Origin of the sequence: Bacteroides faecis (assembly GCF_020091505.1) — a bacterium.
Taxonomy (GTDB): Bacteria; Bacteroidota; Bacteroidia; order Bacteroidales; family Bacteroidaceae; genus Bacteroides; species Bacteroides faecis.
This window is the reverse complement of sequence record NZ_CP081916.1, coordinates 5131671-5189341: the sequence shown is the minus strand read 5'-3', so window position 1 is coordinate 5189341 and position 57671 is coordinate 5131671. Positions and strand designations below refer to the sequence as shown.

Annotated in this window: 44 protein-coding genes, 4 pseudogenes and 1 CRISPR repeat array (1 of these 49 only partly in view); of the genes and pseudogenes, 37 read left to right on the top strand and 11 right to left on the bottom strand. The window is 39.8% G+C overall.

Annotated features, from left to right (window positions below):
- Positions 1-52: 52 nt before the first annotated feature.
- Genes K6V30_RS20465 through uxuA form a run of 3 tightly spaced genes read left to right on the top strand, consistent with a single transcriptional unit; the run spans position 53 to position 3157 of the window.
- Positions 53-1123, top strand: coding sequence for a LacI family DNA-binding transcriptional regulator (locus K6V30_RS20465; protein ID WP_055269000.1), 1071 nt, complete (start codon positions 53-55; stop codon positions 1121-1123).
- A 23-nt stretch (positions 1124-1146) separates the two neighbouring features.
- Positions 1147-1959: an SDR family oxidoreductase gene (locus K6V30_RS20460; protein ID WP_055268999.1), complete on the top strand. Its 813-nt coding sequence runs from the start codon at positions 1147-1149 to the stop codon at positions 1957-1959.
- Positions 1960-1987: 28 nt separating this feature from the next.
- The gene (uxuA, locus tag K6V30_RS20455; RefSeq protein ID WP_010538691.1) at positions 1988-3157 is read left to right on the top strand and encodes a mannonate dehydratase; all 1170 of its coding nucleotides are present in this window, start codon (positions 1988-1990) and stop codon (positions 3155-3157) included.
- Positions 3158-3262: 105 nt separating this feature from the next.
- Here uxuA and K6V30_RS20450 read toward each other — a convergent pair whose 3' ends face one another.
- Positions 3263-3805 carry a 3'-5' exonuclease gene (locus K6V30_RS20450; protein WP_055268998.1) on the bottom strand — a complete coding sequence of 181 codons (543 nt, stop codon included), beginning with the start codon at positions 3803-3805 and terminating at the stop codon, positions 3263-3265.
- Between the two features lie 167 nt (positions 3806-3972).
- On the opposite strand from K6V30_RS20450, the gene cas9 reads away from it, so the two are divergent.
- The 5 genes and pseudogenes from cas9 to K6V30_RS25420 all read left to right on the top strand — a co-directional run bounded on the left by cas9 (position 3973) and on the right by K6V30_RS25420 (position 14124).
- A complete protein-coding gene (gene cas9, locus K6V30_RS20445; RefSeq protein ID WP_055268997.1) occupies positions 3973-8553 on the top strand; it encodes a type II CRISPR RNA-guided endonuclease Cas9 in 4581 nt (1526 codons plus the stop codon).
- Between the two features lie 47 nt (positions 8554-8600).
- Positions 8601-8846, top strand: a pseudogene (locus K6V30_RS20440) (virulence RhuM family protein); the annotation flags it as partial.
- Between the two features lie 109 nt (positions 8847-8955).
- A complete protein-coding gene (gene cas1 / locus K6V30_RS20435) occupies positions 8956-9888 on the top strand; it encodes a type II CRISPR-associated endonuclease Cas1 (protein ID WP_010538687.1) in 933 nt (310 codons plus the stop codon).
- Positions 9888-10220: a CRISPR-associated endonuclease Cas2 gene (gene cas2, locus K6V30_RS20430; protein WP_010538686.1), complete on the top strand. Its 333-nt coding sequence runs from the start codon at positions 9888-9890 to the stop codon at positions 10218-10220. Before cas1 ends, cas2 begins: the two co-directional genes overlap by 1 nt.
- A 108-nt stretch (positions 10221-10328) precedes the next feature.
- Positions 10329-12900: direct repeats of the CRISPR family, unit length 47 nt; unit sequence GCTGTATTCAATGGCTCAAAGATACTAATTTGAAAGCAAATCACAAC.
- A 191-nt stretch (positions 12901-13091) separates the two neighbouring features.
- Positions 13092-14124: pseudogene (locus tag K6V30_RS25420) on the top strand (transposase).
- 325 nt (positions 14125-14449) lie between these two features.
- Here the strand turns inward: K6V30_RS25420 and K6V30_RS20420 are convergent.
- Positions 14450-14650, bottom strand: a pseudogene (locus tag K6V30_RS20420) (DNA polymerase III subunit epsilon); the annotation flags it as partial.
- Between the two features lie 74 nt (positions 14651-14724).
- Between K6V30_RS20420 and K6V30_RS20415 the strand changes: the two are divergent.
- Together K6V30_RS20415 and K6V30_RS20410 are read left to right on the top strand one after the other, a co-directional pair.
- Complete coding sequence (locus K6V30_RS20415) at positions 14725-15543, top strand: helix-turn-helix domain-containing protein (protein WP_055268996.1); 819 nt, start codon at positions 14725-14727, stop codon at positions 15541-15543.
- 88 nt (positions 15544-15631) lie between these two features.
- Positions 15632-16048, top strand: coding sequence for a pyridoxamine 5'-phosphate oxidase family protein (locus tag K6V30_RS20410; RefSeq protein ID WP_055268995.1), 417 nt, complete (start codon positions 15632-15634; stop codon positions 16046-16048).
- A gap of 151 nt (positions 16049-16199) precedes the next feature.
- Here K6V30_RS20410 and K6V30_RS20405 read toward each other — a convergent pair whose 3' ends face one another.
- Entirely contained in the window at positions 16200-16475 is a 276-nt protein-coding gene (locus K6V30_RS20405; RefSeq protein WP_010538682.1) for a putative quinol monooxygenase, read from the bottom strand.
- 393 nt (positions 16476-16868) lie between these two features.
- On the opposite strand from K6V30_RS20405, the gene K6V30_RS20400 reads away from it, so the two are divergent.
- The 3 genes from K6V30_RS20400 to K6V30_RS20390 all read left to right on the top strand — a co-directional run bounded on the left by K6V30_RS20400 (position 16869) and on the right by K6V30_RS20390 (position 19226).
- Positions 16869-17708, top strand: a complete 840-nt coding sequence (locus K6V30_RS20400) for an RteC domain-containing protein (protein ID WP_022302331.1) — start codon at positions 16869-16871, stop codon at positions 17706-17708.
- Between the two features lie 107 nt (positions 17709-17815).
- Positions 17816-18454 carry a DUF1062 domain-containing protein gene (locus K6V30_RS20395; protein ID WP_055268994.1) on the top strand — a complete coding sequence of 213 codons (639 nt, stop codon included), beginning with the start codon at positions 17816-17818 and terminating at the stop codon, positions 18452-18454.
- A 73-nt stretch (positions 18455-18527) separates the two neighbouring features.
- Positions 18528-19226: an SIMPL domain-containing protein gene (locus K6V30_RS20390; RefSeq protein ID WP_055268993.1), complete on the top strand. Its 699-nt coding sequence runs from the start codon at positions 18528-18530 to the stop codon at positions 19224-19226.
- 93 nt (positions 19227-19319) lie between these two features.
- Here K6V30_RS20390 and K6V30_RS20385 read toward each other — a convergent pair whose 3' ends face one another.
- On the bottom strand, positions 19320-20621 hold the full coding sequence (locus K6V30_RS20385) for a DUF4026 domain-containing protein (protein WP_070612881.1): 1302 nt from the start codon (positions 20619-20621) through the stop codon (positions 19320-19322).
- 168 nt (positions 20622-20789) lie between these two features.
- Between K6V30_RS20385 and K6V30_RS25320 the strand changes: the two genes are divergently transcribed.
- The 8 genes from K6V30_RS25320 to K6V30_RS20350 all read left to right on the top strand — a co-directional run bounded on the left by K6V30_RS25320 (position 20790) and on the right by K6V30_RS20350 (position 29400).
- Complete coding sequence (locus K6V30_RS25320) at positions 20790-21104, top strand: hypothetical protein (RefSeq protein WP_022302333.1); 315 nt, start codon at positions 20790-20792, stop codon at positions 21102-21104.
- Between the two features lie 86 nt (positions 21105-21190).
- Positions 21191-23347: a TonB-dependent receptor gene (locus K6V30_RS20380; RefSeq protein ID WP_055268991.1), complete on the top strand. Its 2157-nt coding sequence runs from the start codon at positions 21191-21193 to the stop codon at positions 23345-23347.
- A complete protein-coding gene (locus K6V30_RS20375; protein ID WP_055268990.1) occupies positions 23347-23841 on the top strand; it encodes a DUF4625 domain-containing protein in 495 nt (164 codons plus the stop codon). Before K6V30_RS20380 ends, K6V30_RS20375 begins: the two co-directional genes overlap by 1 nt.
- Positions 23842-23944: 103 nt before the next feature.
- The gene (nrfH, locus tag K6V30_RS20370) at positions 23945-24541 is read left to right on the top strand and encodes a cytochrome c nitrite reductase small subunit (protein WP_022302335.1); all 597 of its coding nucleotides are present in this window, start codon (positions 23945-23947) and stop codon (positions 24539-24541) included.
- A 44-nt stretch (positions 24542-24585) separates the two neighbouring features.
- Positions 24586-26067 (top strand): ammonia-forming cytochrome c nitrite reductase, encoded by a 1482-nt coding sequence (gene nrfA, locus K6V30_RS20365; RefSeq protein WP_055268989.1) that lies wholly within the window; start codon positions 24586-24588, stop codon positions 26065-26067.
- 12 nt (positions 26068-26079) lie between these two features.
- Positions 26080-27315 carry a cytochrome c biogenesis ResB family protein gene (locus K6V30_RS20360; protein WP_055268988.1) on the top strand — a complete coding sequence of 412 codons (1236 nt, stop codon included), beginning with the start codon at positions 26080-26082 and terminating at the stop codon, positions 27313-27315.
- The gene (locus K6V30_RS20355) at positions 27312-28103 is read left to right on the top strand and encodes a cytochrome c biogenesis protein (protein ID WP_010538672.1); all 792 of its coding nucleotides are present in this window, start codon (positions 27312-27314) and stop codon (positions 28101-28103) included. Before K6V30_RS20360 ends, K6V30_RS20355 begins: the two co-directional genes overlap by 4 nt.
- A 7-nt stretch (positions 28104-28110) precedes the next feature.
- A complete protein-coding gene (locus K6V30_RS20350; RefSeq protein ID WP_055268987.1) occupies positions 28111-29400 on the top strand; it encodes an alginate export family protein in 1290 nt (429 codons plus the stop codon).
- 90 nt (positions 29401-29490) lie between these two features.
- Here K6V30_RS20350 and K6V30_RS20345 read toward each other — a convergent pair whose 3' ends face one another.
- Complete coding sequence (locus K6V30_RS20345; protein WP_010538670.1) at positions 29491-30180, bottom strand: Crp/Fnr family transcriptional regulator; 690 nt, start codon at positions 30178-30180, stop codon at positions 29491-29493.
- A 226-nt stretch (positions 30181-30406) separates the two neighbouring features.
- On the opposite strand from K6V30_RS20345, the gene K6V30_RS20340 reads away from it, so the two are divergent.
- Positions 30407-30946, top strand: coding sequence for a flavodoxin family protein (locus K6V30_RS20340; protein WP_055268986.1), 540 nt, complete (start codon positions 30407-30409; stop codon positions 30944-30946).
- A gap of 174 nt (positions 30947-31120) precedes the next feature.
- Here the strand turns inward: K6V30_RS20340 and K6V30_RS20335 are convergent, their stop codons facing one another.
- Positions 31121-31666 carry a methylated-DNA--[protein]-cysteine S-methyltransferase gene (locus K6V30_RS20335; protein ID WP_010538668.1) on the bottom strand — a complete coding sequence of 182 codons (546 nt, stop codon included), beginning with the start codon at positions 31664-31666 and terminating at the stop codon, positions 31121-31123.
- 213 nt (positions 31667-31879) lie between these two features.
- Between K6V30_RS20335 and K6V30_RS20330 the strand changes: the two genes are divergently transcribed.
- The 5 genes from K6V30_RS20330 (at position 31880) to K6V30_RS20310 (ending at position 41987) form a co-directional block, all read left to right on the top strand.
- Positions 31880-32701 carry an MBL fold metallo-hydrolase gene (locus K6V30_RS20330; protein WP_010538667.1) on the top strand — a complete coding sequence of 274 codons (822 nt, stop codon included), beginning with the start codon at positions 31880-31882 and terminating at the stop codon, positions 32699-32701.
- 40 nt (positions 32702-32741) lie between these two features.
- Entirely contained in the window at positions 32742-33668 is a 927-nt protein-coding gene (locus tag K6V30_RS20325; RefSeq protein ID WP_022302339.1) for a homocysteine S-methyltransferase family protein, read from the top strand.
- Between the two features lie 67 nt (positions 33669-33735).
- Entirely contained in the window at positions 33736-37032 is a 3297-nt protein-coding gene (locus K6V30_RS20320; RefSeq protein ID WP_055268985.1) for a S41 family peptidase, read from the top strand.
- Between the two features lie 118 nt (positions 37033-37150).
- Positions 37151-41377, top strand: coding sequence for an acyl-CoA dehydratase activase (locus tag K6V30_RS20315; protein ID WP_055268984.1), 4227 nt, complete (start codon positions 37151-37153; stop codon positions 41375-41377).
- Positions 41364-41987 carry a TetR/AcrR family transcriptional regulator gene (locus K6V30_RS20310; RefSeq protein WP_022302343.1) on the top strand — a complete coding sequence of 208 codons (624 nt, stop codon included), beginning with the start codon at positions 41364-41366 and terminating at the stop codon, positions 41985-41987. The genes K6V30_RS20315 and K6V30_RS20310 overlap by 14 nt, the downstream gene beginning before the upstream one ends.
- A 43-nt stretch (positions 41988-42030) precedes the next feature.
- Here the strand turns inward: K6V30_RS20310 and K6V30_RS20305 are convergent, their stop codons facing one another.
- Positions 42031-42702, bottom strand: a complete 672-nt coding sequence (locus K6V30_RS20305) for a YczE/YyaS/YitT family protein (protein ID WP_029425619.1) — start codon at positions 42700-42702, stop codon at positions 42031-42033.
- A 156-nt stretch (positions 42703-42858) separates the two neighbouring features.
- Between K6V30_RS20305 and K6V30_RS20300 the strand changes: the two genes are divergently transcribed.
- Positions 42859-43749, top strand: coding sequence for a helix-turn-helix domain-containing protein (locus K6V30_RS20300; protein WP_055268983.1), 891 nt, complete (start codon positions 42859-42861; stop codon positions 43747-43749).
- A gap of 85 nt (positions 43750-43834) precedes the next feature.
- Here K6V30_RS20300 and K6V30_RS20295 read toward each other — a convergent pair whose 3' ends face one another.
- From K6V30_RS20295 to K6V30_RS20285, 3 genes are all read right to left on the bottom strand, one after another.
- A complete protein-coding gene (locus tag K6V30_RS20295) occupies positions 43835-45592 on the bottom strand; it encodes a 1-deoxy-D-xylulose-5-phosphate synthase (RefSeq protein WP_055268982.1) in 1758 nt (585 codons plus the stop codon).
- Positions 45593-45761: 169 nt separating this feature from the next.
- Positions 45762-46658 (bottom strand): helix-turn-helix domain-containing protein, encoded by an 897-nt coding sequence (locus tag K6V30_RS20290; protein WP_010538660.1) that lies wholly within the window; start codon positions 46656-46658, stop codon positions 45762-45764.
- A complete protein-coding gene (locus tag K6V30_RS20285) occupies positions 46655-47560 on the bottom strand; it encodes a helix-turn-helix domain-containing protein (protein ID WP_029425618.1) in 906 nt (301 codons plus the stop codon). The genes K6V30_RS20290 and K6V30_RS20285 overlap by 4 nt, the downstream gene beginning before the upstream one ends.
- 307 nt (positions 47561-47867) lie before the next feature.
- On the opposite strand from K6V30_RS20285, the gene K6V30_RS20280 reads away from it, so the two are divergent.
- From K6V30_RS20280 to K6V30_RS20240, 9 genes and pseudogenes are all read left to right on the top strand, one after another.
- Positions 47868-48584 (top strand): flavodoxin family protein, encoded by a 717-nt coding sequence (locus K6V30_RS20280; RefSeq protein WP_224207192.1) that lies wholly within the window; start codon positions 47868-47870, stop codon positions 48582-48584.
- Between the two features lie 14 nt (positions 48585-48598).
- A complete protein-coding gene (locus K6V30_RS20275) occupies positions 48599-49804 on the top strand; it encodes an MFS transporter (RefSeq protein WP_055268981.1) in 1206 nt (401 codons plus the stop codon).
- A gap of 335 nt (positions 49805-50139) precedes the next feature.
- On the top strand, positions 50140-51171 hold the full coding sequence (locus K6V30_RS20270; RefSeq protein WP_055268980.1) for an alpha/beta hydrolase: 1032 nt from the start codon (positions 50140-50142) through the stop codon (positions 51169-51171).
- 35 nt (positions 51172-51206) lie between these two features.
- Positions 51207-51782: a cyclophilin-like fold protein gene (locus K6V30_RS20265; protein ID WP_081030767.1), complete on the top strand. Its 576-nt coding sequence runs from the start codon at positions 51207-51209 to the stop codon at positions 51780-51782.
- Between the two features lie 71 nt (positions 51783-51853).
- A pseudogene (locus tag K6V30_RS20260) lies at positions 51854-52715 on the top strand (DUF3737 family protein).
- 3 nt (positions 52716-52718) lie between these two features.
- Positions 52719-53879 carry a MalY/PatB family protein gene (locus K6V30_RS20255; protein ID WP_010538652.1) on the top strand — a complete coding sequence of 387 codons (1161 nt, stop codon included), beginning with the start codon at positions 52719-52721 and terminating at the stop codon, positions 53877-53879.
- Between the two features lie 67 nt (positions 53880-53946).
- Entirely contained in the window at positions 53947-54885 is a 939-nt protein-coding gene (locus tag K6V30_RS20250; protein WP_010538651.1) for an EamA family transporter, read from the top strand.
- A 163-nt stretch (positions 54886-55048) separates the two neighbouring features.
- The gene (locus tag K6V30_RS20245; RefSeq protein ID WP_055268979.1) at positions 55049-56086 is read left to right on the top strand and encodes a cyclophilin-like fold protein; all 1038 of its coding nucleotides are present in this window, start codon (positions 55049-55051) and stop codon (positions 56084-56086) included.
- 48 nt (positions 56087-56134) lie between these two features.
- Complete coding sequence (locus K6V30_RS20240; RefSeq protein ID WP_070612879.1) at positions 56135-57340, top strand: cupin domain-containing carboxymuconolactone decarboxylase family protein; 1206 nt, start codon at positions 56135-56137, stop codon at positions 57338-57340.
- A 53-nt stretch (positions 57341-57393) separates the two neighbouring features.
- Here the strand turns inward: K6V30_RS20240 and nrdG are convergent, their stop codons facing one another.
- Positions 57394-57671, bottom strand: partial view of an anaerobic ribonucleoside-triphosphate reductase activating protein gene (gene nrdG, locus K6V30_RS20235; protein WP_010538648.1) — the 3' portion only. The gene runs 208 nt beyond the window's last position; 278 of the gene's 486 nt are visible here — the last part of the coding sequence; the start codon falls outside the window, past its right edge; it ends in the stop codon at positions 57394-57396.

Sequence of the window (57671 nt, the reverse complement as noted above, 5' to 3'; positions counted from 1 at the left end):
TTCAATAATTCATTTTACTTTTGTCGTTGAAAAACAAGATACTTATCAGTAAATGGATAAAGAATTCTCAAATATTCGTATTGTGGACATCGCCAAGATGGCGGGAGTCTCTGTCGGTACAGTAGACAGGGTAATTCATAATCGTGGACGGGTATCGGAAGAAAACAAGAAGAAAGTGCAGGCCATTCTGGAAATGGTTCATTATCAGCCGAACTTGATGGCACGTTCGTTGGCATCTAAAAAACAATACCATTTTGTTGCTATCATTCCCTCGTTCACTCACGGTGAATATTGGGAGGCTATTTCCGAAGGAATTGATAAAGCGGCTTCGGAAATGGAGTCGTATAATATAATTGTAACCAAGCTTTTCTTCGATCAATATAATAATAAAGCTTTTGATGATACTGTCCGTAATCTGCTGGACGGAAAAGTGGATGGAGTATTGATTGCTACGCTGTTTGCCGATTCTGTAATTCGTCTTTCTCAGGAGCTCGATAATAATGAGATCCCCTATGTGTATGTTGACTCTAATATTAAGGGGCAACATCAGCTTGCATATTTTGGAACGGAATCTTATGATGCCGGAGTGATTGCGGCCAGATTATTGACGGACAGACTCTCTTCCTCTTCTGACATTCTGATGGCACGAATTATCCATAGCGGAAAGAATGACTCCAATCAAGGAAAAAACAGGCGTGAAGGTTTCTGTCATTATCTGAAAGAAATAGGATTTGGTGGGAAGTTACACGAAGTAGAGTTGAAAATCAATGATTCTGTATATAACTTCATTAAACTTGACGAGCTTTTTGAAGCTAACTCTTCTATAAAAGGTGGTATTATTTTCAATTCAACCTGTTATATCTTGGGAAATTATCTGAAGGCACGGGGGATGAAGTCTGTTAAGCTGGTTGGCTACGACCTGATCGAAAGGAACACACAACTGCTTTCCGAAGGCGTCATTACCGCATTAGTAGCACAACGCCCCGAACGACAAGGATATGATGGCATCAAGTCATTGTGCAATCATCTGTTATTTAAGCAGAATCCTGAAAAAGTGAACCTGATGCCGATTGATATTCTTTTGAAAGAGAATCTGAAATATTATCTGAACAATAAATTATAAACCATATAAATAAAAAAAGAACCATGAACGAATTATTTAACGTAAAAGACAAAGTCGTTGTTATCACCGGTGGAGCCGGAATCTTGGGTAAAGGTATTGCTGCATATCTTGCAAAAGAAGGCGCGAAAGTTGTTGTGCTCGATAGAAGCGAAGAGGCTGGTAAAGCATTGGTAGAAAGTATCAAGGCAGAAGGTAATGAAGCGATGTTCCTGTACACTGACGTGATGGACAAAGAAGTGCTGGAAGGCAATAAAGTGGAAATAATGAAAGCCTATGGACGTATCGATGTATTGCTGAACGCCGCCGGAGGTAATATGGCAGGTGCAACCATCGCTCCGGACAAAACTTTCTTTGACTTACAGATCGATGCCTTTAAAAAGGTGGTAGACTTGAACCTGTTTGGTACAGTATTGCCCACAATGGTATTTGCCGAAATCATGGTAGAGCAAAAGAAAGGTTCTATCGTAAACTTCTGTTCAGAATCAGCTCTTCGTCCGTTGACCCGTGTAGTGGGTTACGGTGCTGCAAAAGCTGCTATCGCTAACTTTACTAAATATATGGCCGGTGAACTGGCTTTGAAATTCGGAAATGGTCTGCGCGTAAATGCCATTGCTCCGGGATTCTTCCTGACTGACCAGAACCGTACTTTATTGACGAATCCGGATGGCTCTCTGACCGACCGTTCTAAGACAATTCTGGCTCATACTCCATTTAACCGTTTCGGCGAACCGGAAGATCTTTATGGAACTATCCATTACCTGATCAGTGATGCTTCTAACTTCGTAACAGGCACAGTAGCTGTTATCGATGGCGGTTTCGATGCATTTTCTATCTAATACTTAATACTTCTTAATACTTATCATTATGTATTTATGTGAACAAACTTGGCGCTGGTATGGTCCGAATGACCCTGTAAGCTTGTGGGATATCAAACAGGCAGGCGCTACCGGTATAGTAAACGCTCTTCATCATATTCCGAATGGCGAAGTGTGGACAGTAGAAGAAATCATGAAGCGTAAGCAAATGATTGAAGAAGTGGGATTGACTTGGTCGGTGGTAGAAAGTGTACCTGTACACGAACATATTAAAACACAGACCGGTGATTTCATGAGATATATCGAAAATTATAAGGAAAGTATCCGCAATCTGGCTAAATGTGGTGTAATGGTAGTTACTTACAACTTTATGCCTGTATTGGACTGGACCCGTACAGACCTTGCCTATACAATGCCTGATGGCTCTAAAGCTCTTCGTTTTGAAAAAGCGGCTTTCGTTGCTTTCGATCTTTTCATCCTGAAACGTCCGAATGCGGAAAAAGACTATACTCCGGAAGAGATAGCTAAAGCAAAAGCTCGTTTCGAACAAATGAGTGAAGACGATAAGAATTTGTTGGTTCGTAATATGATTGCCGGACTTCCGGGATCAGAAGAAAGTTTCACTGTAGCACAGTTTCAGGAAGCACTAGATCGCTATAACGATATTGATGCAGAGAAACTTCGTGCGAATCTGATTTTCTTCTTGAAAGAGATAGCTCCTGTAGCTGATGAAGTAGGGGTGAAGCTGGTGATCCATCCGGACGATCCTCCTTATACAATCTTAGGCTTACCGCGTATCTTGAGTACGGAAGAAGACTTTAGGAAACTGATTGAAGCCGTTCCTAACGAGTCTAACGGCCTCTGCTTATGTACCGGTTCTTTCGGTGTCCGTGCTGACAATGACCTTGCAGGTATGATGGAGCGTTTTGGCGACCGTGTGAATTTTGTACACTTACGTAGCACGCAGCGTGACGAAGAAGGCAACTTCTACGAAGCAAACCATCTGGAAGGAAATGTGGATATGTACAATGTGATGAAGAGTTTGATTCTTCTGCAACAACGTCGTAAATGTTCTATTGCTATGCGTCCTGACCATGGCCATCAGATGATCGACGATTTGAAGAAGAAAACGAATCCGGGATATTCCTGCTTAGGTCGTCTTCGTGGACTGGCAGAACTTCGTGGTTTGGAAATGGGTATAGCCAAGTCTATACTTTAATCAGGATTTATAATTAGCACTGTATTATAAAGGCACTGCGGCTGTTATTGATTGTAATAAGGGCTGTAGTGTCTTTTATTTTGTTTACCTGATATCATTTATAGATTAAAACAGGCTTCCGGTGTGCAGGTCAACTTTAACCTTTTTCGGTTCGGGAATGATAAGAAGCGCTATCTGTGCACACGCTTCGGCATCAGCCAAAGCGTGGTGGTGATTGGTCAAATCATATCCGCACCGTGCTGCTACCGTGTGCAACTGATGATTGGGAAGTTCTTTCCCAAATACTTTTCGTGAAGTACGGCAGGTACAGTAAAACTTATAATTGGGATAAGTCATCTCGTATAACTCATGAACTGCTTTGAGGCAGCCTTCATCAAAAGGACTGTTGTGGGCAACAAGTGGCAAACCGTCTATGAGCGGCTTAATTTCAGCCCATACTTCCGGAAAGTCTTCCGCTTCTTCTGTATCACTGTAAGTCAGTCCATGAACAGCTGTGGTCCATTGAGTATAGTAATTGGGGCGGGGACGGATCAGTCGATAGATTTTGTTTATAATTTTTCCATTCCTTACAATAACAATTCCTACACTACATACACTGGTGCGTTTATCGTTGGCTGTTTCAAAGTCGATAGCTGCGAAGTTTTTCATTATTAACGATAAAAAAGGACGAGTTTCCCCGCCCTAAATGTTTTCACAACGGAATAATCCTTATTGCGATTTGCTTCAAATTAGTTTTGCAAAACTAACTAAATATATTTAGAAAACCAATAGTTTTATACAAAAAAAATAGTAGCTTTGGGAAAAATAATAATACGATGAAAAAAATATTAGGATTAGATTTGGGAACCAATAGTATAGGTTGGGCTGTGTTAAATGCTGCAGATGATAACTCTTTAAAATATATAGAAGCAGCTGGCAGTAGAATTATTCCGATGGATGCAGCTATATTAGGTGATTTTGATAGAGGTAATTCAATTTCTCAAACGGCAGAGCGAACAAGAATTCGTGGAATGCGTCATTTACGAGAACGATATTTGCTTCGTCGAGCAAGATTACATAGAATTCTGAATTTGTTAGGCTTCTTACCCTTTCATTATGCGCAAGACATAGATCGATATGGTAACTTTTCAGCTGATATGGAACCTAAAATAGCTTGGCGTAAAAATCTAGAAGGAGAATTAGAGTTTATTTTTATAGAATCATTTAATGAAATGCTGGAAGACTTTAGGAAAAATCAGCCCGAATTAGTCGCAGATAATAAGAAAGTACCTTATGATTGGGTGATTTATTATCTTCGTAAAAAGGCATTAGAAAAGAAAATATCTAAAGAAGAATTAGCTTGGATTCTTTTAAACTTTAATCAAAAGCGTGGATACTATCAATTACGTGGTGAAGATGACGATGAATCTATGAAAACTGCCAAGACACGGCAGTACTTTGATAAGCAAATTATTAAAAATATAATTGATACTAATCAGACTTATAAAGGGCAAAGAATACTTATTGTTGAGCTACAAAATGGAGATAAAGGTAAAATCTTTAAAAAAGAAATTCCAGACTGGATAGGGCAAGAAAAAAATATTATCGTTACTGTAGATATTGATAAAGATGGGAATGATAAATATGAGGAATCTGGGAGCTTGTCGTGTCGATTTAAAATTCCAACAGACGCAGAATGGGAATCCGAGTGGAAACTTATAAAGATGAAAACCCAAAAAGATTTGGATGAATCTAATAAAACAGTTGGTACTTATATATATGATTCGATTTTGCAAAATCCGACGCAGAAAGTACGTGGAAAATTAGTGCGTACAATTGAACGGAAATACTATAAAGCAGAACTTAAGCAAATATTGGAAAAACAAACTGAATTTCATTCGGAATTGCAGGATAAGGATTTATATATTGAGTGCTTGAACGAATTGTATTCTAATAATGATACCCATCGGAACGCGATTACTGACCGAGACTTTGTTTATTTGTTTATGAATGATATATTATTCTATCAGCGTCCACTTAAGAGTAAAAAGTCTTTAATTGATAACTGTCCATATGAAAGAAATATATATATAGATAAGGAGACGGGAGAGATAAAATATTCACCTATTAAATGTATTGCTAAATCACATCCGTTGTTTCAAGAGTTTCGTTTATGGAAATTTATATCTAGTATTAGAATTTATCAAAGAGAAAGTGTTGTTGAAGTTGTTGATAAACAGTTAGATTTATTTTCTTCACAATCAACTTCTGTTCAGAAATTAGTCACAGATGTAGATGTTACTGATAAATTTTTAACATGTGAGAATGATTATGTGGCTCTTTTTGAATGGCTGAATAAGAAGAAGATTATAGATCAAAAAGAATTTTTGAAATATCGTCCGTTTGGTCTAAAGGGAGATATAGATAATTATCGGTGGAATTATGTGGAAGATAAATCATATCCTTGTAATGAAACACATGCAATGATTTTGACTTATTTTGCAAAAGCAGGTATTTCAGAAGATATTCTAACTAAGGAAATGGAAGAAGCGCTATGGCATATTTTGTATTCTGTAGAAGACAGACAAGAAATTACGAAAGCTTTAAGAACCTTTGCTTCCAAGTATCATTTAAGTGATTCTTTTGTGAAGGTATTTAGCAATATTCCTCCTTTTAAAAAAGAGTATGGTTCTTATTCTGCTAAAGCGATAAAGAAATTACTTTCTTTAATGCGAATGGGAAAATATTGGAGTGAAGATGCTATTGATGTGAATACAAGAGAGCGCATAGATAAGATTGTAACGGGTGAATATGATGAGAAAATTAGAGATAGAGTAAGGGAGAAAACTATCCGATTGAATGATATCAGGCATTTCCGTGCATTACCGGATTGGTTGGCATGCTATGTTGTATACGACCGTCATTCGGAAACTAGAGAAATAACTGAATGGAAATCTCCAGAAGAAATAGATGAATATATACGGAATTTTAAACAGCATTCACTAAGAAATCCGATAGTAGAGCAGGTGATCACAGAAACATTGCGTACTGTGCGTGACATCTGGAAACAGGTAGGTTGTATTGACGAAATTCACGTGGAATTAGGCCGTGAAATGAAGAACCCTGCTGATAAAAGAAAGAGAATTACATCACAGATAATCGAAAATGAGAATGCAAATTTACGAGTGAAAGCTTTGCTTACAGAGTTTGTGAATCCTGAGTTTGAGATAGAAAATGTACGCCCTTATTCGTTGGGCCAGCAGGATATTTTACGTATTTATGAGGATGGAGTATTAAACAGTGTAGCGGAAGTACCTGGCGATATAGCGGGAATATTGAAAAAGTTCAATGAGAATGATGCAAAGAAGCGTCCTACAACAAGTGAAATTCTTCGCTATAAACTATGGCTTGAGCAAAAATATCGTTCGCCTTATACTGGTGAAATGATTCCTCTCAGTAAATTGTTTACATCAGCTTACGAGATTGAGCACGTTATTCCACAATCGCGATATTTCGACGATTCTTTTAGTAATAAGGTAATTTGTGAAGCGGAGGTAAATAAACTTAAAGACAATGCGTTGGGTTATGAGTTTATAAAGAAACATCATGGGGAAAAAGTAGAATTGGGATTTGGTAAGATAGTAGAAATATTTTCAGTTAGTGTATATGAACAATTTGTGAAGGATAATTATTCGCGAAATCGTGGGAAAATGAAAAAACTATTGATGGATGAAATACCGGAGCAATTTATAGAACGTCAATTGAACGACAGTCGTTATATTAGTAAAGTTGTTAAGACATTATTATCCAATGTTGTTCGTGAAAAGGCGGAGCAGGAAGCTGTTTCGAAGAATGTTATTGTTTGTACAGGAGGTGTAACTGATCGCTTAAAGAAAGATTGGGGAATAAATGATGTTTGGAATAAAATAGTGTTACCTCGTTTCCTGCGTTTGAATGAGTTGACAAATTCGACTAATTTTACAGCGAAAAATGCTGCCGGTAATGAGATTCCTGCGATGCCGCTTGAATTACAAAAAGGATTTAATAAAAAAAGAATAGATCATCGACATCATGCGATGGATGCTATTGTGATTGCATGTGCTAATCGTAATATTGTTAATTATTTGAATAATGAATCTGCAAGTAGAAAGGCTAAGATAAGCCGTCATGACTTACAAGCTATTCTATGTGATAAGGTGAGGACAGATGATAAAGGAAATTATCAATGGAGGGTTAAAAAGCCATGGGATACATTTACACAGGATGTATATGTTGCATTGGAAAATATAATTGTTAGTTTTAAACAAAATCTACGTGTTATAAATAAAACGAGTAATTATTATTGGCATTACGAGAACGGAAAGAAAGTTCTAGTAAAACAAGTAAAAGGTGATAGTTGGGCTATTCGTAAACCAATGCATAAAGACACTGTATTTGGAGAGGTGAATTTGCGTAAAGTGAAATCGGTATCTTTAAATGAGGCGCTTAAGAATCCACAGTTTATTGTGGAAAAGGACTTAAAAAGACAATTGTTATCTTTACTTCAACAGAATTTTGATATAAAGAAAATAAAAAAATACTTTGAGGAGCATAAAGATATATGGAGTGATATATCTTTGTCTAAGATGAATATATACTATTTTACAAAAGAAACTAAGGACCGGTATTTTGCAACTCGCAAACCTTTGGATGCAAGTTTTGATAAAAAGAAAATAGAAAGTTGCATCACAGATACTGGAATCCAGCAAATATTACTTCGTCATTTAGAATTAAAAGAAAATGATCCGGAGCGAGCTTTTTCACCAGATGGCATTGACGAAATGAATCGCAATATTATTCAACTGAATAAAGGTAAAGGTCATCATCCCATAGCTAAAGTTCGCGTTTATGAAAAGGCTGATAAGTTTGAGGTAGGACAGCGAGGCAACAAATCTTCTAAATTTGTGGAAGCAGCAAAAGGGACAAATTTATTCTTTGCTGTGTATGAAACTGAATATCCGGATGAAAAAACGAATTCTATTGTACGTAAAAGAAATTATGCAACAATACCTTTGAATATTGCTATTGAAAGACAGAAAAGAGGATTATCTACAGCTCCAGAAGATGAGAAAGGAAATGTCCCCTCTTTTGTCTTATCACCTAATGATTTAGTTTATCTTCCTACTTCTGAAGATATCGTGAATGGTCATATTACTCAACCGATAGATAAAAGTAGGATTTATAAAATGGTCTCTTCTTCTGGAAGTCAATGTTTTTTTATAAAGCATAATATAGCTAATATAATTGTTGATAAATACGAATTTTCACCTCTTAATAAAATGGAAAGGGCAATCTCCAATGAGATGATTAAGGAGATTTGTATTCCTGTTAAAGTTGATAGGTTGGGAAATATTGTCAAATTAGGTAAATCTGAATAGTGTTAGTTCTTAATTTTGAAATGATCTAAATAGTAAGCTTATATTCAATGGAAGAAAACAAGAAAGGTGAGATACTTTTATATCAAACAATAGATGGAGTTTCTAAAATAGAAGTGACTGTATATAATGATATAGTATGGTTGCTAGATCAGGTGGCAGAGCTATTTCAACGTAATAAGTCAACAATATCGCTTCATATTAAAAATATATTTGATTGTGGTGAACTACAGATAGATTCAACTGTTGCAAAATTTGCAACAGTTCAAAAAGAAGGTTTGTATAAAGTAGCATTTGTTTTAGGTAGAAATTCATTTTATTGAAAATTAAAAAAAGAGCGAAAAAAAATGAAGATATAGGATACGTTATAATTATTATACTATTTAACACCTTAAAACTAATACAATGATAAAAAAAACTCTTTATTTTGGAAATCCGGTTTATCTGTCATTGAGGAATGCGCAGTTAGTAATAAAATTACCGGAAATAGAGAAAAATGATATATTGCCAGAGAATTTTAAGCAACAATCTGAAATAACAAAACCTGTTGAAGATATAGGAATAGTGGTTTTAGATAATAAACAGATTACTATTACATCAGGAGTACTTGAAGCATTGCTTGAGAACAATAGTGCTGTTATAACCTGTGATAGCAAAAGCATGCCCGTGGGATTGATGCTTCCTTTATATGGAAATACAACTCAAAATGAACGCTTTCGTCAACAGTTGGATGCTTCAGTACCATTGAAAAAACAGCTTTGGCAGCAAACTATTAAGTCGAAAATAGATAATCAAGCCTCTGTTTTGGAGAAGTGTACTGCGGAAGAAGTGAAGTGTATGCGTATTTGGGCGAATGATGTGAAAAGTGGTGATCCTGATAATTTAGAAGCACGTGCTGCTGCCTATTATTGGAAGGGACTATTTGCTAATGTTAAGGGGTTCACTCGTGAACGCGAAGGCATTTCTCCCAATAATCTACTAAATTATGGATATGCTATACTTCGTGCAATTGTAGCCCGTGGATTAGTGACAAGCGGATTACTTCCAACTTTGGGTATTCATCATCATAATCGTTACAATGCCTATTGTTTGGCTGACGATATAATGGAACCTTATCGTCCTTATGTGGATGAGTTGGTTTTTGGGTTGGTTCAGTTGCATGGGAGTAATTTGGAATTAACTAAAGAAATAAAAGCTTGTTTATTGACTATCCCTACATTGGAAGTGAAAATAGGTGGAAAGCGTAGTCCTTTGATGGTTGCTGTTGGACAAACAACTGCATCATTGTATAAGTGTTTTGATGGAGAATTACGTCGTATAAGTTATCCCGAACGTTAATGGATCGTTTTAGTGAATATCGTATTATGTGGGTACTTGTTCTTTTTGATTTACCAACGGAGACGAAGAAAGATAAAAGAGCCTATGCTGATTTTAGAAAGAATTTACAGAAAGACGGCTTTACTATGTTTCAATTTTCTATTTATGTACGACATTGTGCTAGTAGTGAAAATGCAGCAGTACATATAAAAAGGGTTAAATCTTTTCTTCCTGAATATGGGCAGATTGGAATTATGTGCATAACTGATAAACAATTTGGGGATATTGAACTTTTTTATGGGAAAAAGATACAGATGGTGAATACGCCAGGACAACAGTTAGAACTATTTTAAAATAAAAAATCCCGTAGAAAAAACGGGATTTTTTGTTAAATACAGCTTCTTTTTTATTTCCTATATTAGGCTTTAGTATGTTGTGCTACAGTTAGATATGTAGATTCGGCTGTATTCAATGGCTCAAAGATACTAATTTGAAAGCAAATCACAACCATTCTTCGCGCTTACTTTTGAAGAAGCGTGCTGTATTCAATGGCTCAAAGATACTAATTTGAAAGCAAATCACAACGTAAGTTTCATAGGTATACAAAATTTAAGGCTGTATTCAATGGCTCAAAGATACTAATTTGAAAGCAAATCACAACCCGCTGTATATACTGTTTCTAGCCAATCTCGCTGTATTCAATGGCTCAAAGATACTAATTTGAAAGCAAATCACAACCTCTTTCCACATTTGCAGATTTCGTTTGTGCTGTATTCAATGGCTCAAAGATACTAATTTGAAAGCAAATCACAACTTCGTAACGTCTGTTTAATACCATGAAGTGCTGTATTCAATGGCTCAAAGATACTAATTTGAAAGCAAATCACAACTGCCTTTATCTTCAGCATATAACCACAATAGCTGTATTCAATGGCTCAAAGATACTAATTTGAAAGCAAATCACAACATCAAAATTAACGCTTACAATTTCTGATATGCTGTATTCAATGGCTCAAAGATACTAATTTGAAAGCAAATCACAACTTATCTTGTGATCCATCATTTTTATACCCGCTGTATTCAATGGCTCAAAGATACTAATTTGAAAGCAAATCACAACCGTTTTGGTCATGGATATCGTGCTCTTGAGCTGTATTCAATGGCTCAAAGATACTAATTTGAAAGCAAATCACAACTTGTTTACCACGCCTAAGCAGGGAAAGATGCTGTATTCAATGGCTCAAAGATACTAATTTGAAAGCAAATCACAACACCATGAAAGTAACTCCAAATCAATGGATAGCTGTATTCAATGGCTCAAAGATACTAATTTGAAAGCAAATCACAACATGTGTGATCTAACAATGAGATGGACTTATGCTGTATTCAATGGCTCAAAGATACTAATTTGAAAGCAAATCACAACAGTGTAATCAAAAAGATAACAATTAACAAGCTGTATTCAATGGCTCAAAGATACTAATTTGAAAGCAAATCACAACGCAGGGATCATTTAACAACGGTGCAGCCGCGCTGTATTCAATGGCTCAAAGATACTAATTTGAAAGCAAATCACAACTCTATGCATTAATGCAAATATCTATAAATGCTGTATTCAATGGCTCAAAGATACTAATTTGAAAGCAAATCACAACGGTATATCTTGAACTCTTCCCATTTCTGAGGCTGTATTCAATGGCTCAAAGATACTAATTTGAAAGCAAATCACAACCCTACAGAGGTCTTCTTGATCATTATCAGGCTGTATTCAATGGCTCAAAGATACTAATTTGAAAGCAAATCACAACAATATGCCTCTCATGCGCAATATCTCTGAAGCTGTATTCAATGGCTCAAAGATACTAATTTGAAAGCAAATCACAACAATTCATTCATTCGTGACAATCGTAATAAGCTGTATTCAATGGCTCAAAGATACTAATTTGAAAGCAAATCACAACTTATTGTCGCCTAGTGTATTCTTTCCTAAGCTGTATTCAATGGCTCAAAGATACTAATTTGAAAGCAAATCACAACAATCAAAATTACGCAAGCAAAGAGATGGCAGCTGTATTCAATGGCTCAAAGATACTAATTTGAAAGCAAATCACAACAGCTAAGTATTCATCATTTAATTAATATCGCTGTATTCAATGGCTCAAAGATACTAATTTGAAAGCAAATCACAACCGCGAATGGAGAACATCGCAAGCAGACTGGCTGTATTCAATGGCTCAAAGATACTAATTTGAAAGCAAATCACAACTGTATCCGTTCTTTAAGGTTAATCCTAATAGCTGTATTCAATGGCTCAAAGATACTAATTTGAAAGCAAATCACAACATGCTTCTAGCGTTTAACTCCAATCCGGTAGCTGTATTCAATGGCTCAAAGATACTAATTTGAAAGCAAATCACAACTCACTTAACTCCAGAGTTGTTGCCGACAGGCTGTATTCAATGGCTCAAAGATACTAATTTGAAAGCAAATCACAACATAAAACTTTTATATACGTGAGGTCTTTCTGCTGTATTCAATGGCTCAAAGATACTAATTTGAAAGCAAATCACAACATGATTAAGTCTAATACTTCACTTGTTAGCGCTGTATTCAATGGCTCAAAGATACTAATTTGAAAGCAAATCACAACATCCTCTCCCGGTTTGCCATCTGCACCCGGCTGTATTCAATGGCTCAAAGATACTAATTTGAAAGCAAATCACAACCGGAAGTGGTTCCTTCCCGCTTTTGCATCGCTGTATTCAATGGCTCAAAGATACTAATTTGAAAGCAAATCACAACCATCTACAGCAGATAATTATAAAGGGAGTAGCTGTATTCAATGGCTCAAAGATACTAATTTGAAAGCAAATCACAACGATGTCAAGCAGGCAAACGGTAGGGAAATAGCTGTATTCAATGGCTCAAAGATACTAATTTGAAAGCAAATCACAACCGCACTTTCCGGTCCCCGGTCCTGAATACTGCTGTATTCAATGGCTCAAAGATACTAATTTGAAAGCAAATCACAACAAAGCAAGTTGCGTAAAAAAAGAGATGGCGCTGTATTCAATGGCTCAAATTTAGATATAAATTGCGATTTATATGCCAGTGTAATAAGAAAAAGTCAAGCCCACCCCTATCTTTATGGCGTGAGAGGTATCGATGGACGAGCCTCAAAATAAATGTTTGACGAGCTCATAGTCTCAAAAATGTTATCTCCAATGAGAATAGTATGTGGTCTTGACGTTCACAAAGATAGTGTATTTGCCTGTATCTTGAATGATAATGGCGACAAACTAGAATTCAAATATGGTGTTTTGACGCCTGAGTTGGAAGAGTTACATCAAGTTAGTGAACTCTTATTTCATCAAGTAGTTGCCTGGTAGGAAGAGTGATGTCCGTGATGCGGCTTGGATTGCGGAATGTACCATGAAGGATTTGATCCGTGGAAGTTTTGTTTCCGGCACTATTGTTCAGCGTATGCGGCAATATAACCGTCGTATATTTTACTTAAATAAAGAAATCGTTTACAAGCTTACTAAATTGGTCGCTGTTCTTCAATATTGTAACATTCGCATAAGTAACTATGTTTCCTCGACCGATAGCAAAACTACAAAGAAGTAGTCCGTCTTATTTCAGAAGCTATCAACGATGCCAATTATCTTTCCTGTGTTATTCATGGGCGCACAGTAAACCGTGTGGGTAAAGATGTTATTATCAACTAATTGACGTGCGCCATATCGGAAGTTGACATTGATTTAATTGGTCAGTATCTGGAAGAAATAGATCTTTTTCAGAGGCATAAGCAAGAGAAGCTGACTCAAATGTGCCAGAATGAATTTCCCAAAGAGTTTGAAAATCTCCAGACTATCCCGGGAGTCAAGGAACGTTCCGCCGCCTCCATATTAGCAGAAATAGGAGCGGACATGAAAATGTTTACCGCATCATCCCTAGTGTCATGGTGCGGCTTCAAACCTCGAAATGAAGAGAGTGTAGGAGAAATCAAATCGCGTAGAATCCGCATGGTAATAAATATATTCGAAAGATAATGATTGAATGTGCGTGGGGTGCAGCAAAACCCAGAACTGTTTCTTCTCGAAATTTAGTTATACACAAACTGTTATCAGAAAGAAAAATGCTATGAAAGTCAAAGTGGCTGTCGCTAGAAAAATGTAAATGGCTATTTGGTATGTATTATCAGAAAGCAAGCCTTATATCGATTATAAGAAGCCTGATACAATAGGCTACTCATAATATACCGCTTATTGTAAGGCCAGTATCTTTGTGGTAGTTTTTTGACACCGTCTTGTAAATAGACTGATGCTTTGCGGCTTAGGATGCCAGTGCTGGGACGTGAGAGCCCGAAGAGGAAAACGAAGAATAAAAAGCAGCAAGACTACCCTGCTAAAGGTGCCCAAGAAACTCCATGTGCCTCAAAGAAGAAGAAAAGACAAGCGGGAGGCATAAAGACAGGCGTGATCTTGACTTAAATTCGTTTTCTTAGAGAAAAGATACTAATTTTGAAAGTAAATCACAACATGCTCTATATCTATTTGGGTATGTTTTAATAGATTGAAAACTCTGTTTCCATCGAATCTTTTTTATATGTCAATCCATGGATTTTTGTCATCCACTGAATATAATAATTGGGAGCCGGACGAATCATTCGGTATATCTTATCTACAATTTTCCCTCCTCTGACAATGACTACCCCAATGCTATATACACTGGTAAGTTTACCGTTGGCCGTTTCAAAGTTGATAGCTGCGAAGTTTTCCATTATTTCCGATGTTTTTAATTGTAAATATACAAATTAGCATTTATTCTCTTTATATTTGCGTATAAAATATACCGATGTACACAGAATATCAGCCCTCTTACTTACTTGCTCCCTATATCGATAATTATTGGGAATTTAAGGGAAAACCGGAATATGGTATGCGTATCCATATTTTGCCGGATGGTTGTACCGATTTTATTTTTACGTTGGGAGATGTGGTGAGTACGGTCAAAGAAGAAACGCTGGTCATGCAGCCTTATAGTGCTTACTTTGTAGGTCCGATGACGAAGTATTCGGAACTTGTTACTTATGCCGAATCTGTACATCAGTTCGGTGTCCGTTTTCTGCCTTGCGGATTATCCTGTTTTACAAAGTTACCTTTGCATGAATTTGCGAACCACAGAATCAGTACGAATGAGATGCAGGCAGTTTTCGATATTACCTTTATTGAAAGGTTGTGTGAGCAAAACCACGTGCAAGGCAGGATTCAGATCGTTGAAGAATATCTCTTGACGTATCTTGCACATAATTACCAGCCTGTTGACTCTCAGGTTGCTGTAGCGGTGGATATGATCAATCAATCCGGTGGAAAACGTACGGTTCGCAGTCTGATGGATGAGGTATGCTTGTGCCAACGTCATTTTGAACGGAAATTTAAGCACTGCACCGGGTTTACCCCTAAAGAATATAGCCGCATTGTTAAGTTCAGAAATGCAGTGGAATTACTGAGGAATACGACATCTGTCAATTTACTGACTACTGCTATTGATACCGGGTATTATGATTTGGCGCATTTCTCAAAAGAAATCAAGTCATTGTCGGGCAATACACCTTCATCGTTTCTCTCGCTTACGGTTCCGGAAGATAGAACGCTGACATATATCGAGCCGTAGATCCCAATGAGTGAAAGTCGATTTTTTACAACAGAACGGTCTCATGTACTCTTATCTTTGTAGCGAAATATATAAATACAATAAGAGTATGTCAACAAAAACGATGAAAGAGAAAGCTGCGGAATTATTGCGGAAATGTGAAGTTGTAGTGCTGTCTTCCGTGAATAAAGAAGGTTATCCGCGTCCTGTACCAATGAGTAAAATCGCAGCGGAAGGGATTTCTGCTATCTGGATGTCTACCGGAGCAAATTCATTAAAGACGATTGATTTCTTGTCAAATCCGAAAGCCGGATTATGCTTTCAGGAAAAGGGGGACAGTGTGGCATTGATGGGAGAGGTGGAAGTCGTAACGGACGAGAAGTTAAAGAAGGAACTCTGGCAGGACTGGTTTATCGAACATTTTCCCGGTGGTCCTACAGATCCGGGGTATGTATTGCTGAAATTCACAGCCAATCACGCGACTTACTGGATTGAAGGTACTTTTATTCATAAAAAGCTTAATTAATCTTGTTGTAGAGTGATTGTGAAATACCGGACTTGATGAGTATCGGTACACTTGTATGAGAAAAAAGAGAAAAACAGATCCTCTTACAGACGGATTGTTCTTCTCTTTTATGTTTGGACTGGATGATTTATTTCGTCAGCCTGAAACTCATTTAGAATTCAAACTTTTCCAGCTTCATTTCAGCTAATTCCTGAATGATACCTACGTATTGGGCAAAATGAGCGGATTTCTCATGAGCTGCCAATACTTCGGCATTCTGCCATGTTTCGCAAATCATGAAAACATCACGGCGGGTACTACTTTCAAAAGTATCATAAGCAATACATCCTTCTTCTTTCAAAGAACAAGCTGTCAGTTCTTTTGCTGCTTCAATCGCTTTTTCGCGGTTTGTTTCGTTTACACGAACAAAAACATTTAATCTGATCATAGTCTTTTTGTTATTTATATGATTAAAAAGAACGGTTTCATCACTGTGTCTGTGAAGAACCGAAGGCAAAGATACAATTTTTCTGTAGCTTCCAACAGGCTGTTTTCAAAATTTCATATAAACTTCACATAATCAAAAAAAACGGCTATATTTGCATCTAAATTCTAAAAGCAGCTATTTTGGGCACAATTCTTAAATTTGTTATAGCTTACTATTAGCCTCATAAACCACAGGCTAATTTCTTTTGTTTGAGTAGTTCTACTTGAACCGGTTTTTCATTTTATCAATTTTATTATTCACTGTATCGGTTTTTACAACGGATGCAATTGGGTATTCAGGCTTTTAGTCAGATTCCTTTTGACGGTCAGAAAGCTGCGGATACATGGAGAATGAATGGAAAATTTCGTAAGAAATACTAAGCTGAACATAGAAGAAGAAATAAAAAGGATAGAGCAACAGCCGATTGAAACTCTTGATAAGATAAAGAAGATCATCGATGTCATACAGGTTTCGCTTGCTTTGCTGAAAACGGCCGTTATCGGATATCAATTTCAAAATCCTGAAGAAGAGATTCTTTTCTTTAAGGTCTGGAAACCGCAGATTTCCGGGCTGCTGATGTTTTATGTCCGTTTATATCAGATTGAAAAGAACCGTGCTGACAAGTCCCTGTCAGTCCAATGCAGATATTTAAAGATGGAACTGGAGAATATACAGAAGTCTTTTTTGAATAATAGCTTTTATGATTATTACCGTGCCGGTCAGACTGTACTTGACAACCAATATTTTATCCGTGCGAATTATGATATTCTTTCTGACATTCATTATCATTTGCTGGACAGGGATTCCTCTTTTACCACTTTGCACGATTCAAGTGTCGCAATGATTCTGGCAAATCAGCATTTGATAGAATATATATCGGGTGAAATAGATTCGCTATCGGAAAAATTACAGCTTAAATTCATCTCCATAGTAGACAGTAAGTTGCTGCAATGGACGGATAGTAAAGTGGCTTTGGTGGAATTTATTTATGCACTGTATGCAGGGAAATGCTTTAATAATGGAAATACCAGTCTGAAGGACATCGCTTTCTGTTGTGAGGCTCTTTTCAATATTGAGATTGGCGACTTTTATCGTATCTTCCTGGAAATCAGAAACCGGAAGAAGAGCCGAACACAATTTCTGGATAAATTGAAGGATAAAATACAAAAGATGATGGACGAACTTGACGGATAAATTTCATGGTATCTTGTGACATCTTGTGAATTTTACAAATGGCTTATATCCAACTTTGCGGAGACAAATAATTGATTCACAAAGAAAGATAACAGATTTGTATATTTATGGATACAACATTTACCTGGGAGATAAAAGCAAAGAACTCTCCTTTATTAATTAAGAAATGCAGTCATTGTGATAGTGACCGATTTTATTGTAGTGATAAGTTTAGAATGAATGCGCAGAAGAAGAACATTGATGTCTGGCTGATATATAGGTGTGTGAAATGTGACCATACGTGTAATATTACTTTGTTGTCGCGTACCAAACCGGATCTGATAGATAAAACTCTGTTTCACAGCTTTTCCATGAATGATTGGAAAGCGGCCTGGAAATATGCTTTTTCAGCCGAACTTGCCGGCAGGAATAACCTGAAACCAGATTATGATAGTGTGGAGTATGAGGTTGCAGGGCATTTTTCAAAAGAAGATATAACTCATGTATCTGATGAGACAATAAAGATTCAGGTCAGATGTGAGTTTGAGTTTAATCTGAAACTGTCCTCTTTATTAAAAAGGAATTTTCTTCTTTCCAGTACTCGGTTAAAGCGCTTGTTCGAACAGGGAGTGATTTCGCTTCTTTCCGGTAAAGTACCACAGAAATATAAAGTAAAGGATGGGGATATCATATTGATAGATAAAGAGTATTTGCTTGGTATGATGGATTTTGTTGATAGCTTTATTGCAAAAGCGGGCATTGATTAATTTATTATTACTACTTTTGTTTTATGAGGAATAGATGAGTTCATAAACTAAGTAATATTATAAATTCAGCAGTATGAGAAAGTTATTTTTATTAGTTTTTGCTTTATGTGTATGGAGTGTCTTTGCCGATGCTCAGGAGGGTGCGGGAAGATATATTGAGGTGACCGGTTCTTCTGAAATTGAAGTTGTTCCGGATGAAATTCATTTTTTGATTCAGATAAAAGAATATTGGCAAGAGGAGTTCGTTCCGAAATCCAAGCCGGAGGATTATAAAACAAAGGTTCCATTGGAATGGATTGAGAAGGATTTACGGCGGGTTTTGAGTAGAGCCGGAATCTCGGATGAGGCTATTCGTGTACAGGAAATAGGAGATTATTGGCGTCAGAAAGGAAAAGAGTTTCTGATAGGTAAGCAACTGGATATCCGGCTCACAGATTTTGAACAGATCAATACTATCATTAAGAAAGTTGATACGAGAGGCATTGAGTCTATGCGTATTGGAGAGTTGAAGCACAAGGATTTGCCGAATTATCGGAAGCAAGGTAAAATAGAAGCATTGAAAGCGGCTCGTGAAAAGGCCTCTTATCTTGTGGAAGCGATGGGACAAAAACTGGGTGAGGTCATTCGTATCGTCGAACCTGCTTCGAGCTATGTAAGTCCTTATACTCTTTTTCAGGCACAAAGTAATGTCAGTATGGGATCGGCTACCACCGAGCAATATCGTGTTATCAAGCTACGATACGAGATGACGGCCCGTTTTGCTATTGAATAATAATGAATGAGGCGAAAATACCCACAAGAAAGTATTTTCGCCTTTATGATTACTCATAAGAGAGTACTACAAAAAATACTGTCACAATCTTATTTATGGTAGTTTTAGCAGATAGACATCATCAGGAGAAATGACTTGTCCGTCAGTATACAGTTTCCAGTCTGTGATTAGTCGGGTGGGGTAAGTACCGACAGAGTCTTCGTGCATATTTTTAATATAATATGGTTCCTGAATAAGCACTCCCGTAATAGAGTCTTCGGTTACCTTTTCGACTTTAAACCAAATATGTTCCAGATTGGAATTGCCTTCTTCTTTAAATTCTTCGTCAACGGTTAAGCTGATTTTTGCGAGGGCTGAACTTCCTTCTTTTTGCAATCCTTCTATTAGATAAGAAAGCTGTTCGTGAGCCATGGCATTTAATCTTTCTGTTTCTTTGTCTGTGAAAAACAAAAGGGGATTCTCCATTGCAGATTCTTTAATACTCGTGATAAGCGAGTATTTTTGTTTCTCATAGGCTTTCTCTGAATGATAGATAAAGATAATACCTGTATTTTGATTATGTGCTTCATCCCTGTCTTCTGCTCCACCCAATATGTTTTTTTTGTAGCTTTTAAGACCTTCTTTCCAAGAAACCCAAGTTATCATTATGGGCTGGTGATTGTCCAGCCATCCAAAGTGCAGATTTTCTTTTGCAGGAGGGAGAGAGCCTTCGCTAATCACGTAATTTACTAAATGGCTTAAAAGGTTGGTATAAAAATCATAGTTCTTTTTAGAAATTTCACCTATCAGTTCTAGTTCCGGGATACCGCAGCAGTTGAGTCCGTGAGTATGTAGCCAATAGCTGGATTTACTGAAAGGTAACCATTTATTTTTATCTTCGTAAACAGCATGAATAGTGTACAGGCAGTTTGGAGATGGAGGGGTGGTAGTAGCAGCGGCACACTTTGCCCATACAGGAGACAAAAGGGAGTAACTGTTGCAATTGAATATTCCGATTTGTTTGGGTACGAGCAGGCATATAATTTTCAATAGCAGGTGAACGGATGTTTGTGCATCTGTTGTATAGAGCATTGAGAATTTTATTCCATTTGTAGCCTGTTGCAATGTAGCTATATTTTCTGTAGAAAATTGCTGGGCCATAGTGTCTTCCTCAAAATGGTATTCATACCAGTCAACATCTATCGGATAAACTTCTTTTTTATATTCAATGTATAATGTTGGACAATCAATGATATCATTGTGACGTATGTCAACGACATTGAAGTCCGTAGCATTGGCTAATGACTCCAATAGTTTTTCCCAATTCTTTGTATTACCGGCTTCCTGAGGAAGAATGGCTATGAGTTCGGCCATACTTTTCCGGAAATAATCCTTTGATGATCCTTCGCTTTCCATAAACAGATTTGTTTGTTACTATTCAATGAAGCAAATGTAATGAATTAAAATTAAAGTTTCGTTTATTGCAGATTCTTTTAATAACACATATTAAGTCAGATAATTTGCATCTTCTATCTCATACAATTATCTTTGCCCCACTATTCTGTTAAAAAACGATAGGGGAGAATGTATCATAAGAGAAAAATAAGAGCATACATAGCATGGATGTTATTCATAACATTCATTCCCTTCTTTGTAGTGAAAACCTTTCACTATCATGGAAGTGAAGATGAAACGTCATGCTCTCATACCGACCATTCCCGGAGTCATGCTGAGGATTGTGCGATATGTAAATACTCTCTTTCCCTATTTACAGAACCTCAATCAGTAGAATATCATTGCACATTAACGCTCGTTCCTTACGAGCCGATTATTTATCAGGATAAGGTTGTCTGCAAACGAACTTATTCGCATCATTTACGCGCGCCTCCCGCTGCATAATTACATATTCAGATTTTCAAAGAAGACAAGTGCGCGGTAACTTGTCCTCACATTCATTTTACACATTATATAAAAGATTGTAATTGATGCGTATCGGAATTATTTCGGGCGTAATAGGGCTATTTGTAACCTTATCCGTCCATGCACAAAAGTCCGATTCAATCAAGAGCATGCTTTTGCCTGATGTTGTTGTGACGGAGTCGTATCAGCAACGTCAAGCCAAAAAGTCTGCACTCACGGTTGAAGTGGTAGAACAGGAATTTTTGCGCAAACATTTTACGGGAAACTTCATGCAGGCAATGGAGAATATTCCCGGAGTACAAGCCATGGACATAGGTTCCGGCTTCTCCAAACCAATGATCAGGGGAATGGGATTCAACCGGATCGCCGTGCTGGAAAATGGAATCAAGCAGGAAGGGCAACAGTGGGGAGCCGATCACGGGCTGGAACTGGACGCCTTTAATATTGGGGCGGTCAATGTTTTGAAAGGTCCTTCCTCGTTACTTTACGGTAGTGATGCTATGGGCGGGGTGATTGATATAACCCCTCCTTTGATTCCTTCTGTGGATATGCTGTTTGGTGATGTTACTTTGTTGGGGAAGTCCGTCAACGGAACGCTTGCGGGTTCGTTGATGCTGGGTCTTAAAAAGAATGCCTGGTATGCGCAAATCCGTTATTCCGAACAACATTTTGGTGATTATCGTATTCCTGCGGATACCATTGTCTACCTGACTCAGAAGATGCCCGTTTATGGGCGTAAGCTGAAAAATACGGCAGGGATAGAACGTAACATCGGACTTTTCGTCCAATATCAGCGAAAGAGATATAGAGCGGACTATTCCGTAAGTAATGTCTATCAGAAGACAGGCTTCTTTCCGGGTGCACATGGTGTCCCTGACGCGTCGCGGGTAGAAGATGATGGGAATAGCAGGAATATTGAGCTGCCTTACAGCAAGGTCAATCATCTGAAAGTAACCACTCACCAGCAATATGCATGGGAGAAGTTAATCCTGTCGGGTGATTTGGGATTTCAGAATAATCATCGGGAAGAATGGAGTGCTTTTCATACCCATTACGGCTCGCAGCCTGCACCGGAGAAGAACCCTGACAAAGAACTGGCTTTTGATCTTAACACTTATAGTGCTTCGGTAAAAGCTCGTATTATAGGTTCTTCTTCATGGGAACATACGCTGGGGTGGGATGGCCAGCATCAGCAGAACGATATTTCCGGCTATTCATTCCTGTTGCCGGAATACCATCGTTCTACTACCGGATTGCTTTGGCTTACGACATATAGACCTGATAATGTTTGGTCTGTCAGTGGAGGTATGCGATATGATTATGGTTATATTGACATTTCCTCTCATGAGGACGTTTATCTGGCCGATTATCTTCGGAAACAAGGATATGATGAAGAACAGATAAACTTCTACAAGTGGAACAGCCATCCGGTAAAAAAGCATTTCGGCGACTATTCCTTTTCTTTGGGACTGGTATGGACACCCTCCGAACAACATATGGTAAAAGTGAACATCGGACGTAGCTTTCGACTACCGGGGGCCAATGAATTGGCTGCTAATGGAGTACATCACGGTACTTTTCGTCATGAGCAGGGAGATGCTTCTCTGAAATCCGAACAAGGATGGCAGATGGATGCTTCTTATAACCTGCGATATCACGGACTTTCTGTTTCCGTTTCTCCTTTTGTCAGTTGGTTCAGCAACTATATCTTTCTGCGTCCTACGGGCGAATGGTCAGTTCTGCCGCATGCAGGACAGATTTACCGCTATACAGGTGCCGAAGCACTGTTTGCCGGAACGGAAGCTACGATAGACATAGACCTTCCGTATCACTTCAATTACCGTATCTCCGGTGAATATGTTTATACCTACAACTGTGACGAGCATATACCGTTAAGTTTTTCTCCTCCGTTCGGGATGCGGAATACTCTGACATGGCAGAAGAAACGCTATATGTTTTATGCGGAATGGCAATTGATTGCCCGTCAGAATCGTGTAGACCGTAATGAAGACCGTACACCGGGCGCCAACCTGTTTCATTTGGGCGGCTCGCTGAATATTCCGGTAGGTGGGAATAACAAAATAGAAATAACCCTGACCGCCCGCAATATTTTCAATACGCGATATTACAATCATCTTAGTTTTTACAGGAAAGTAGAAATCCCGGAACCGGGACGCAATTTCCAATTATTAATCAAAATTCCATTTAAAAAATTACTGTAATGAAAACAAAACTTTACCTCCCGATAATCAGCCTTTTGGCTATGTCAGTGTTTGCATTTATCTCTTGTGACGATTCAGATAGCGATACCACCAAGCCGGTGATTGAATTGCACGAACCGGAAGAAGGACAGGAACTAAAAATAGGTGGCGAGAACGGAGTACATTTTGAAATGGACTTGTCGGATGACGTTATGTTAAAGTCTTATATGATAGAGATACATAGTAATTTCGATCACCATTCGCATGGGAAGAGCAGGGCCGTCGGTACGGGCGAAGCAACTGTTGATTTCAGTTTCAACAGGTCTTATGATATTTCCGGAAAGAAAACGGCGCATATTCATCACCACGATATTGTGATTCCGGCAAATGCTACTCCGGGTGATTATCATCTGATGGTTTATTGTACGGATGCCGCAGGAAATGAAGCTTATATTGCACGCAATATTGTTTTGAGCACTACCGCCGAAGAGGATGATCATCATCACGATGAGTAAATAAAAACTTTCTTTATTCGTATAATTTTCTTTAAAAGGTGTAATAGTTATTACACCTTTTGTGTTTTCAAAGCTTTACTTTTGTGAAAAATACTTTTTCACTATGATGAAGTTACCATTTATAAACCGAATTTTTCCTTCGTACAGGTCAAAGATAATAGCCGTCATGATTGGCGGTGTTATAGTGGGCGGAGGAGCTTTATTTATGTACATGCTTCGTGCGCATACATATCTGGGCGATGATCCGGCGGCATGTGTGAATTGTCACATCATGTCTCCTTATTATGCTACATGGTTTCACAGTTCACATGCACGGGATGCTACCTGTAACGACTGCCATGTTCCTCATGAGAACATAGTAAAGAAATGGACATTCAAGGGAATGGATGGGATGAAGCACGTTGCAGCCTTCCTCACCAAAAGCGAGCCACAAGTGATACAAGCTCATGAAGCCAGTTCACAGGTGATTATGAACAATTGTATACGTTGCCATACCCAGCTGAATACGGAATTCGTAAAGACAGGGAAGATAGATTATATGATGTCCATGGCAGGAGATGGAAAGGCTTGTTGGGATTGTCATCGGGATGTGCCTCATGGTGGTAAGAATTCACTGTCCGCTACTCCGGGAGCCATTGTTCCTCTTCCCGAATCGCCCGTACCGGAGTGGCTTCGGAAGATGATCGATCATAAAGAATGAGTATCTACATTAACTACGTAATAAAATAATAAAACCGATATACAATGGAAAAGAAATTAAAATCATGGCAAGGATGGCTATTGTTCGGAGGTTCAATGGTCGTTGTTTTTGTTTTAGGATTATGTGTTTCTGCGTTGATGGAACGGAGGGCGGAAGTCGCCAGTATCTTTAATAACCGTAAAACTGTCATCAAAGGAATTGAAGCACGCAACGAACTGTTTAAAGATGATTTTCCCCGTGAATATCAGACTTGGACAGAAACGGCTAAGACTGATTTTGAAAGTGAATTCAATGGAAATATAGCTGTCGACGCTTTGGAAAAACGTCCGGAGATGGTTATTCTGTGGGCAGGATATGCATTCTCAAAAGACTATTCTACTCCGCGCGGGCACATGTATGCTATCGAAGATATCACCGCATCACTTCGTACCGGTTCGCCCGCCGGTCCGCACGATGGACCTCAGCCGTCTACCTGTTGGACCTGTAAGAGCCCGGATGTCCCTCGCATGATGGAAGCATTGGGAGTAGATTCTTTCTATAATAATAAATGGGCTGCTTTTGGTGATGAAATCGTGAACCCGATTGGTTGTTCCGACTGTCACGATCCTGAGACAATGAATCTTCATATCAGCCGTCCGGCATTGATCGAAGCCTTCCAACGTCAGGGAAGGGATATCACTAAAGCTACTCCACAGGAAATGCGTTCATTGGTTTGTGCGCAGTGCCACGTAGAATATTACTTCAAGGGTGATGGCAAATATTTGACTTTCCCGTGGGATAAAGGTTTCACTGTGGAAGATATGGAAGCATATTATGATGAAGCTGGTTTCTATGATTATATTCATAAGCTGAGCCGCACTCCGATTCTGAAAGCGCAGCATCCTGATTATGAAATAGCACAGATGGGCATTCATGGTCAAAGAGGTGTTTCTTGTGCCGACTGTCACATGCCTTATAAGAGTGAGGGCGGCGTGAAGTTCAGTGACCATCATATTCAGAGTCCGTTGGCAATGATTGACCGTACTTGTCAAACTTGCCACCGTGAGAGTGAAGAAACCTTACGTAATAATGTTTACGAACGTCAGCGCAAAGCAAATGAAATCCGTAACCGTCTGGAACAGGAACTGGCGAAAGCGCATATCGAAGCAAAATTTGCTTGGGATAAGGGAGCTACGGAAGATCAGATGAAAGATGTACTTGCATTGATTCGTCAGGCACAATGGCGTTGGGATTTCGGTGTGGCATCTCATGGAGGTTCTTTTCATGCACCGCAGGAGATTCAGCGGATTCTTTCCCACGGTCTGGACCGCGCTATGCAGGCTCGTCTGGCTGTATCTAAGGTTTTAGCAAAACATGGATATACGGAAGACGTTCCGATGCCGGACATTTCGACAAAGGCAAAAGCACAGGAATATATCGGTCTTGATATGGACGCTGAAAGGGCGGCTAAGGAGAAATTCCTGAAAACGACTGTTCCGGCATGGTTGGAGAAAGCAAAGGCTAACGGACGTCTGGCACAAAAATAAAAAAGGTGATATATGTGGAGCAAACCGTGGAGTTATAAAGAAGGACTGGTGATTGGTGCAGGATTGCTGGTGATAGGTGCTTTGCTGCAAATGTCAGTGGGAACTATCAATTGGAGTCTGTTTGCTTGTCCGGTTAATGTAATTGTGTTGGTGGTTTACCTCATTGCCTTGATAGCCATGCACCTCCTTCGTAAACGTATCTATCTGTTTGGATGGTTGAGCCATTATTCTGCCGCTGTTTCTTCCTTGGTATGGGTAGTCGGTATGACAGTGATAATGGGACTGATCCGGCAGGCTCCTTCCGGCCATGCTTCGAATGATATGCTGGGATTTTCACAAATGATTTCGTCCTGGCCTTTTGTCTTGCTTTACTTCTGGATGGTTACAGCATTGGGATTAACGATACTTCGTGCCGGTTTCCCTTTCAGAATTGGCAGACTTTCGTTTCTTCTCAATCATACCGGATTGTTTGTCGCATTGATTACGGCTACTTTGGGAAATGCCGATATGCAACGGTTGAAGATGACCACCCGGATGGGAAATGTAGAATGGCGGGCTACGGATGATAAAGGGAAGTTAATAGAACTTCCGCTGGCTATCGAACTGAAAGATTTCACGATTGACGAATATCCTCCGAAACTGATGTTGATTGATAATGAAACCGGTGGAGTACTTCCCGCAAAGTCTCCTGTGCATTTATTGCTTGAGGAAGGAGTTTCCGATGGTCATTTGCTCGATTGGGAACTGTCTGTCGAACAGTCTATTCCAATGGCTGCTTCCGTGACTACTGAAGACACACTGAAGTTTACGGATTTTCATTCGATGGGAGCAACATATGCAGTATATCTGAAAGCTGTCAACCGGAAAAATCAACAGACGAAGGAAGGCTGGGTGAGTTGTGGGAGTTTTCTCTTTCCTTATAAGGCATTGCGTCTTGACTCTTTGACGAGTCTGGTGATGCCGGAACGGGAACCGCAGCGCTTTGCGTCGGAAGTAAAAGTCTATACACAGGAAGGAACGATAACAGAAGGTACGATTGAAGTGAACCGTCCGATGGAGATAGAAGGATGGAAAATCTATCAACTTAGTTATGATGAGTCGAAAGGGCGATGGAGTGATATCAGTGTCTTTGAACTGGTTCGTGACCCATGGTTACCTGTTGTTTATGCGGGAATTATCATGATGATGCTCGGAGCTGTCTGTTTGTTTGTCAATGCACAAAAGAGAAAAGGGGAGGATAAGGAATGAGCTGGGAACATTTTATACTGTTTGCGATAGCCGCATTGATTTGCTGGGGCTTGGGAGCTTTTACTGCCTGGAAAGGCAAGAAGCCGGCATGGACTTATGGTTTTACTTTGTTGGGACTGGCCATCTTCTTCAGTTTTATACTTGGCATGTGGATTTCGTTGGAACGTCCTCCGATGCGGACGATGGGAGAGACGCGGTTATGGTATTCCTTCTTTCTTCCGTTGGCAGGATTGATAACGTATGTGCGTTGGAAATATAAATGGATTCTTAGTTTCAGTTGCATTCTCTCTTTGGTATTTATTTGCATCAATCTTTTTAAACCGGAGATTCACAATAAAACATTGATGCCTGCATTGCAGAGCCCGTGGTTTGCTCCTCACGTCATTGTGTATATGTTTGCTTATGCGATGCTGGGAGCTGCGGTGGTAATGGCTGTTTATCTGCTTTGGTTCAAAAAGAAAGAGATTGAACGGAAAGAAATGGATTTATGTGATAACCTCACTTATGTAGGTTTGGCGTTTATGACATTGGGAATGCTGACAGGGGCTATTTGGGCGAAAGAGGCTTGGGGACATTACTGGGCCTGGGACCCCAAAGAAACATGGGCGGCAGCTACCTGGTTCTCTTATCTGGTGTATATCCATTTCAGATTGGGCAGACCGTTGAAGAGTCGTCCAGCATTAATCATTCTGTTAGTATCATTTGTCTTATTACAAATGTGCTGGTATGGAATCAATTATCTTCCATCAGCACAGGGAGTTAGTGTACATACTTATAACTTAAATTGAAATATCAATGAAAACATTTTATTGGTCACTCGTTCTTATGCTATTGCCAAGCATGGCATACACACAAACTACAGAGAAGGAAAACGAATTTTCGATGTCTATGCAAATCAGACCTCGTGCGGAGTATCGGAATGGTGCCTTGTTTCCTCGTCTTGAAGGGCAGGAAGCTGCATCATTTATTAATAACCGTGCCCGGCTGTCGATGGATTACAAACGTTCGGATTTAGAAATAAAGATGTCGGCGCAACATGTCGGAGTCTGGGGACAAGACCCGCAGATTGATAAAAATGGGCGATTTATATTGAATGAGGCATGGGCAAAACTGGATTTTGGAAAAGGTTTCTTCGCTCAGTTAGGTCGTCAGACCTTATCTTATGATGACGAACGAATCTTGGGTGGGCTGGATTGGAATGTAGCCGGACGTTATCATGATGCGTTGAAGTTGGGGTATGCCAATAAGAAGAATGAAGTACATGTTATTCTTGCTTTCAATCAGAATGATGAGAAAACGGCAGGTGGTACTTATTATTATTCAGATGCCGCTACAGGTCAGCCTTATAAGAATATGCAGACGGTCTGGTATCACTATAAAGCAGACAATGTTCCTTTCGGAGCTTCTTTGTTGTTTATGAATTTGGGATTGGAGACAGGAGACAAGTCCACGCAGGACTCTCACACCCGTTATTTGCAAACAATGGGAACTTACCTTACTTATAAGAATAGCAGTTGGAATTTCGATGGTGCTTTTTATTATCAGATGGGTAAGAATAAGAATGCTCAGAAAGTTTCAGCCTTCATGGTTAGTGCTACGGCTGCTTATGCGTTCAATAATACTTGGGGTGCAGTGGTTGGTTTTGATTATCTAAGTGGTGATAAAGGTGGTGGTGACAAATTTAAGGCGTTTGACCCTCTTTATGGTACGCATCATAAGTTTTATGGAGCAATGGACTATTTTTATGCTTCTGCTTTCAAATATGGAGCTCCCGGATTGATAGACGGTCGTCTTGGCATTCGTTTACGTCCCTCTTCCAAAGTGGATATGGAACTCAATTATCACTATTTTGCTACGGCTGCCGATATGGACATTAATGAGGATTTGAAGATGGTATTAGGTTCGGAAGTCGATTACCAGATCAATTGGACAATAATGAAAGATGTGAAACTTTCTGCAGGATACTCTTTTATGCTCGGTACGAAGATGATGGATTTTGTGAAAGGGGGCAATCATAATAGTTGGCAAGATTGGGGATGGGTATCTATAAATATCAATCCGAAAGTATTTTTTGCAAAATGGTAATTGAAAGTTAGTCAGGGTTCTGATTAAACCATTGGTAGAAATAAGGAAGTGGCACCGCATTGAAGTTGAGGCTGTGTCACTTTCTTTTTATTATAAGTATTTCTCCAGAGCCATTTTATTCAGAATCTCGATTTTTTTTCCTTCCATTGTGATAAGTCCTTCCTTGATTATTTTATTAATTTCTTTAGATAAAGCAGGACGTGACACATTCAGATATTCGGCAAGTTGAGATTGAGTATGCATGATTTCCACTGTCAGAGAGTCTGTCTTTTTGTGCTCGAATAAGTAAACAATAAACCTTTCACGTACAGTCTTGCGTGACAGAGGCTTCAGACGTGACACGGTGCATATATTACAATTTCCAGCGATACAAAGAAAGTTGTGTAATACCTGAGGGTCCTGACTGATGACTTTAAAAGTGGAATCTTTGGTTGCCATAAGTACTACACTGTCTTCCAAAGCTGTGAAAGTAGCAGGTAAAGTATTGTTAGAACTGAAAAGGTGGGGAGTGGCAAAGGTACGAGGTGCAATGATATACTCAATCATCACTTCATTTCCTAGTCCGTCAATGATATCAGTACGTAGTTTTCCTTCCAATAACACATATAGTTTGTTACAAGGTGTGCCTTGTGTAACAACTATTTCTTTTTTATCCGCTGCATAGATGACGAATTCCAGTTTATCTAACAGAGATTCCTTAATGTTCAGAGGTAAATCCCGAAATAAAGGGATTTGAAATAGCTTTTCTTTATGTGAGTTGGTCAGCTGTATTTTTTTCATTGTACTATGTTGTTCGTATCATGGACAAAGATATAAATTATAAATTAGTAGAAAAAAAATACGGGAAGTATTGTTTGTAAGGTGGATAAGATAATGCAGAAAGTAAAATCAGTAATTAGGGTACATATCTCTGTAATTTATCTACATTCATTATATTATTATTTGTCTATTTTTGCAGAGTTAAAAAACTGACTAATAAAATACTAAAGATAAAAGTAATAAAGTTATGTCTAAAAAAGTTCTGATTATTTCGTCCAGTCCGCGAAAGGGCGGTAATTCTGATTTGCTTTGTGACGGATTTGAGAAAGGCGCCCTCGAGGCTGGTAATGAAGTGGAAAAGATTTTTCTGAAAGACAAAACGGTTCATCCTTGTACGGGATGCAGTGTTTGTAGTATGTATGGTAAGTCATGTCCGCAGAAGGATGATGCAGCCGAAATTGTAGAGAAAATGATTGTGGCTGATGTCATTGTAATGGCAACTCCGGTTTATTTCTATACGATGTGCGGACAGATGAAGATTATGATTGACCGCTGCTGTGCACGTTATACAGAAATTACGAATAAGGAGTTCTATTTTATTATTGCAGCAGCAGAGAATGATAAGTCGATGATGGAACGTACTATTGATGGTTTTCGCGGTTTCCTTGATTGTCTGGAGAATCCACAGGAGAAAGGAGTGATCTATGGAATAGGTGCATGGAAGGTGGGAGAAATAAAAGATACTCCCTATCTACAGGAAGCTTATGAAATGGGGAAATTGGTGTAAACGTTAGTTTTAGATACGCATTTTCTGTATCATATAACAGACTTTCGGGATGGTGTCACTATACTGATCATATAGTGACGCTATACCTGTAGGATAGTGACACTATAGTAATGGGATAGCGACACTATCTTTTTGATATATATATGTATAAAAAAATCAGTTTAATTACCCTGATTATAATAATCTTCTTTCGTTCGATTCCAGCTCCAATAATGTCTTTTTGGCTGTAAGACCACCTGCATATCCGGTCAATTTATGGTCACTGCCGATCACTCTGTGACAAGGAATAAGTATTGAAATCGAATTTGCTCCATTAGAAGAGGCTACTGCACGGATAGCTTTCGGATTGTTCAGCCTTTGTGATAATTGAGTATACGATATCGTTGTTCCATAGGGGATATTTTGCAGTTCATTCCACACACTTTTCTGAAATTCCGTCCCGACAAGAAGCAGAGGAACATCGAATGCTATTCTTTGGCGGGAAAAATATTCATCTAACTGGCTAATCGTTTTTGCGATTACTTCAGAGTTTTCTGTTACATATTGAGCGTTTAGGGCTTTTTGTATCCGTTTGTCAATTGCAGCTCTGCGTTTTTCACTCACCACCCAGTCACACATACAGAGTTTGTCTTCAAAAGAACCGAGTATCAATTTCCCGCATGGAGATTGATAGTACTGTATCTGAACTGCTTTTGCTTTACCTTTTTCTTCTTTCTCCATTTTAATTCTTTATTTGAAGGGTTAAATATGGATGTAAAAGTAATTATTTACATTCAAACTACAAAATGAATCATTCGGCAGTGAAAGCCTGAAACAATAGATTTTACCCCTACAATGGATTTAAATCGGTTGATTGCTTGTTCTGCCATAGAATTATTCTAATTTTGTAGCAGAACTTTTTATTTCGTATTATTTGATTAATAACCAAGCTACATGAACTATAAAATAACGACTCTTGTAGAAAATTGTGTCTATGGACGTAAATTGCAGGCAGAACATGGGCTTTCACTCTATATTGAGACTCCGGAAAATAGATTACTTTTTGATACGGGAGCTTCCGATTTATTTATCCGTAATGCCCGTTTATTACATATTGATCTGCAAAAGGTGGATTATCTGGTATTATCTCATGGTCACAGTGACCATACAGGCGGATTGCGTTATTTTATGGAATTGAATACGAAAGCGACAGTTGCCTGCAAACGCGAAGTGTTTTTACCTAAGTTTAAAGATGAACGTGAAAATGGAATAAAGCATACCCATTCGTTTGATCTTTCCCGATTCCATTTTATTGATGATTTGACTGAGCTGGTTCCCGGAGTATTTCTTTTCCCTTCTGTGGATATTATAGACCGGAGAGATACCCATTTTGAACGGTTTTGGATTCAGAAAGAAGAAGGTTCTAAAGTGCCGGATACTTTTTCTGACGAATTAGCTATGACATTGGTTGCGCCTGAAGGACTTTCTGTTTTAAGTGCTTGTTCTCATCGTGGTATTACCAATATATTGCGGACTGTACGAACCGTATTTCCGGGACTACCCTGCAATTTACTTTTAGGTGGTTTTCATATTCATAAAGCAGAAGAATTTAAATATAAAATTATTGCTGATTATCTGCATGAATATTTACCTCAAAAGATGGGTGTCTGCCATTGTACGGGAGTAGATAAATATGCTTTCTTTTATAAGGAGTTTGGTGATAGAGTATTTTATAATCACACAGGGAACTTGATTCAGACGAATTCTTTGATATAATTATCTAAGATGACTTGACAGAATGTAAAAAATGAACTGGATGAACTTTAAAGACTGCATAGATTCTTATCCCTTTATACTGATGGAAGGTGCTTTAGGAGAGCGACTAAAGAGGGAGTTTGATTTGGATATCAGTGGTACCGTTGCAATGGCTGACCTAATTTATCAGCAAAAAGGCAGAATGGCATTAAAAACGCTATGGAATGAATATATGGATATTGCACATAGATATCAGTTGCCATTTCTTGCAACAACTCCAACAAGAAGGGCCAACAAAGAGCGGGTTTATATGGCTGGATACAATGAATCCATCATCACAGACAATGTGGATTTTCTTCGTACAATAAAAGAAACGGCGAATGTGAACATGTATATCGGTGGTTTGATGGGATGTAAGGGAGATGCATATACAAGTGAAAGAGCTCTAAACCAAGAAGAGGCAATAGCCTTTCACAGTTGGCAAGCCAGTCTGTTCAAATCCGTTGGAGTTGATTTTTTATATGCGGGTATAATGCCTGTATTGTCGGAGGCTATCGGAATGGCAGTCGCTATGTCTGATACAGATATTCCATATATTATCAGTTTTACCATTCAAAGAAACGGAAAATTGATAGACGGCCATACAATTAATGATGCTATATATTACATTGATAATCATGTATCAAACAAGCCAGTGTGCTATATGACAAATTGCGTTCATCCTGATATCGTTTACGAAGCACTTTCTCATAAGTTCAATCAAACACAGATGGTAAAAAATCGCTTTTGGGGTATACAGGCAAATACTTCCAGACTTTCATATAAGGAATTGGATGGAGCAAAGAATTTGCGTACTTCTTCGGCAGTCGATTTAGGTAAGGCTATTTTAAGGTTAAAATCAGATTATCATCTTAAAATATTTGGTGGGTGTTGTGGAACAGACAGCAGGCACATGGAAGAAATCGCTGGAATATCAAAAGTGGTTTAAAGCAGCTTTAAATATAGTCTTCTTGTGAAATTTAGAATATAAATTAAATATATAAACATACAATAATATGAAGAAACTTATAACTTCTTTAGCATTGGTACTGGTTGCATTATCCAGCCATGCTATTACCCCTCTGTGGATGCGTGATGCACGTATTTCACCGGATGGATCGGAAATCGTCTTTTGTTATAAAGGGGATATCTACAAAGTTCCTGCACAGGGAGGAGCTGCTGTTCAGTTAACGACACAAGCCTCTTATGAGGCTAATCCTGTTTGGTCGCCTGACGGAAAACAAATAGCCTTTGCCAGCGACCGAAATGGTAATTTCGATCTCTTTATTATGCCGGCTGACGGTGGAATAGCACGTAGATTGACCTTTCATTCCGCTTCGGAGATTCCTTCAGCTTTTACTCCTGACGGTAAATTTGTACTTTTTTCTGCATCTATTCAGGACCCGGCGAACAGTGCCCTGTTTCCTACCGGAGCAATGACGGAGTTGTATAAAGTTCCGGTTTCCGGAGGACGTACCGAACAGGTGCTGGCTACTCCTGCCGAATGGGTGTGCTTTGATAAATCGGGGAAAAATTTCCTTTATCAGGATCGTAAAGGTTTTGAAGATGAATGGAGGAAACATCACACATCTTCTATAACAAGAGATATCTGGTTATATGATACCCAAACCGGGAAACATACCAATCTGACCAACCGGGGAGGGGAGGATCGTAACCCGGTATATGCACCGGACGGCACTTCTGTTTATTTTTTAAGTGAGCGTAACAACGGTTCATTCAATGTATATAACTTTGATTTGAACGCTCCGCAAGAAGTGAAAGCTATTACTACTTTCCGCACGCATCCGGTACGTTTCTTGTCCATCAGTGACAAAGGAACATTGTGTTATACGTATGACGGAGAGCTTTATACGCAGGAGCCCAACGCCCGTCCGAAGAAAGTGAGCGTTGACCTTGTACGTGATGATGAAAAAGAGATGGCTGCTCTTCGATTTTCTCAGGGGGCAACTTCCGCTTCTGTGTCTCCGGATGGTAAACAGGTGGCTTTTATTGTACGTGGTGATGTTTTTGTGACTTCAACTGATTATGCTACAACCAAGCAAATAACGAATACTCCGGCAAAGGAAGCCAGTGTATCTTTTGCTCCCGACAATCGTACACTTGTATATGCAAGCGAACGGACTGGTAACTGGCAACTTTATACCGCCAAGATAGCTCGTAAAGAGGAGGCAAACTTTCCCAATGCAACTCTTATTGAGGAAGAGGTGCTGCTTCCTTCTAAGACCGTAGAGCGCGCTTATCCGCAATATTCTCCGGATGGTAAGGAACTGGCTTTTATTGAAGACCGTAACCGGTTGATGGTACTTGATCTGAAAACAAAGAAAGTGCGTCAGGTGACAGACGGTTCTACTTGGTACAACACCGGTGGCGGATTCGACTACGAATGGTCACCCGATGGCAAGTGGTTTACGCTTGAATTTATCGGCAATCGTCACGATCCTTATTCCGATATCGGTATTGTCAGCGCGCAGGGAGGTACTATCATTAATTTGACTAATAGTGGTTATATTAGCGGTTCTCCACGTTGGGTGCTGGATGGAAATGCCATTCTGTTCCAGACGGAGCGTTATGGTATGCGTGCGCATGCTTCCTGGGGTTCTCAGCAGGATGTGATGATGGTGTTTTTGAATCAGGATGCTTACGACCGTTACCGTTTGAGCAAAGAGGATTTTGAACTGCTCAAAGAATTTGAAAAGGAACAGAAGAAAGCAAAGGAGAAAGACGATAATAAGAAAAAAGACGGAAACAAGTCTAAAAAGGAAAAGGCAGATAAAGAAAAAGATAAGGCAGACAAAGCGGGAGATGAAGAGGAGTTGGAGGATAAGAATGACATTATTGTAGAACTCAATGGCATTGAAGACCGTATTGTACGCTTGACTCCCAACTCTTCTGATCTGGGTAGTGCCATCCTCTCAAAGGATGGGGAGAATCTGTATTATTTCTCTGCCTTTGAGGAAGGCTATGACCTTTGGAAAATGAATCTTCGTGAAAAGGATACGAAGCGTCTCCATAAACTTAATTCCGGCTGGGCATCGCTGATGCTGGACAAAAAAGGAGATATCTTTTTACTGGGAAGCAGAAATATGCAGAAAATGGATGCTAAATCGGATGCTCTGAAATCTATCAGTTATCAGGCTGAAATGAAAATGGATTTAGCTGCTGAACGTGAGGCGATGTTCGACCATGTGTATAAACAGCATCAAAAGCGTTTTTATAATCTTAATATGCATGGAATAGACTGGGATGTTATGACGGCTGCCTATCGCAAATTTTTGCCGCATATAGATAATAACTACGACTTTGCAGAGCTGTTAAGCGAATGGTTGGGTGAACTGAATGTTTCGCATACCGGAGGTCGCTATTCTCCAAGAAGCAATGGAGATGTGACTTCTAATCTGGGATTACTGTTTGACTGGAATTATCAGGGAAAGGGCATGCAGATTGCTGAAATAATAGAGAAAGGTCCGTTCGACCATTCTCGCACCAAGGTAAAGGCAGGATGCATTATCGAGAAAATCAACGGAGACGAAATAGCTCCGGATAAAGACATCACTGCTCTCTTGAATAATAAGGCAGGAAAGAAAACGCTGATTTCGCTGTACGATCCACAGAACAAGGAGCGCTGGGAAGAAGTGGTTAAGCCTATCACAAGCGGACAGCTCAATGGCCTGCTGTATAAACGTTGGGTAAAGCAACGTGCTGCAGATGTGGAGAAATGGTCTGGCGGTCGTTTAGGATACGTTCATATTCAATCGATGGGAGATGGAAGTTTTCGTACTGTTTATTCGGATATTCTGGGAAAATATAATAACTGTGATGGAATTGTGATCGACACTCGCTTTAATGGGGGTGGTCGCCTGCATGAAGATATTGAAATACTTTTTAGTGGTCAGAAATATTTTACTCAGGTGGTACGCGGACGTGAAGCCTGCGATATGCCAAGCCGCCGCTGGAATAAACCTTCTATTATGTTGCAGTGTGAAGCCAATTATTCGAATGCTCATGGTACTCCGTGGGTGTATAAGCATCAGAATATTGGAAAGCTTGTGGGAATGCCTGTTCCGGGAACAATGACAAGTGTGTCTTGGGAAACATTACAAGACCCTTCATTGGTATTCGGAATTCCTATCATCGGTTATCGTTTGCCTGACGGCAGCTATCTGGAAAATACTCAACTGGAACCTGATATTAAAGTTGCCAATAGCCCGGAAACAGTGGTGAAAGGTGAGGATACACAACTGAAAATGGCTGTGGATGAATTGCTTAAAGAGATAGACAGCCAGAAGAAGTAGATATCTTCGTTTGTGTTAAAAGAATCGAAAAGAACACTCCTGTTGAAATGATGTATCAAAGTTATTTCTACTTTTATGTTTGACAATAGTGTCAAGCTAAGGGGACATAGTGTAGAACATGATTAAAATAGGAATTGACGTAGGTTCAACAACTGTGAAGTTAGTTGCTATCGATGAAAATGATAATTTATTATTTTCGAAGTACGAGAGACACAATGCGAAAGCAAAAGAGACAATTTTATCATTCCTGAAAGAGCTGTTATCCGAAATTGGAGATAAAGATATCTCCTTAAGAATAACAGGCTCTATCGGAATGGGAATTTCCGAGAAATGTTCATTGCCATTTGTACAGGAAGTTGTTGCAGCGGCGAAAGCGATACAAAAAGATTATTCTCATGTGACTTCCATGATAGACATCGGAGGGGAAGATGCGAAAGTTGTCTTCTTCAAAGATGGCGAAGCGACTGATTTGCGCATGAACGGAAATTGCGCAGGAGGAACAGGTGCTTTTATTGATCAGATGTCGATCATACTGGGGGTGAATATTGATGAATTGAATCATCTTGCCATGAATGCGAAACAGGTGTATCCGATTGCCTCCCGTTGCGGTGTTTTCTGTAAAACAGATATTCAGAATCTGATTGCTAAAAATGTAAGTCGTGAGAATATTGCGGCTTCTATCTTTCGTGCAGTAGCTGTTCAGACAGTCGTGACACTGGCACATGGCTGTGATATAACAACTCCCGTATTGTTTTGCGGTGGTCCGTTGACTTTCATTCCGGCACTGAGAAAAGCCTTTATTGATTATTTATCTTTTGATGAACAAGAGATAATACTGCCTGCCAACGGTACTTTACTTCCTGCATTGGGGGCTGCTTTATTTCATATCGAGGGTGAGGATTATTATAAACTGTCTCATTTGATCGATAAGATCGACACTACTTTAAACTGTGCAGGAAATCTTACTGCAACAGGGCTGAACCCCATTTTTACGAGTAGTGAGGAATATGAAATATGGAAAGAGAGAATATCTCGTCATAAGATGATGTCTTCCGGTTTGAAAGCCGGAAAACAAGATGTTTTTATTGGCATTGATTCCGGTTCTACCACGACAAAGATTGTTGTATTGGATGGAGATTCAAGAGTATTGTATTCTTACTATAATATGAATGGAGGAAATCCGATAAAGGCCGTAGAGGATGGTTTGAATCGGTTGAGCGAAGAATGTTTGAAGCAGGGTGCTGTACTCGATATAAAAGGAAGTTGCTCTACCGGATATGGTGAAGACCTTATAAAATCGGCCTTTCAGCTTCATTCGGGAATTATCGAAACGATTGCTCATTATATGGCAGCACACTATCTGAATAAGAATGTGTCTTTCATCCTCGATATCGGAGGACAGGATATGAAAGCCATTTTTGTGAATAATGGAGTGATTGACCGGATGGAGATTAATGAAGCGTGCTCATCCGGATGTGGTTCATTTCTTGAAACATTTGCTAAGTCTTTGGGGTATTCGGCGCAAGAATTTTCATTGGCAGCCTGCCGCTCGGAAGCACCGTGCGATTTGGGAACAAGGTGCACTGTTTTCATGAACTCAAAAGTGAAACAGGTGCTCAGGGAGGGAGCAACTATCAATGATATTGCCGCCGGACTGGCATATTCTGTTGTTAAGAATTGCTTGTATAAGGTACTAAAACTGAAAGATATATCTGTTTTGGGGAACGATATTGTTGTACAGGGGGGGACCATGCGCAATGATGCGGTGGTCCGTGCTATTGAACTTCTCACAGGAGCAGAAGTTGCAAGATGTGATACTCCTGAGTTGATGGGAGCCTTCGGATGTGCATTATATGCGATGAAGCATCAGGGGGAATCCGTATCATTGAATGAGATTATAAATAAAGCTCAATATTCGGCACGTTCTCTGTATTGTAAAGGTTGTGATAACCGCTGTCTGGTCATTCGTTATCAGTTCGAAAGCGGTAAAAGTTACTATTCGGGAAACAGATGTGAGAAAGTTTTCACGAATGGGGAGAGCAGTAATCGAAAAGGTCTGAATGTTTATCGACAAAAAGAAGAACTTTTGTTTCACCGCAGTGTGGAGATTGCAGTTCCTAAACAGATCATCGGTATCCCCCGATGCCTGAATATGTACGAGGAATATCCTTTCTGGCATACTCTCTTCACTTCCTGTGATATACAAGTCTGCTTGTCTGATCCATCCAATTTCAGGAAGTATGAGCATAGTGCACGGATGGTGATGTCGGACAATATCTGTTTTCCGGCTAAGTTGGTACATAGCCATGTACAGAACCTGATAGAAAAGAAGGTGGACCGGATATTTATGCCTTTTGTCATCTTTGAAAGAAAAGGGAAGGAACAAAACAGTTATAATTGTCCTATTGTAACAGGGTATTCGGAGGTTATCAAGAGTGTACAGTCCGAAGGTATACCCATTGACTCTCCTGCAATAACTTTCAAAGACCGGAGGCTGCTATTTAAGCAATGCCGTGAATATCTGAGCAGTTTGAATGTGGATGATAAAATGATTCAGCAGGCATTCAATAAGGCGGAAAGCGAACAGATTTCTTTTATTAATACATTGGTTGAGTATAATAAAAATATATTGAAGCATGCAGGGGGAGGGGAGACGCTGACTGTCATGCTTGCCGGACGCCCTTATCATACCGATTCTCTGATACAGCATAAAGTATCGGACATGCTTTCGGATATGGGAGTGAATGTGATAATGGATGATTGGGTGCGTCATTTGGATATTCCGGTGGATGATGCGCATTTTGTTGCTCAATGGGCCTATACGAATCGTATTTTAAAAGCAGCGAAATGGTGCGCAACACAAGGACAGAATGTTCAGTTTGTAGAAATGACGTCATTCGGGTGTGGTCCGGATGCCTTTCTGGTAGATGAAGTGAGAGATTTGCTGATGCGTCATAATAAATCGCTGACCTTATTGAAGCTGGATGATATCAATAATATCGGTTCAATGAAGTTGAGGGTACGTTCAATGATCGAAAGCCTCAAACTTGCGAATATGAATGAAACAGAAGATATCGGTGTAAAAGACTTTGCGACTGTCCCTGTTTATGATGAGTTTTACCGTGACCGTAAAATATTAGTTCCTTACTTTACTCCATTTATTTCACCTTTGATTCCTGCTATAATGAAAGTAGCCGGTTATGATGCGGAAAATCTTCCTCTCAGTGATAGTGATTCAAGTGAATGGGGATTGAAGTATGCCAATAATGAGGTCTGTTATCCGGCTACTTTGATAGTTGGTGATATCCTGAAAGCGCTTAAAAGTGGAAAATATGATGTAGCCAAAATAGCAGTGGCAATCACTCAAACGGGAGGGCAGTGCCGTGCTAGTAACTATATTTCTTTGATAAAAAAGGCACTGATGGATGCCGGATATACGGATATTCCTGTAATCTCTATTTCTGTGGGCAGTGAAATAGATAATAATCAACCTGCCTTCAAGGTCAACTGGATGAAAGTAATTCCGATTACTTTTCATGCTGTTTTGTATAGTGACTGCATTGCAAAGTTTTATTATGCGTCGGTAGTACGTGAGAAAGAGGCAGGTGTATCGGCTAGGTTACGTGATAAATATTTGCAGCTTGCATCTGAAGTGATACTGAGAAGAGATATAAAAGGACTTCATTCTTTGTTGCAATCGGCTATCGCTGAATTTAATAGTATATGTAAGGCTGTTGATACCCCTAAAGTTGGAATTGTAGGAGAAATTTTTTTGAAATTCAATCCTTTTGCTCAAAAAGAGATCATTGATTGGCTGATAGACCGGAAGATAGAAGTGGTTCCACCGATTTTAGTTGACTTTTTTATGCAGGGATTTGTGAATAGGAAGATCAATACGGACTCTTATGTAAAAAACAGGCAATTGCCTGAGTTTATTTACGATTGGATTTACAGGTTTGTAAAAAAACAGATTGATAAAATAAACAAGACTGCAAATCAGTTCCGTTACTTTGTCCCCTTCAATGATATTTTTGAAGAGGCGGAGGGAGCTAAAAATATTATTTCCTTGAATGCTCAATTCGGTGAAGGTTGGTTATTACCGGCTGAAATCGTGTCTTACGCCCGGCAAGGAGTGAAAAATGTCGTGAGTTTGCAACCTTTTGGCTGCATAGCAAATCACATCGTATCCAGAGGAGTCGAAAAACGTATAAAAAGTTTCTATCCGGATATAAATTTACTATCTTTAGACTTTGATAGTGGTGTGAGCGACGTAAACATAACAAACCGTATGCTTTTATTTATTGATAATCTGAAAAATGCGACAATGAATTATGACAACAACTAATAACAATGAAGATGTGGAGAAAAAGATAGTTGAGGCTGCCAAGGAACTATTTATAGAGAATGGTTTTGCGGAAACCAGTATGAGTGATATTGCTGCTAAAGTTGGTATCAACAGACCGGTGCTTCATTATTATTTCAGAACGAAGGATAAGATGTTCCAGGCCGTTTTTGGCAACATCATACTTTCTTTTATTCCCCGAATACATGATATCATCATTCAGCAGGACAAACCTGTTTCCGAGAGTATTGGTGAAATTGTAGATGCTTATTATAAAGTATTTACTGAAAACCCATGTTTACCATTGTTTATGGTGAGAGAAATGCATCGTGATATGGACCATTTAAGTACTACGATCAAAGAGTTACGTTTGGAACAATATCTCCATAAGATTATGGATGTTTTGCAGGAAGAAATGAATGGTGGGAGACTTAAAACAGTTCCTCTGCCATTTGTGTTTTATACTTTTTATAGCGCATTGACAGTACCCTTTCTGACAAAAAATCTTAGTGCTTCTTTCTTTTTGGAGAAGGAGGATACTTTTGAGGATATACTTGTTCAGTGGAAACCTTATATAGTCAGGCAGATGGAAGCGTTACTGGTAGTAGGTTAGAGAAATAAAAACTTATTTCTCTAACAGTTTACTCTTATGCAATTTACTTCAATGCGGGTAATAACTTGTAGAGAGTCTTCCTTGTCATTATTTTCTGATTCAGGAAACTGACGATATATCCTGTGATACAGGCGGCGATAAGAGAGCCCTCGCGAACACCTTCGATACATTGAGAAAGCAGGAGAGAGAGTATGACTGCCAGAGTGACCAGCGTAACATCAAAACAGACTTTGAACTTTCCAAACTCTTTGTTGTAGCGTCGGGAGGCATACTTCACAAAAGCCTCTGCACTCATCATAGCTACTTTAGGTTTGAGTTCGAGTACTACTCCTATGGATTGTATCATACATCCTGTGAGTAATAAGGCTATTGACATCCCGTAATTGTCGGGATGTAGATCACTGGTGAGTGCCATATTGAAATCAATGAATGCTGAAAAGATAAGGGAGAACGGCAATTGAAGAAGTATTTCAATGGTATCCTGTTTGGTATTATTTTTTCTGATTAACCAAAACTGTCCCATAATAAGCAGCATATTGATGAGAAATGTACAAGTCCCTAATGACAAGGGACTGTTCAGACTTAATACATAATTGACGCTGGATATAGGTGTCGTTCCCAACGCGGAACGCACGATCAATACTATTCCGGCAGCCAGAAAATACAATCCGATAACAAATACTAAATACCTTTTAAAAACGTCCTTCATTTCCATGTCTTTATACTCTATATGATTGGTTTCTTCTCCATTCTGTAAAGAAGAGTATGCAAAGGTCCCGTTTTTTTGCCTGAAATGAGTTATCCAATTCCACACAGTTTTTGTCATATCCGAAACAAATTGTATTTTTACGTCGAAAAGGAGGAGGCATAAATGGTAAAATCCCGTATTTTTGATAATAGGCAGTTGCTAAAGGAACATCCGGAAATTCCTCATTATAAAGAGGAGGTAGTCTGCTTTATGAGTGAATATAAAGATAGAAGTTATCCGGAAAATGAACGTTACTTTAACCGTGAACTTTATATGATCCTCGTTCTTGAAGGTCGTTCCGAGATTTTGCTGAATGGTGAGTTTATTGCGATAGAGCCTGATATGCTACTTGTTCATGGAGCGAATTATCTCACTGATCATCTTTATTCGAGTCCGGATATAAAGTTTATCACCCTCTCTATTTCCGAATCCATGCGGACAGACGATTCTTATCTTACCCAGATAACAGCCATCCTGTTGGCTACGATGAGGCAGAATAGGCAATACACCATACAACTGACTGCGTACGAAGCTCAAATTATCCGCAATGAATTGGAAGTGCTGATGCATCTGCTGAATATAGAACATCAGTTTCTTTTCCGGAGAATACAGGCGGCATGTAATGCTTTGTTTCTGGATATAGCCGATTTTCTTTCCCGGAAAACCATTATCAGAAAGCAGGTCAGCCATAAAGACCACGTTTTACAGGAGTTTCATGCGCTTGTTACCCGAAATTTCAGAGAGGAACATTTTGTCAGTTTCTATGCGGATAAGCTGGCTATCAGTGAACAATATCTTGCACGTATCGTTCGTGCCGGAACAGGAAAAAGTGTGAATACTATTATTAATGAATTGTTGGTAATGGAAGCCCGTACCTTGTTAAGTTCCACTAAACTCACGGTAGGGGATATTGCCTCCCGGCTAGGTTTTAGTGATGCTGCCGGTTTCTGTAAATTTTTCAAGAGAAATACAGGACGGACTCCACTCAGCTATCGGAAAGGATTATTGATTTGATTGAAAAAAAGTAGGTTGATGTAGTCTCATAACGAGCGGATACATCAACCTGCATGAAATTATATAGTGAACCGGTTTTGACTCATTAGCCAACCAAGGATATGATATCTTCTACAATCTGTTTATCTGTCAGGTGATTGGAGCGGAGCAATTCTTGTACGTCGTAACGGTCTACAAATTCCTTTTTGGCTCCGTAGTTGAGAACTTTCATATCCGTCGCTCCATAATAACGGGCAATCTTTTCACCAAAACCGCCATCCAGCACTCCGTCTTCCAGTGTAATTACTAATTCGTGGTCAGCTTTCAGTTCATCCATTAATTCGCTGTCTACGCCTGTGATATAACGAGGATTGATAAGGGTGGCATCAATATTGGCTTTATTTTTCAGCAATGACAGAACTGACTGACCTAATCCAAAGAAGGAACCTAATGCAACGATAGCTACTTTGGAACCGCGGTGGACAACTTTATAACGATTGAGATTGCTATAGTCAGACTCTGCCGGTTCGCCGTAACTGATAACCTCTGTGGCAGGTACACGGATAGCAACCGGATGTTCATTCTGGCGGATACTCCATTCCAGCATGGCAAGATATTCCTCTTTGCAGGTGGGTGCCAAGTAAACCATATTGGGGATATTGCTGATCAGTGGAATATCGAAGAAGCAGAGGTGAGTAACATCATTCATGCCGGATAATGTTCCCCAAAATACCAACAGAACTGCCGGATTGTTATTGATACAAAGATCTTGCGAGAGTTGGTCGTATGAACGTTGTATAAATGTACTGTATACTCCGTAAACCGGTTTTCCACCATTGGCTGCAATGCCAGAAGCAAGAGCTACTGCGTGTTCTTCGGCAATGCCGACATCTACAAACTGCTTGCCTGCTTCCTGGCGACGGGCAGGAGTAAATCCCAAAACAGCAGGAGTACCGGAAGTAATAGTAACTACCCTTTTATCTTCTTTCATCTTTTTCAGCAGATATTGAGCGGTCACTTCACTATAGTCTTCTGCATCATCGTTTACTTTCGATTCTCCAGTTACTATATCAAACGGTGTACGCCAGTGATATTTTTCCTTATTTTGTTCCGCAGGCTCGTAACCTTTGCCTTTTAATGTATTAATGTGGATTACGATCGGATGCAGGATGTCTTTTACTTTAGAGAAAGCTTCAATCAGTGCTTCTACATTATTGCCGTCATTCACATACATATAGTCCAGTCCCATCGCTTTGAAAAAGTTACATTCACATTGGCCGTTGCTGTCGCGTAAGTCTTTTAAATTCTTATATAAGCCTCCATGATTTTCGGCAATAGACATCTGATTGTCATTGACAATAATAATCATGTTAGTACCCATTTCTGCAACATAATCCAATCCTTCGAATGCTTCGCCTCCGCTTAATGAACCGTCGCCTATTACAGCGATGATGTTTTCGTTGCCACCTGTCAGATCACGTCCTTTAGCTAATCCACTTGCCAGACTGACAGAAGTAGAAGTATGACCGATCACAAAGAAATCATGTTCACTTTCCTGTGGTTCCGAGTAGCCGGATACATTGTCATATTCAGCCGGATGCAGGAAAGCATCTTTACGACCGGTCAGCATTTTATGTACGTAACTCTGATGTGATACATCATATACAATTTTATCTTTCGGTGAATTGAAGACATAGTGCAAAGCAATAGTTGCCTCCACCATTCCGAAGTTAGGACCGAAGTGTCCGCCGTGTTCACTCAACTTTTGGAGAAGTGATGCGCGTATTTCATGACTTAAGTCATTTAGTTCCTGAAACGATAATTTCTTTACGTCTGCAGGAGAGTCGATATTTTCCAGATACATATCAATTTGTTTTTTATGTTTATACCTATATTTTTATTTCACTGCAAAGATACTGCCCGATTTGAAATCAGTTTGTATATGAATTACAGATTCTTTTACCCATATTACAGTTCTGCATAGAATAGGGATTGATCAAAGCATTAATAGGGGGAGAGGATATAGAAAGAAGTTAGTTTTGGGATATCTGATATTCGTTGGGAGTTATTCCTGTCATCTTTCTGAATAGGCGGCTAAAAAACTGTACGCTGGGGAATCCTAACTGATCAGCGATCAGACTGGTTGTGAGTTTTCCTGTCAATAACATCTTTTTGGCTGTCTCTATTCGTTTAAATTGAAAATACTCATCAGAGTTTTTTCCTGTTTCAATCTTTAACAGGTCATTAAAATAATGAGGTGACAAATGAAGTTTTTCCCCACAATATTCTATTGAAGGTAAACCTTTACTTTTTAATAGTCCCATTTCGATATACTCAACCAGAAAATTATCAGTCTGCTTTAATATCATTTTATTCGCCTCATTTCTCGTAATGAACTGGCGTTCGTAAAAGCGGGAACAATAGTCTAACAATAGTTCAATGTAACGTGAAATCAAGGTTTTACTATGGCAGTCTATCGCATGTTTTAATTCTTGTTCTATGTTACAGATGCATTCTATGGCCTTCGTCTTTTCGCGCAGAGAGAGATGAAGGGATTCATTCAGTTGATAAAAAAGAAATGTATACCTATCTATATGTTCATCTAAGGAAGTACCGCAAAGCAGCGTAGGATGGAATGCCAATAACCATCCTTTTTGTGGGAAGATTTTATCCTCACTCATGTTAATAGATTGTCCCGGAGTAAGAAATATCATCGTTGCATTGGAGTAGTCATAATATTTGCGTCCGCATATAAAGTCCTCCGCTTGTCCTTCCATCAGCAAGATAGTGTAAAAGTCAAACTTGAGGGTACGTTCCGTCAGGTTTGCTTTAGACAAGTCGATGGCGCTAACCAATGGATGCAAGGTTTTATTTCCCATGCAATGGTTACATTGATGTACAGTCTTTAAGTTTAATATTTTTTCTTTCATGTAAATGCTTGATTTCTATATTCGTTCGGAGTACATCCGACACGCTTTTTGAATAGTCGGCAAAGATGTTGCGGATACTGGAATCCGAGTGAGTAGGCTATCTGGCTGACGGTTTCCTCTGTGTCAACAATACGTTCTTTTGCAAGTTCGATCACCTTTGTCTGAATATGTTCTTGTGGAGTTTTTCCTGTTTCCTTTTTCACCATATCTCCGAAATAGTTGGAAGAAAGGCAGATCTTGTCTGCGAAGTACTTCACGGAAGGCAGACCGTCCTGCATGGGAAGTTGACTCTGAAAGTATTCATCCAGAAGTTGTTCGAATTTGGTGAGAGCATCTTTATTAATGTTGCTTCGTGTGATGAACTGCCGTTCGTAGAAACGCATACAGTAATTTAGCAGCAATTCAATATTCATAGCAATTAATGCTTTGCTGTGTTTGTCTATGGCATGTTCCAATTCTATGCTGATTTTCTTCAGGCAATCCATCACTATTTCCTTTTCCTGATCTGACAGGTGCAATGCTTCGTTCACTGCGTAAGAAAAGAAAGTATATTTTTTTATTTCTTTTCCCAGAGAAGTACCGCGAATCAAGTCGGGGTGAAAAACAATGCCATAGACAGGTGGACTTACCTCGTCTTCAAAGGTTTCTACACTTGCTGTCTGACCGGGACCAAAACAAACGATAGTGCCTTCCTGATAATCATAATATTGGCGGCCATATTTGATATCGCAACTTTTAGTCTCTTTCAGAAAAAGTGCATAAAGACCATAATTCATTTGGATGTGGTTAACGGATTTAGTAGCTTTAGTCAAGTCGACGATGCTAACCAAAGGGTGCAAGGTTTCAAGTCCGTATAAGCTATTATACAGGTCTACATTCTCTAATTTTATAACTTTATCCATACCTGTTGATAGTTGAATTGTAACAAAGATACACATAAAAAAACGATCTTCATAGAGGTGGAACTGCGAATCTGTAATTGAGGTTATGATATCCGTAATCTGTATACACAAAGCAGGTGATACGTGTGCGTAATCATTTATATAATAGCAGAATGTGATTCTATCATAATTTCTAATCTTGTGTGGAAAAAGACAAAAAACGCTAATCTGTAATTGGGGTAATTATACCCGTAATTTGTCTACAATCCTTTCATCTTATTCTTCCGACCTTTGTACCGTCGAACGAAACTCTATACTTTTTGGGTATATGAGATTAATTATAAAGAATATGGATAGAAAAGGCTTTTTAAAAAATACGATGATAGCAACCGGAAGTTTACTATTAGGAGGGGCGGGCATCTATCGGTTGCTGAATGATAAAGGACCGGCAGATAATCCGCTTCCCCGAACAATAGAAAAAATACATCATGGAAATATGAAAAAGGTACTTGTCATTATGAGTGCGGGGACAAAACTAGGTAATACAGATCGGTTGACCGATGCTTATATAAAAGGATTGGTTGAACGGGGACATTCGGTGACAAAAGTCTATCTGGGCAGTATGCGGATAGAAGGATGCAGAGGATGCGGGGTATGTCAGCGGCTCGCTCATCAATGTGCGGTGAAGGACGGTATGCACGACATATATCCTTTGTTTGCAGAATGTGATACTGTAGTAATGGCTTCGCCTCTGTACTTCTGGACGATCACATCGCAGTTGAAAGCTTTTATAGAGAGGCTTTACGCCATCTCTGCCGACGACAAATATCCGCAGAAGGATTCAGTATTGCTGATGACAGCCGGTGATGATAATGAGAGCACCTTTGAGCAGCCCAAACGCTATTTTCGGTTTCTGAATCAGGCGTTGGGCTGGAATGAAGTCGGAGTATATTGTGCCGGTGGTTGTACCGGATGTGAGAAGTTGGTACGGCAAATAGATAAAGAACATCTTGAAAATGCCTATAAAATGGGATTGGAGTTGTAAATAGCAGATTAAATATGGAACAAAAGAATAAATTAAAACTTAATTCGGGCGGTTTGCTCGTATTTATCCTCACAGTCGGTGTTTTTGGAATTATAAATACCGAAATGGGAGTGGTGGGCATACTGCCTTTAATAGCTGAAACTTTTAAGGTCTCCGTACCGCAGGCAGGCTGGACGGTGAGTGTTTTTGCATTGGTGGTAGCGGCATCGGCTCCTATCACTCCGTTGTTGTTTTCGGGAGTAAACCGGAAGAAAGTCATGCTATTGGCACTGGGATTGTTTACGCTGAGTAATATCATATCCATGCTTACTACCAATTTTACAGTATTATTAATTGCACGGATACTTCCCGCTTTCCTTCATCCGGTATATGTATCCATGGCTTTTACGGTAGCTGCAGCATCAGTAAGCAAGGAAAAAGCTCCAAAGGCGGTCTCAAAGGTCTTTGTCGGTGTATCTGCCGGTATGGTGCTGGGGGTTCCGGTGACCAGCTTTATAGCCAGTGAGGTTTCGTTCTCTATGGCAATGTTGTTTTTTACAGTTGTAAATGCATTGGTTCTTATAGCTACTATTTTGTTTATTCCCTCCATGCCTGTAAAGGAAAAAGTATCTTATGGTGCACAACTCAGTGTATTGAGAAAAAAGGTGATGTGGCATTCTATTATTGCCGTTACTTTAATCAATGGGGCTATGTTCGGGTTCTTCAGCTATATGTCGGACTATTTGAAAACAGTGACGGAAGTATCATATAGTGTAATTAGCGTCGTGTTGCTTGTCTATGGTTTGGCGAACATTGTAGGTAATGTACTTGCCGGAAAACTATTATCTATCAATGCGCGGCGTTCAATCATTATCATGCCCTTTGCGTTGTTGGTTTCCTATATATGTCTTTTTATGACGGGAGAATGGATTACAGCTGTGGTAATTATTATTCTTATTTTGGGTGTATTGGCGGGTATAGCCAGCAATAATATGCAATATATGATTGCGGAAGCTGCTCCCGAAGCTCCGGACTTTGCTAACGGGATGTTCCTGACCTCTGCCAATCTGGGAACAACAATCGGCACAGCCATATGTGGAGCTTTCATCACAGAAATGGGTACACAATATTCTGTATTCGGTGCATTGCTCTTCCTGATTGCCAGTATGGTGTTTGTTTATTTGAGGATTCGTGTGCCGCATTCACCGAAACAAGTTAAAATGAATATGGCAACAGAATGATGAAATCTACTAATATAGAAAACTCAGCCTCGATTCAGTCTAAAGAACATTATATTCTGCTGGATGCTTTATGCGTTAGTCGGACTCTTTTTGCCTTTGTTTCGTAAAGTTTCCAATAAGGGATTATTGATAACTTCCGCCTTTTTTTATTATTGCCGGCTGGATTGGCGAGTGGATATGGCGTATGCTCACTTACAAGAAAAGAATAAAAATATATAATCCGTAATTGGGGTAATAATGTCAGTAATTCATCTACAAACACTCTTTTTATTTCACCGTATTTTTGCAATGTAGAAAGTAGACAATCAATTCATTAATAATTAAATGTAAGAGATATGAAACGAATATTATTATTAACCGCTGTATTTATTATGATGCTTGGAACCAGTTTTTCTTTCGCACAGGCTGATGCGGATAACTTTTATAAAAGTGATTGGGTAAAGGTAGAAAAGGTTTCTTTTTCTAACCAGTATAAAATGAAAGTAGCCGGCAATCTGTTTTTGCCGAAGACCATGAAAGAGGGAGAGAAATATCCTGCCATCATTGTCGGACATCCGATGGGAGCGGTCAAGGAACAGAGTGCGAATCTGTATGCTACTAAAATGGCGGAACGTGGTTTTGTAACGTTGTCCATCGACTTGTCTTTTTGGGGTGGAAGTGAAGGTGAGCCGCGCAATGCTGTTTTGCCAGAGCTATATGCGGAGGATTTCGGTGCCGCAGTAGATTTTTTGGGTACACGTCCGTTTATCGACCGGAATAATATTGGTGTAATCGGAATTTGTGGCAGCGGAAGTTTCGCTATCAGTGCGGCCAAGATAGACCCTCGTCTGAAAGCGATTGCAACCATCAGCATGTACAATATGGGTACAGCCAGCCGCAACGGACTGAAACATGCGCTGACTTTAGAACAACGGAAACAAATCATGGCTGAGGCAGCAGAACAGCGCTATGCAGAGTTTCTGGGCGGAGAAACTAAATATACCGGTGGCACTGTACACGAAGTGACAGAAAGCTCTGGTCCGATAGAACGCGAATTTTATGAGTTCTACCGCACTCAGAGAGGAGAGTTTACTCCCGAAGGAGCAACTCCGATGACTACCACACACCCTACACTTTCAAGTAACGTGAAATTCATGAATTTCTATCCTTTTGCTGATATTGAGACTATTTCACCTCGTCCTATGCTTTTCATAGCAGGGGAGAATGCCCACTCACGCGAATTTAGTGAAGATGCCTACCGACTGGCTGCCGAGCCCAAAGAACTGTACATTGTACCCGGTGCGGGGCATGTAGACCTTTACGACCGTGTGGGTCTTATACCATTTGATAAATTGGAATCCTTTTTTAAGGAATATCTGAAGAAATAAGTATGAACAGGAGAACCGGAAAAACAGAAACAGTTATGAAGCGCTTATTTATGACAACTTTGGTAATGTTGACGTTGTCCGTCAGTTTCGCCTCGTGTGGCACGGATGATACGGAGTTTGCTCCGAATACAGGAGTGCCGGCTCCACCGGCAAACAATGACGATAATAGTTCCAGTGGTGGAGGCAGTGATAATCCGGGTGGTGGGAACGATAATCCCGGAGGAAATAATGACGACAGTGACGATGAAATAATGAGTAATAAACTTCGGATTACAGTAGGTTCTTCCTCGTTCGATGCTACGCTGGAAGACAATGAAACGGTAAAAGCATTCAAAAAGTTACTGCCTATGACAGTGAATATGCCGGACTTGAATAGAAATGAGAAATATTATTATTTATCAGGTAGTCTGCCAACGGCTGCATCCAATCCGGGCACTATCCTTACAGGCGACCTGATGCTCTATGGTTCTAATTGCGTCGTACTTTTCTACGAGAGTTTTTCCACCTCATACAGCTATACCCGGCTGGGACGTGTGAATAACTCTTCCGGACTTGCTTCGGCATTAGGTTCAGGAAGCGTGACAGTAACTTTCGAACTGCAAAAAGAATAATTGCATCACGATCATTTTAGAATAATCATCAAGAAAAACAGATAACTATTTAAATAAAAGACAATCGAATCATGAAACAAATTAAAAATACACATTACGAAGGCGAACGTCCTTTGTTCGCATCCCACGGGCTTTATTTGGAAGAAGTAACCATTCATGCCGGTGAATCGGCACTGAAAGAGTGCAGTGATATAGAAGCGGTAAACTGTCGTTTCGAGGGAAAATATCCGTTTTGGCATAATGATGGTTTTGTAGTTAAAAATTGCCTCTTTACCGAAGGAGCACGTGCCGCACTTTGGTATTCCAAAAATCTGAAGATGAAGGATACCTTAGTGGAAGCACCGAAGATGTTTCGCGAAATGGACGGAGTCGAACTCGAAAATGTACAGTTGCCCAATGCTTTGGAAACACTCTGGTATTGCCGGAATGTAGAACTGAACAATGTGAAGATAAATAAAGGAGACTATCTCTTTACACGGAGAAGATATCCGCATCAAGAATTTTGTATTGAATGGCAATTACTCCTTCCAATATTGCAAGAATGTAGAAATCCGCCATGCTGAAATCCATTCGAAGGATGCATTTTGGAATACGGAGAATGTGACAGTCTACGATTCTGTGCTGGACGGTGAATATCTGGGCTGGCATTCTCAAAACTTACGTTTGGTGAATTGTAAAATCTCGGGTACACAACCGCTTTGCTACGCACACGACCTGATAATGGAAAATTGTACGATGGCAGATAATGCTGACCTTGCTTTCGAACATAGCAGTGTACAAGCAACGATTAAAAGTCCTGTTCATAGCGTGAAGAATCCGCGTACGGGACGTATTGTTGCTGAAAGTTTCGGAACGATTATTCTGGATGAGAATTTGAAATCTCCGGGAGATTGTGAACTGAAACTTTGGGATGGCCTGACCTGTTTTGATTGAGATATGAAGTATAATTTCGATGAAGTTGTTCCACGCAGAGGTACGAACTCCTATAAATGGGATTCTGCCGGAGATGCGGATGTGTTGCCGATGTGGGTGGCTGATATGGATTTCCGTACAGCTCCCCCTGTTGTGGAAGCGTTGAAGAAACGGGTAGAACATGGCATTTTCGGATATGTGCGTGTACCCGATGTTTATTATGGGACGGTGGCAGGATGGTTTGCCGGACGTCATAACTGGCAGATCGAAAAAGAATGGATTATTTATACTACCGGAGTAGTACCGGCCCTGTCGGCTGTAATCAAGGCACTGACCACTTCCGGTGATAAGGTAGTGGTGCAGACCCCCGTATATAACTGCTTTTTTTCTTCTATCCGCAACAACGGATGTGAGGTGATTACCAGTCCTTTGATTTATGAGAATGGAACTTATCAGATGGACTTTATAGATTTAGAACAGAAAGTGGCTGATCCGGGTGTAAAAGTGCTGTTATTGTGCAATCCGCATAATCCTGCCGGAAGAGTCTGGACAAAGCAGGAACTAACTCGTTTGGGCGAAATATGTCTCCGAAATGATGTGTGGGTAGTATCAGATGAAATTCATTGTGAACTTGTTTTTCCGGGACATACGTATATTCCTTTTGCTTCTGTCTCGGAAGAGTTTCAGATGCATTCCATAACTTGCACTTCGCCCAGTAAAGCTTTTAATCTCGCGGGGATTCAGATTGCCAATATTGTTTCTGCCGACGCTGATATCCGTATGAAAATAGATAAGGCAATTAATATAAATGAAGTCTGCGATGTAAATCCGTTCGGTATAGAGGCGTTGATGGCTGCCTACACTGACGGTGTGGAATGGCTGGAAGAACTCAATCGATATCTATTTGCCAATTACCATTGTTTGAGAGCTTATTTTGATGAATATCTTCCCGAATTTTCAGTAGTGTCGTTGGAAGGTACGTATTTGGTATGGGTCGATTGTTCGGTGTTGAAACAGCCGTCAGAAGCTATAATGAAAACTCTGCTGGATAAGGAGAAGCTTTGGGTAAACGAAGGAAGCTTATATGGAGAGGCTGGTGAAGGTTTTATCCGCATCAATATCGCTTGTCCGCGGCAGCAGTTGATAGAAGGATTGAAAAGATTGAGGCGGGCGTTGAAACAATAAAATAATTGTCAATTTATTGAGAGGTCCCCCTTCTCACTCCCTGTAAATACTGGTTGAATGAAGTAACATGGAAAGATTGAATTGCTTGAATAGGAAGGTGGTAGGTGTTATCGTCGCTTATTTCCTTATTTATGTAGTCTGGGGTTCCACCTACTTTTTCATAGGTGTGGCTTTGAAAGACTTTTCACCTTTCCTGCTCGGAGCATTGCGGTTTACAGCTGCCGGGTTGATACTTCTTGGAATCTGTTATTTACGGGGAGAACAGATATTTAAGAAAAGCTTAGTGAAGAGTTCTGCCATTAGTGGTATTGTATTGTTGTTTGTAGATATGGCTGTTGTAATGCTGGCACAACGTTATCTCACAAGCAGCCTTGTGGCTATTATTGCTTCCTCCACAGCCCTTTGGATTTTACTGCTGGATATCCCGATGTGGCGCACTAACTTTTGTAATCCTTTCACAATCATAGGTGGCATGATTGGTTTTTGGGGAGTAGTAATGCTTTATGCCGAACAGTTCCATGCTGAATGGTTGCATCCATATAGTGAACGTGGTGTTTTGCTTCTTATTTTCGGATGTATCTCTTGGGCATTAGGAACGTTGTATGCCAAATATCGATCATCCCGTGAAGAAGAAGTGAACGCTTTTGCCGGTTCTGCGTGGCAGATGCTTTTTGCCAGTGGAATGTTTTGGATTTGTGCCGCTATGAGCGGAGATGTTCAGGAAGCGGATTGGGGTAAAATATCGGCAGGAAGCTGGTTCTCCTTGTTATATTTGATTTCTTTTGGTTCTTTGCTGGCATATTCGGCATATGTCTGGTTGTTGAAAGTGCGTCCGGCTGCAGAAGTAGGGACACATGCTTATGTCAATCCTTTTATAGCTGTTCTTTTAGGAGTCTTTTTAGGAAATGAGCAAGTTACTTTTATTCAGATATTCGGTTTATTAGTGATTCTCTTGGGGGTGATGCTGATTAGCAGGAAATATAACAGGAGAAAACCATCTTTGTAGCTATTACTTTCAGGATTACAAACGAAATTTGTTAGGAGTTATTTTTGCTCTATCCTCAAAATCCATGATTGTGGTATAAATATCTGTAAATCGTATACATTCGGGTCGGACCATTTCCCGTAATTTTGTAACTGGTAATTTAATATTAAAAAGGTATAGTAATATGAAAAAGATTTTATTAATTCCATTGATGCTGCTGACGATGATACCGATGGCGGCATGTAGCGGATCAAATGCAGATCTGATTCTTCCGGAACAACAACCTGAGAATTCCGGTAGTGGAGATGAGGACGATTCTACAGATCCGGCAGACCCCACTCCCGGGGGTAACGGACGATATCTGGTGCTTTATTGCTCGCGCACAGGCAGTACAGAGCGTATGGCACAGCAGATTCAAAAAATACTTGATTGTGATATTCTGGAAGTGGAACCCCAAGTGGCTTACGACAGTGATTACGATGGAATGCTCAGTCGTGCGCAGGAGCAACTGTCTGCTATCCGTCAGGGAAATTATCCGGCGATTAAGACTTCGGTTGAAGATTTTGACGACTATGATATTGTGTTTGTCGGCTATCCGATCTGGTACAGTAGTATTGCCACACCGATGCAGACGTTCCTGCACAATCATGCTTCGAAGCTCTCAGGTAAACGTATTGCCCTTTTTGCCACCAGTGGTAGTAGCGGTATCTCTACATCGGTTGATGAGGCACGGAGGCTCTGCTCCGGTGCCACTTTCACCGAAACGCTGCTTCTGACTTCTTCGACGCTTTCACAGATGGAAAGTCGGGTGTCAGCGTGGCTCGAAACACTTGGTGCCAGTCGTGAAAACAATTATCCATCTACTTCTATGAATTTAAAGATTACAGTCGGAAACCGTACAATTACCGCCACAATGGAAGACAATGCTGCTGCGAAGGACTTCCTTTCGCGTTTGCCACTGGAGGTAACGCTGAATGATTATAATAATATCACTGAGAAAATCTTTTATCCGTCGCCTGCGCTGACTACGACAGGAGTGATACGTGGCTGTGCACCTGTGCCCGGTGATATAACGATTTATGTGCCATGGAATAATGTGGCGATCTTTTGTAAAAGCTGGTCGCAAAGTAACGACTTGATAAAGATTGGTCACATTGACGCTGACGGAATGGCGGCATTGAACGTTCCGGGTAATATTGCTGTGAAATTCGAGCGACAGTAGCTAAGTGAGATGCGGAAGTTTCTGAATCATAAAACAATATATATCACTATGAGAAGATTATTTTTTATTTTTGTAACAGTCATCGGAGTTTTGCAGATTCCGATGCAATCTATAAATGCACAGAATATGAAAAAAGAAGAAGTACCTCAAAACCTCAGCGCATTTCCGGTAGGAAAGGAAAATGCAGGATTCGAACAATACTTTACGGGAAAATCCTGGCTGGCGCCGCTGACCGGTAACAAAGACTTGAATGTCCCTATGTTCAATGTTACTTTTGAACCTGGTTGCCGAAACAATTGGCACAGCCATACAGGCGGACAAATCCTGATAGCCGTTGGAGGCGTAGGATATTATCAGGAACGGGGTAAGGCAGCACGTCGTTTGCTTCCCGGTGATGTCGTTGAAATAGCACCTGATGTAGAACATTGGCACGGTGCCGCTCCTGATAGTTGGTTTTCGCATTTGGCTATTGAATGCAATCCGCAGACCAACAAGAATACTTGGCTGGAACGGGTGGACGATGAACAGTATGCTGAAGCTACGAAAGATGACAGAGGAGGCGGACTAAGTGATACTGACCCCGAACTGGACGCGATATGGGGTCATTTTGCCAAAGAAGTACAGGAATACGGTGACTTGAATACTAAAACCCGCCTGATGGTGACCTTGGTATCCAATATAGCCTCGCAGGCCCGGACTGAATACCGGATGATGCTTGAAAGCGCTCTTAATGCAGGTATTACTCCGATAGAAATAAAGGAGATCCTTTATCAGGCAGTAGCCTACGCAGGTATGGCTAAAGTGATGGATTTTATCGGTATCACTAATGATGTATTATTGGCCCGTGGTGTTCGTCTTCCCTTAGAGGGACAGTCGGTTGTTTCTTCCGAAACCCGTTTCGACAAAGGACTGGGGTTGCAGAAGTCCATTTTTGGTGAGCGGATAGATCAGATGCATAAAAACGCTCCCGAAAACCAAAAGCATATTCAGCGTTATCTTTCTGCCAACTGTTTCGGAGACTATCAGACACGTAACGGACTGGATGTGAAGATGCGCGAACTGTTAACGTTCTCAATCCTTGTTTCTTTGGGAGGTTGTGAATCGCAGGTGAAAGGGCATATACAGGGGAATGTTAATGTAGGTAACGATAAAGATACTCTGCTGGCTGTTGTAACCCATCTATTGCCTTATATCGGTTATCCGCGCACACTCAATGCGATAGCTTGTCTGAATGAGGTGATTCCGGAAAAATAATCAAAAAATAACACTCAAACGATAAACAGTATAATCTGTTTGAGCGTATCTTTTTAAGAATTCTTTTTGGAGTGATGCGGAAGGAAACGATAGGTAATGTCCTCCATTGTCCCATTTACGATATGGTACAGACGCTGATTGGTTGTTTCAGATTTTAATCCGCCCAGAGTTTCTATGTAAGGTCCTAACTTTATATATTGGAAATAAGACACATTAAAATGATCCGGTAATTTCGATTTCCCGGAATACCAGCCGACTTTTACCGGAGCGATAGTCTGCCTGCTTAGATATTCAGCCAGCCGTTCTACTTCCGCTGGTGAAGCATCGCCAC

What these genes read in the sequence shown, in the direction of transcription:
- K6V30_RS20465 (WP_055269000.1), top strand. Translation starts at nt 53, where the DNA reads ATGGATAAAGAATTCTCAAATATTCGTATTGTGGACATCGCCAAGATG.
- K6V30_RS20460 (WP_055268999.1), top strand. Translation starts at nt 1,147, where the DNA reads ATGAACGAATTATTTAACGTAAAAGACAAAGTCGTTGTTATCACCGGT.
- uxuA (WP_010538691.1), top strand. Translation starts at nt 1,988, where the DNA reads ATGTATTTATGTGAACAAACTTGGCGCTGGTATGGTCCGAATGACCCT.
- K6V30_RS20450 (WP_055268998.1), bottom strand. Translation starts at nt 3,805, where the DNA reads ATGAAAAACTTCGCAGCTATCGACTTTGAAACAGCCAACGATAAACGC.
- cas9 (WP_055268997.1), top strand. Translation starts at nt 3,973, where the DNA reads ATGAAAAAAATATTAGGATTAGATTTGGGAACCAATAGTATAGGTTGG.
- cas1 (WP_010538687.1), top strand. Translation starts at nt 8,956, where the DNA reads ATGATAAAAAAAACTCTTTATTTTGGAAATCCGGTTTATCTGTCATTG.
- cas2 (WP_010538686.1), top strand. Translation starts at nt 9,888, where the DNA reads ATGGATCGTTTTAGTGAATATCGTATTATGTGGGTACTTGTTCTTTTT.
- K6V30_RS20415 (WP_055268996.1), top strand. Translation starts at nt 14,725, where the DNA reads ATGTACACAGAATATCAGCCCTCTTACTTACTTGCTCCCTATATCGAT.
- K6V30_RS20410 (WP_055268995.1), top strand. Translation starts at nt 15,632, where the DNA reads ATGTCAACAAAAACGATGAAAGAGAAAGCTGCGGAATTATTGCGGAAA.
- K6V30_RS20405 (WP_010538682.1), bottom strand. Translation starts at nt 16,475, where the DNA reads ATGATCAGATTAAATGTTTTTGTTCGTGTAAACGAAACAAACCGCGAA.
- K6V30_RS20400 (WP_022302331.1), top strand. Translation starts at nt 16,869, where the DNA reads ATGGAAAATTTCGTAAGAAATACTAAGCTGAACATAGAAGAAGAAATA.
- K6V30_RS20395 (WP_055268994.1), top strand. Translation starts at nt 17,816, where the DNA reads ATGGATACAACATTTACCTGGGAGATAAAAGCAAAGAACTCTCCTTTA.
- K6V30_RS20390 (WP_055268993.1), top strand. Translation starts at nt 18,528, where the DNA reads ATGAGAAAGTTATTTTTATTAGTTTTTGCTTTATGTGTATGGAGTGTC.
- K6V30_RS20385 (WP_070612881.1), bottom strand. Translation starts at nt 20,621, where the DNA reads ATGGAAAGCGAAGGATCATCAAAGGATTATTTCCGGAAAAGTATGGCC.
- K6V30_RS25320 (WP_022302333.1), top strand. Translation starts at nt 20,790, where the DNA reads ATGTATCATAAGAGAAAAATAAGAGCATACATAGCATGGATGTTATTC.
- K6V30_RS20380 (WP_055268991.1), top strand. Translation starts at nt 21,191, where the DNA reads ATGCGTATCGGAATTATTTCGGGCGTAATAGGGCTATTTGTAACCTTA.
- K6V30_RS20375 (WP_055268990.1), top strand. Translation starts at nt 23,347, where the DNA reads ATGAAAACAAAACTTTACCTCCCGATAATCAGCCTTTTGGCTATGTCA.
- nrfH (WP_022302335.1), top strand. Translation starts at nt 23,945, where the DNA reads ATGATGAAGTTACCATTTATAAACCGAATTTTTCCTTCGTACAGGTCA.
- nrfA (WP_055268989.1), top strand. Translation starts at nt 24,586, where the DNA reads ATGGAAAAGAAATTAAAATCATGGCAAGGATGGCTATTGTTCGGAGGT.
- K6V30_RS20360 (WP_055268988.1), top strand. Translation starts at nt 26,080, where the DNA reads ATGTGGAGCAAACCGTGGAGTTATAAAGAAGGACTGGTGATTGGTGCA.
- K6V30_RS20355 (WP_010538672.1), top strand. Translation starts at nt 27,312, where the DNA reads ATGAGCTGGGAACATTTTATACTGTTTGCGATAGCCGCATTGATTTGC.
- K6V30_RS20350 (WP_055268987.1), top strand. Translation starts at nt 28,111, where the DNA reads ATGAAAACATTTTATTGGTCACTCGTTCTTATGCTATTGCCAAGCATG.
- K6V30_RS20345 (WP_010538670.1), bottom strand. Translation starts at nt 30,180, where the DNA reads ATGAAAAAAATACAGCTGACCAACTCACATAAAGAAAAGCTATTTCAA.
- K6V30_RS20340 (WP_055268986.1), top strand. Translation starts at nt 30,407, where the DNA reads ATGTCTAAAAAAGTTCTGATTATTTCGTCCAGTCCGCGAAAGGGCGGT.
- K6V30_RS20335 (WP_010538668.1), bottom strand. Translation starts at nt 31,666, where the DNA reads ATGGAGAAAGAAGAAAAAGGTAAAGCAAAAGCAGTTCAGATACAGTAC.
- K6V30_RS20330 (WP_010538667.1), top strand. Translation starts at nt 31,880, where the DNA reads ATGAACTATAAAATAACGACTCTTGTAGAAAATTGTGTCTATGGACGT.
- K6V30_RS20325 (WP_022302339.1), top strand. Translation starts at nt 32,742, where the DNA reads ATGAACTTTAAAGACTGCATAGATTCTTATCCCTTTATACTGATGGAA.
- K6V30_RS20320 (WP_055268985.1), top strand. Translation starts at nt 33,736, where the DNA reads ATGAAGAAACTTATAACTTCTTTAGCATTGGTACTGGTTGCATTATCC.
- K6V30_RS20315 (WP_055268984.1), top strand. Translation starts at nt 37,151, where the DNA reads ATGATTAAAATAGGAATTGACGTAGGTTCAACAACTGTGAAGTTAGTT.
- K6V30_RS20310 (WP_022302343.1), top strand. Translation starts at nt 41,364, where the DNA reads ATGACAACAACTAATAACAATGAAGATGTGGAGAAAAAGATAGTTGAG.
- K6V30_RS20305 (WP_029425619.1), bottom strand. Translation starts at nt 42,702, where the DNA reads ATGGAAATGAAGGACGTTTTTAAAAGGTATTTAGTATTTGTTATCGGA.
- K6V30_RS20300 (WP_055268983.1), top strand. Translation starts at nt 42,859, where the DNA reads ATGGTAAAATCCCGTATTTTTGATAATAGGCAGTTGCTAAAGGAACAT.
- K6V30_RS20295 (WP_055268982.1), bottom strand. Translation starts at nt 45,592, where the DNA reads ATGTATCTGGAAAATATCGACTCTCCTGCAGACGTAAAGAAATTATCG.
- K6V30_RS20290 (WP_010538660.1), bottom strand. Translation starts at nt 46,658, where the DNA reads ATGAAAGAAAAAATATTAAACTTAAAGACTGTACATCAATGTAACCAT.
- K6V30_RS20285 (WP_029425618.1), bottom strand. Translation starts at nt 47,560, where the DNA reads ATGGATAAAGTTATAAAATTAGAGAATGTAGACCTGTATAATAGCTTA.
- K6V30_RS20280 (WP_224207192.1), top strand. Translation starts at nt 47,868, where the DNA reads ATGAGATTAATTATAAAGAATATGGATAGAAAAGGCTTTTTAAAAAAT.
- K6V30_RS20275 (WP_055268981.1), top strand. Translation starts at nt 48,599, where the DNA reads ATGGAACAAAAGAATAAATTAAAACTTAATTCGGGCGGTTTGCTCGTA.
- K6V30_RS20270 (WP_055268980.1), top strand. Translation starts at nt 50,140, where the DNA reads ATGAAACGAATATTATTATTAACCGCTGTATTTATTATGATGCTTGGA.
- K6V30_RS20265 (WP_081030767.1), top strand. Translation starts at nt 51,207, where the DNA reads ATGAAGCGCTTATTTATGACAACTTTGGTAATGTTGACGTTGTCCGTC.
- K6V30_RS20255 (WP_010538652.1), top strand. Translation starts at nt 52,719, where the DNA reads ATGAAGTATAATTTCGATGAAGTTGTTCCACGCAGAGGTACGAACTCC.
- K6V30_RS20250 (WP_010538651.1), top strand. Translation starts at nt 53,947, where the DNA reads ATGGAAAGATTGAATTGCTTGAATAGGAAGGTGGTAGGTGTTATCGTC.
- K6V30_RS20245 (WP_055268979.1), top strand. Translation starts at nt 55,049, where the DNA reads ATGAAAAAGATTTTATTAATTCCATTGATGCTGCTGACGATGATACCG.
- K6V30_RS20240 (WP_070612879.1), top strand. Translation starts at nt 56,135, where the DNA reads ATGAGAAGATTATTTTTTATTTTTGTAACAGTCATCGGAGTTTTGCAG.